Annotated in this window: 61 protein-coding genes (1 of these 61 only partly in view); 36 read left to right on the top strand and 25 right to left on the bottom strand. The window is 62.1% G+C overall.

The window, feature by feature from the left end; genetic code table 11:
- From accC to A3722_RS06860, 7 genes are all read right to left on the bottom strand, one after another.
- Nucleotides 1–561: the start of an acetyl-CoA carboxylase biotin carboxylase subunit gene (accC, locus tag A3722_RS06890; RefSeq protein ID WP_067628338.1), read on the bottom strand. The gene continues 792 nt to the left of window position 1, outside the view; 561 of the gene's 1,353 nt are visible here — the first part of the coding sequence; it begins with the start codon at nt 559–561; its stop codon lies off the left edge, out of view.
- A gap of 9 nt (nt 562–570) precedes the next feature.
- The gene (gene accB, locus A3722_RS06885) at nt 571–1,077 is read right to left on the bottom strand and encodes an acetyl-CoA carboxylase biotin carboxyl carrier protein (protein WP_067628336.1); all 507 of its coding nucleotides are present in this window, start codon (nt 1,075–1,077) and stop codon (nt 571–573) included.
- 197 nt (nt 1,078–1,274) lie between these two features.
- On the bottom strand, nt 1,275–2,027 hold the full coding sequence (locus A3722_RS06880; RefSeq protein ID WP_067628335.1) for an ABC transporter ATP-binding protein: 753 nt from the start codon (nt 2,025–2,027) through the stop codon (nt 1,275–1,277).
- A 33-nt stretch (nt 2,028–2,060) separates the two neighbouring features.
- The gene (locus A3722_RS06875; RefSeq protein WP_067628332.1) at nt 2,061–2,825 is read right to left on the bottom strand and encodes an ABC transporter ATP-binding protein; all 765 of its coding nucleotides are present in this window, start codon (nt 2,823–2,825) and stop codon (nt 2,061–2,063) included.
- 10 nt (nt 2,826–2,835) lie between these two features.
- Nucleotides 2,836–4,041 (bottom strand): branched-chain amino acid ABC transporter permease, encoded by a 1,206-nt coding sequence (locus A3722_RS06870; protein WP_067628330.1) that lies wholly within the window; start codon nt 4,039–4,041, stop codon nt 2,836–2,838.
- A 3-nt stretch (nt 4,042–4,044) separates the two neighbouring features.
- Nucleotides 4,045–5,073: a branched-chain amino acid ABC transporter permease gene (locus tag A3722_RS06865; RefSeq protein ID WP_067628328.1), complete on the bottom strand. Its 1,029-nt coding sequence runs from the start codon at nt 5,071–5,073 to the stop codon at nt 4,045–4,047.
- Nucleotides 5,074–5,176: 103 nt separating this feature from the next.
- A complete protein-coding gene (locus A3722_RS06860; protein ID WP_067628327.1) occupies nt 5,177–6,523 on the bottom strand; it encodes a substrate-binding protein in 1,347 nt (448 codons plus the stop codon).
- Between the two features lie 234 nt (nt 6,524–6,757).
- On the opposite strand from A3722_RS06860, the gene A3722_RS06855 reads away from it, so the two are divergent.
- The 4 genes from A3722_RS06855 to A3722_RS06840 all read left to right on the top strand — a co-directional run bounded on the left by A3722_RS06855 (nt 6,758) and on the right by A3722_RS06840 (nt 11,592).
- Nucleotides 6,758–8,050: a helix-turn-helix domain-containing protein gene (locus A3722_RS06855; protein WP_067628325.1), complete on the top strand. Its 1,293-nt coding sequence runs from the start codon at nt 6,758–6,760 to the stop codon at nt 8,048–8,050.
- Between the two features lie 114 nt (nt 8,051–8,164).
- A complete protein-coding gene (locus A3722_RS06850; protein ID WP_067628389.1) occupies nt 8,165–8,533 on the top strand; it encodes a response regulator transcription factor in 369 nt (122 codons plus the stop codon).
- A gap of 6 nt (nt 8,534–8,539) precedes the next feature.
- On the top strand, nt 8,540–8,842 hold the full coding sequence (locus tag A3722_RS06845) for a hypothetical protein (protein ID WP_067628323.1): 303 nt from the start codon (nt 8,540–8,542) through the stop codon (nt 8,840–8,842).
- Nucleotides 8,842–11,592, top strand: a complete 2,751-nt coding sequence (locus A3722_RS06840; RefSeq protein WP_067628321.1) for an ATP-binding protein — start codon at nt 8,842–8,844, stop codon at nt 11,590–11,592. Before A3722_RS06845 ends, A3722_RS06840 begins: the two co-directional genes overlap by 1 nt.
- Here the strand turns inward: A3722_RS06840 and A3722_RS06835 are convergent.
- Complete coding sequence (locus A3722_RS06835) at nt 11,589–12,011, bottom strand: TIGR01244 family sulfur transferase (RefSeq protein WP_067628319.1); 423 nt, start codon at nt 12,009–12,011, stop codon at nt 11,589–11,591. The two genes, A3722_RS06840 and A3722_RS06835, sit on opposite strands and share 4 nt — an antisense overlap.
- A gap of 67 nt (nt 12,012–12,078) precedes the next feature.
- A complete protein-coding gene (locus tag A3722_RS06830; RefSeq protein WP_150120219.1) occupies nt 12,079–12,318 on the bottom strand; it encodes a hypothetical protein in 240 nt (79 codons plus the stop codon).
- 108 nt (nt 12,319–12,426) lie between these two features.
- On the opposite strand from A3722_RS06830, the gene A3722_RS06825 reads away from it, so the two are divergent.
- The 3 genes from A3722_RS06825 to tig all read left to right on the top strand — a co-directional run bounded on the left by A3722_RS06825 (nt 12,427) and on the right by tig (nt 15,244).
- On the top strand, nt 12,427–12,711 hold the full coding sequence (locus tag A3722_RS06825; protein WP_067261835.1) for a DUF2312 domain-containing protein: 285 nt from the start codon (nt 12,427–12,429) through the stop codon (nt 12,709–12,711).
- Nucleotides 12,712–12,837: 126 nt separating this feature from the next.
- On the top strand, nt 12,838–13,758 hold the full coding sequence (locus A3722_RS06820) for a calcium/sodium antiporter (protein ID WP_067628317.1): 921 nt from the start codon (nt 12,838–12,840) through the stop codon (nt 13,756–13,758).
- A gap of 154 nt (nt 13,759–13,912) precedes the next feature.
- Entirely contained in the window at nt 13,913–15,244 is a 1,332-nt protein-coding gene (tig, locus tag A3722_RS06815; protein ID WP_067628315.1) for a trigger factor, read from the top strand.
- A gap of 470 nt (nt 15,245–15,714) precedes the next feature.
- Here the strand turns inward: tig and A3722_RS06810 are convergent, their stop codons facing one another.
- The 6 genes from A3722_RS06810 to rpsF all read right to left on the bottom strand — a co-directional run bounded on the left by A3722_RS06810 (nt 15,715) and on the right by rpsF (nt 20,058).
- Nucleotides 15,715–17,673: a bifunctional 2',3'-cyclic-nucleotide 2'-phosphodiesterase/3'-nucleotidase gene (locus tag A3722_RS06810; RefSeq protein WP_067628313.1), complete on the bottom strand. Its 1,959-nt coding sequence runs from the start codon at nt 17,671–17,673 to the stop codon at nt 15,715–15,717.
- A gap of 72 nt (nt 17,674–17,745) precedes the next feature.
- On the bottom strand, nt 17,746–18,231 hold the full coding sequence (locus A3722_RS06805; protein ID WP_150120451.1) for a transglycosylase SLT domain-containing protein: 486 nt from the start codon (nt 18,229–18,231) through the stop codon (nt 17,746–17,748).
- A 127-nt stretch (nt 18,232–18,358) separates the two neighbouring features.
- Nucleotides 18,359–18,649, bottom strand: a complete 291-nt coding sequence (locus A3722_RS06800; RefSeq protein WP_067626666.1) for a hypothetical protein — start codon at nt 18,647–18,649, stop codon at nt 18,359–18,361.
- A 161-nt stretch (nt 18,650–18,810) separates the two neighbouring features.
- Nucleotides 18,811–19,437: a 50S ribosomal protein L9 gene (gene rplI, locus A3722_RS06795; RefSeq protein WP_067626664.1), complete on the bottom strand. Its 627-nt coding sequence runs from the start codon at nt 19,435–19,437 to the stop codon at nt 18,811–18,813.
- Between the two features lie 11 nt (nt 19,438–19,448).
- Entirely contained in the window at nt 19,449–19,676 is a 228-nt protein-coding gene (gene rpsR / locus A3722_RS06790) for a 30S ribosomal protein S18 (protein WP_005852865.1), read from the bottom strand.
- Between the two features lie 28 nt (nt 19,677–19,704).
- Entirely contained in the window at nt 19,705–20,058 is a 354-nt protein-coding gene (gene rpsF, locus A3722_RS06785) for a 30S ribosomal protein S6 (protein ID WP_067626662.1), read from the bottom strand.
- A 213-nt stretch (nt 20,059–20,271) separates the two neighbouring features.
- On the opposite strand from rpsF, the gene fabD reads away from it, so the two are divergent.
- The 26 genes from fabD (at nt 20,272) to cysE (ending at nt 41,872) form a co-directional block, all read left to right on the top strand.
- Entirely contained in the window at nt 20,272–21,204 is a 933-nt protein-coding gene (gene fabD / locus A3722_RS06780; protein ID WP_067626660.1) for an ACP S-malonyltransferase, read from the top strand.
- A 17-nt stretch (nt 21,205–21,221) separates the two neighbouring features.
- Nucleotides 21,222–21,626, top strand: a complete 405-nt coding sequence (locus A3722_RS06775) for a hypothetical protein (protein WP_067626658.1) — start codon at nt 21,222–21,224, stop codon at nt 21,624–21,626.
- Entirely contained in the window at nt 21,623–22,192 is a 570-nt protein-coding gene (locus A3722_RS06770; protein WP_067626656.1) for a hypothetical protein, read from the top strand. Before A3722_RS06775 ends, A3722_RS06770 begins: the two co-directional genes overlap by 4 nt.
- 22 nt (nt 22,193–22,214) lie before the next feature.
- Nucleotides 22,215–22,952, top strand: a complete 738-nt coding sequence (gene fabG, locus A3722_RS06765) for a 3-oxoacyl-[acyl-carrier-protein] reductase (RefSeq protein ID WP_067626654.1) — start codon at nt 22,215–22,217, stop codon at nt 22,950–22,952.
- A gap of 202 nt (nt 22,953–23,154) precedes the next feature.
- Nucleotides 23,155–23,388, top strand: a complete 234-nt coding sequence (locus tag A3722_RS06760) for an acyl carrier protein (protein ID WP_067261852.1) — start codon at nt 23,155–23,157, stop codon at nt 23,386–23,388.
- Between the two features lie 159 nt (nt 23,389–23,547).
- On the top strand, nt 23,548–24,081 hold the full coding sequence (locus tag A3722_RS06755; RefSeq protein WP_067626652.1) for a GNAT family N-acetyltransferase: 534 nt from the start codon (nt 23,548–23,550) through the stop codon (nt 24,079–24,081).
- A 155-nt stretch (nt 24,082–24,236) separates the two neighbouring features.
- Nucleotides 24,237–25,496, top strand: coding sequence for a beta-ketoacyl-ACP synthase II (gene fabF, locus A3722_RS06750; protein WP_067626651.1), 1,260 nt, complete (start codon nt 24,237–24,239; stop codon nt 25,494–25,496).
- Entirely contained in the window at nt 25,497–26,681 is a 1,185-nt protein-coding gene (mltG, locus tag A3722_RS06745; RefSeq protein WP_067626649.1) for an endolytic transglycosylase MltG, read from the top strand.
- 222 nt (nt 26,682–26,903) lie between these two features.
- Nucleotides 26,904–27,248, top strand: a complete 345-nt coding sequence (locus A3722_RS06740; protein ID WP_067626647.1) for a hypothetical protein — start codon at nt 26,904–26,906, stop codon at nt 27,246–27,248.
- Entirely contained in the window at nt 27,157–28,527 is a 1,371-nt protein-coding gene (locus tag A3722_RS06735; protein WP_443068775.1) for a DNA-packaging protein, read from the top strand. Before A3722_RS06740 ends, A3722_RS06735 begins: the two co-directional genes overlap by 92 nt.
- Before the next feature lie 129 nt (nt 28,528–28,656).
- Nucleotides 28,657–29,832, top strand: coding sequence for a phage portal protein (locus A3722_RS06730; protein ID WP_067624329.1), 1,176 nt, complete (start codon nt 28,657–28,659; stop codon nt 29,830–29,832).
- Nucleotides 29,822–30,049, top strand: a complete 228-nt coding sequence (locus A3722_RS06725) for a GTA head formation protein, RCAP_rcc01685 family (protein WP_386283658.1) — start codon at nt 29,822–29,824, stop codon at nt 30,047–30,049. The genes A3722_RS06730 and A3722_RS06725 overlap by 11 nt, the downstream gene beginning before the upstream one ends.
- 40 nt (nt 30,050–30,089) lie before the next feature.
- The gene (locus A3722_RS06720) at nt 30,090–30,683 is read left to right on the top strand and encodes an HK97 family phage prohead protease (protein ID WP_067624369.1); all 594 of its coding nucleotides are present in this window, start codon (nt 30,090–30,092) and stop codon (nt 30,681–30,683) included.
- Nucleotides 30,684–30,719: 36 nt separating this feature from the next.
- Nucleotides 30,720–31,898 carry a phage major capsid protein gene (locus tag A3722_RS06715; protein ID WP_067624332.1) on the top strand — a complete coding sequence of 393 codons (1,179 nt, stop codon included), beginning with the start codon at nt 30,720–30,722 and terminating at the stop codon, nt 31,896–31,898.
- 166 nt (nt 31,899–32,064) lie between these two features.
- On the top strand, nt 32,065–32,664 hold the full coding sequence (locus A3722_RS06710; RefSeq protein WP_067624335.1) for a head-tail connector protein: 600 nt from the start codon (nt 32,065–32,067) through the stop codon (nt 32,662–32,664).
- Nucleotides 32,661–32,999 carry a phage head closure protein gene (locus A3722_RS06705; RefSeq protein WP_067624338.1) on the top strand — a complete coding sequence of 113 codons (339 nt, stop codon included), beginning with the start codon at nt 32,661–32,663 and terminating at the stop codon, nt 32,997–32,999. Before A3722_RS06710 ends, A3722_RS06705 begins: the two co-directional genes overlap by 4 nt.
- Entirely contained in the window at nt 32,996–33,406 is a 411-nt protein-coding gene (locus A3722_RS06700; protein ID WP_067624341.1) for a DUF3168 domain-containing protein, read from the top strand. Before A3722_RS06705 ends, A3722_RS06700 begins: the two co-directional genes overlap by 4 nt.
- A 35-nt stretch (nt 33,407–33,441) precedes the next feature.
- Complete coding sequence (locus A3722_RS06695) at nt 33,442–33,864, top strand: phage major tail protein, TP901-1 family (protein ID WP_067624345.1); 423 nt, start codon at nt 33,442–33,444, stop codon at nt 33,862–33,864.
- A 2-nt stretch (nt 33,865–33,866) separates the two neighbouring features.
- Nucleotides 33,867–34,181: a gene transfer agent family protein gene (locus tag A3722_RS06690; protein ID WP_067624348.1), complete on the top strand. Its 315-nt coding sequence runs from the start codon at nt 33,867–33,869 to the stop codon at nt 34,179–34,181.
- Nucleotides 34,178–34,390 carry a rcc01693 family protein gene (locus A3722_RS06685; protein ID WP_067624351.1) on the top strand — a complete coding sequence of 71 codons (213 nt, stop codon included), beginning with the start codon at nt 34,178–34,180 and terminating at the stop codon, nt 34,388–34,390. The genes A3722_RS06690 and A3722_RS06685 overlap by 4 nt, the downstream gene beginning before the upstream one ends.
- Nucleotides 34,383–35,042: a phage tail tape measure protein gene (locus A3722_RS06680; RefSeq protein ID WP_067624354.1), complete on the top strand. Its 660-nt coding sequence runs from the start codon at nt 34,383–34,385 to the stop codon at nt 35,040–35,042. The genes A3722_RS06685 and A3722_RS06680 overlap by 8 nt, the downstream gene beginning before the upstream one ends.
- Nucleotides 35,043–35,069: 27 nt before the next feature.
- Nucleotides 35,070–35,702: a DUF2460 domain-containing protein gene (locus A3722_RS06675; RefSeq protein WP_067624358.1), complete on the top strand. Its 633-nt coding sequence runs from the start codon at nt 35,070–35,072 to the stop codon at nt 35,700–35,702.
- Nucleotides 35,702–36,589, top strand: a complete 888-nt coding sequence (locus tag A3722_RS06670; protein WP_067624360.1) for a DUF2163 domain-containing protein — start codon at nt 35,702–35,704, stop codon at nt 36,587–36,589. The genes A3722_RS06675 and A3722_RS06670 overlap by 1 nt, the downstream gene beginning before the upstream one ends.
- Nucleotides 36,586–37,032, top strand: a complete 447-nt coding sequence (locus A3722_RS06665) for an NlpC/P60 family protein (protein ID WP_067624363.1) — start codon at nt 36,586–36,588, stop codon at nt 37,030–37,032. The genes A3722_RS06670 and A3722_RS06665 overlap by 4 nt, the downstream gene beginning before the upstream one ends.
- Nucleotides 37,032–40,961 carry a baseplate multidomain protein megatron gene (locus A3722_RS06660; protein WP_067916019.1) on the top strand — a complete coding sequence of 1,310 codons (3,930 nt, stop codon included), beginning with the start codon at nt 37,032–37,034 and terminating at the stop codon, nt 40,959–40,961. The genes A3722_RS06665 and A3722_RS06660 overlap by 1 nt, the downstream gene beginning before the upstream one ends.
- A 98-nt stretch (nt 40,962–41,059) precedes the next feature.
- Nucleotides 41,060–41,872: a serine O-acetyltransferase gene (gene cysE, locus A3722_RS06655; RefSeq protein ID WP_067625474.1), complete on the top strand. Its 813-nt coding sequence runs from the start codon at nt 41,060–41,062 to the stop codon at nt 41,870–41,872.
- Nucleotides 41,873–41,942: 70 nt separating this feature from the next.
- Here the strand turns inward: cysE and A3722_RS06650 are convergent, their stop codons facing one another.
- The 6 genes from A3722_RS06650 to A3722_RS06625 form a co-directional block, all read right to left on the bottom strand.
- Complete coding sequence (locus A3722_RS06650) at nt 41,943–43,298, bottom strand: pyruvate dehydrogenase complex dihydrolipoamide acetyltransferase (protein ID WP_067916017.1); 1,356 nt, start codon at nt 43,296–43,298, stop codon at nt 41,943–41,945.
- A gap of 10 nt (nt 43,299–43,308) precedes the next feature.
- Nucleotides 43,309–44,700, bottom strand: coding sequence for a pyruvate dehydrogenase complex E1 component subunit beta (locus A3722_RS06645; RefSeq protein ID WP_067623528.1), 1,392 nt, complete (start codon nt 44,698–44,700; stop codon nt 43,309–43,311).
- Nucleotide 44,701: 1 nt separating this feature from the next.
- On the bottom strand, nt 44,702–45,088 hold the full coding sequence (locus tag A3722_RS06640) for a VOC family protein (protein WP_067623531.1): 387 nt from the start codon (nt 45,086–45,088) through the stop codon (nt 44,702–44,704).
- Complete coding sequence (pdhA, locus tag A3722_RS06635; RefSeq protein ID WP_067623534.1) at nt 45,088–46,101, bottom strand: pyruvate dehydrogenase (acetyl-transferring) E1 component subunit alpha; 1,014 nt, start codon at nt 46,099–46,101, stop codon at nt 45,088–45,090. The genes A3722_RS06640 and pdhA overlap by 1 nt, the downstream gene beginning before the upstream one ends.
- 196 nt (nt 46,102–46,297) lie before the next feature.
- A complete protein-coding gene (locus tag A3722_RS06630; RefSeq protein ID WP_067623538.1) occupies nt 46,298–46,597 on the bottom strand; it encodes an FtsB family cell division protein in 300 nt (99 codons plus the stop codon).
- Between the two features lie 121 nt (nt 46,598–46,718).
- Nucleotides 46,719–47,897, bottom strand: a complete 1,179-nt coding sequence (locus A3722_RS06625) for a phosphoglycerate kinase (RefSeq protein ID WP_067623541.1) — start codon at nt 47,895–47,897, stop codon at nt 46,719–46,721.
- 127 nt (nt 47,898–48,024) lie between these two features.
- Here A3722_RS06625 and A3722_RS06620 point away from each other — a divergent pair, with 127 nt between their 5' ends.
- From A3722_RS06620 to A3722_RS06610, 3 genes are all read left to right on the top strand, one after another.
- A complete protein-coding gene (locus A3722_RS06620) occupies nt 48,025–48,531 on the top strand; it encodes a peptidylprolyl isomerase (RefSeq protein WP_067623544.1) in 507 nt (168 codons plus the stop codon).
- Entirely contained in the window at nt 48,524–49,078 is a 555-nt protein-coding gene (locus A3722_RS06615) for a peptidylprolyl isomerase (protein ID WP_067623546.1), read from the top strand. Before A3722_RS06620 ends, A3722_RS06615 begins: the two co-directional genes overlap by 8 nt.
- Nucleotides 49,079–49,176: 98 nt before the next feature.
- Complete coding sequence (locus tag A3722_RS06610) at nt 49,177–50,145, top strand: DUF3179 domain-containing protein (protein WP_067623549.1); 969 nt, start codon at nt 49,177–49,179, stop codon at nt 50,143–50,145.
- A gap of 81 nt (nt 50,146–50,226) precedes the next feature.
- On the opposite strand, the gene A3722_RS06605 is transcribed toward A3722_RS06610, so the two are convergent.
- From A3722_RS06605 to A3722_RS06590, 4 genes are all read right to left on the bottom strand, one after another.
- Nucleotides 50,227–50,727 carry a bactofilin family protein gene (locus A3722_RS06605; RefSeq protein WP_067623551.1) on the bottom strand — a complete coding sequence of 167 codons (501 nt, stop codon included), beginning with the start codon at nt 50,725–50,727 and terminating at the stop codon, nt 50,227–50,229.
- Entirely contained in the window at nt 50,717–52,045 is a 1,329-nt protein-coding gene (locus A3722_RS06600; RefSeq protein ID WP_067623553.1) for a M23 family metallopeptidase, read from the bottom strand. The genes A3722_RS06605 and A3722_RS06600 overlap by 11 nt, the downstream gene beginning before the upstream one ends.
- A 206-nt stretch (nt 52,046–52,251) precedes the next feature.
- Complete coding sequence (locus A3722_RS06595) at nt 52,252–53,070, bottom strand: ferritin-like domain-containing protein (protein ID WP_067623555.1); 819 nt, start codon at nt 53,068–53,070, stop codon at nt 52,252–52,254.
- Nucleotides 53,067–53,540, bottom strand: coding sequence for a peroxiredoxin (locus A3722_RS06590; RefSeq protein WP_067623558.1), 474 nt, complete (start codon nt 53,538–53,540; stop codon nt 53,067–53,069). Before A3722_RS06590 ends, A3722_RS06595 begins: the two co-directional genes overlap by 4 nt.
- Between the last annotated feature and the right edge of the window lie 142 nt (nt 53,541–53,682).

The raw sequence follows: 53,682 nt of genomic DNA, 5'->3' as shown, positions 1-53,682 counted from the left end.
CTCGGCCCGCGCGGTCTGGAAGGCTTTTTCCATGTCTTTGGCGGTTTGGGCGACTTTCATGCCCTTGCCGCCGCCGCCTGCAGTTGCCTTGATGATGACCGGATAGCCGATTTCATCGCCCAGACGCTTGGCCTCTTCCAGCGAGGCGACGCCCCCATCCGAGCCGGGCACGCAAGGCACGCCGAGCTTTTTCATCGTGTCCTTGGCGGTGATCTTGTCACCCATGACGCGGATGTGTTCGGCGGTGGGGCCGATGAAGGTCAGACCGTGGTCTTCGATCACCTGCACAAATCCTGCGTTTTCCGACAGGAAACCGTAGCCGGGGTGAATCGCTTCGGCCCCGGTGATTTCACAGGCCGCGATGATCGCGGGGATCGAGAGGTAGGATTGGGTCGAGGAGGGCGGGCCGATGCAGACGGATTCGTCGGCCATGCGCACATGCATCGCGTCGCTGTCGGCGGTGGAATGCACCGCGACAGTCTGGATGCCCATCTCGCGGGCCGCGCGGATGACGCGCAGCGCGATCTCTCCCCGGTTGGCGACTAGGATTTTGCTGAACATGTCCGGCCCTTATTCCAGGATCACCAGCGGGGCGCCGAATTCGACGGCATCGCCGTCGCCGACGAGGATGCGCTTGACGGTGCCGGCGCGGGGGGCGGGGATGTGGTTCATGGTTTTCATCGCCTCGACGATGAGCAGCGTGTCGCCTTCGGAAACCGAAGCGCCAACGGAGATGAACGCAGGCGCGCCCGGCTCACCCTGCAGGTAGACGGTGCCGACCATGGGCGATGTCACAGCACCCGGGTGATCAGCCGGATCGGCGTCAGCGGCAGGTGCGGCGGCTGCGGAGGCAGCAGCGGCGGGGGCCGGTGCAGCGGCAAGCGCCGGGGCGGCTTGGTATTGCTGCTGGGGTGCGGCCATGACCTGCTGCGGTGGCTTGCGGCTGACGCGCACGTTCAGGCTGTCATCCTCGGCATAGTCGCGTTTCACCTGAAGCTCTGTCAGGTCGTTTTCGTTCAGCAGCTCGGCGAGGGCCTTGATGAAGGCCACGTCACTGTCATGGGTGTTTTTTGTCATTGGATCCTCGAAGATTTCGACAGGCCAATAGCCCGTCGCTGCGCGATTGATTGGCTCGCTTATAGGGCATGGGCAAAGCCATGAAAAGCCAACTGTTGTCTAGGGGGTAGGATCGGTTTTTTGTCGCGCAATGGCCCCCGGGGCGCAAGAATGAGGCCGCGCCACATCTTCGCGCACCGGGTCAAGGTCACCTAGGGTCAGATCGCGAGGTATTCCGCCCGCAGTTCCGCGTTGTCCAACACCTCTGCCGCGGTGCCGTCAAAGACCACGCCGCCGGTATCAAGGATCACCGCACGGTCGGCCAGTTTCAGGGCGCGCACGGCGTTCTGCTCTACCAGAATGGTGGTGATGCCCTGCGCCTTGATCAGCCCCAGCGTCTTTTCGATTTCATCCACGATCACCGGGGCGAGACCTTCGTAAGGTTCATCCAGCAGCAGCACCTTGATGTCGCGGGCCAAGGCGCGGGCGATGGCGAGCATCTGTTGCTCCCCGCCCGAAAGGGTCACCCCCTCTTGGTTCCGCCGCTCACGCAGGCGCGGGAAGAGGTCATAGAGCCGGTCGAGTGACCAGCCGATGGGCGGGGCGATCTGGGCCAGCTTGAGGTTCTCTTCGACCGTGAGACCAGAAATGATGCGCCGATCTTCGGGCACCAGCGCCAGCCCCGCAGCCGAGGCTTGGTGGCTGGCCATATTGTGCAGCGGTTGATGATCGAGCCAAATCTCGCCGCGCTTGAGTTCCGGGTCGCTGACCCTTGAGATGGCCCGCAGGGTCGAGGTTTTGCCCGCCCCGTTGCGGCCCAGCAGGGCGAGAATTTCGCCTTCATGGACGTTAAAGCTGACCCCCTGCACGATATAGCTCTCGCCGTAATAGGCATGGATATCCCAGACCGAGAGGAAGGCCGGGGCGGTTTGGGCGTGGTTGGCGTTTTTGTCTAGCGTGTCGGTGCTCATCGGGGTGTCCTTGGGGTTCGGCAACAGGATAGATCAGGCGGCGTCTTGGCTCTCGCCCAGATAGGCTTCGCGGACCTTGGGGTGGCCCTTGATCCGGTCGGGCGTGTCTTCGACCAGTGGCGTGCCTTGGGCCAGCACGGTGATCCGCTCGGCCAGCGAAAAGACCACATGCATGTCGTGTTCAATGATTGCGATGGTAATGTCGCGCTCGTCCTTGATCTGTTTCAGCAGGTCGATCGTATTGTTGGTATCGGCCCGCGCCATCCCCGCGGTAGGTTCATCCAGCAGCAGCAGGCGTGGGTCTTGGGCAAGGCACATGGCGATCTCCAGCCGCCGCTTGTCCCCCCGCGAGAGGGACGCCGCATGCATATGCCGCTTGTCGATCATGTTCATGTCGCGCAGCATTTCCTCGGCCTTGTCGATCACATCTTGCTGGCCCACGATGCGCGACCAACCGTTGAGCTGGAATGCCCCGTCGCGTTTGGCAAGACAGGGGATCAGCATGTTCTCCATCACCGTGAGATCGCCAAAGATTTCAGGCGTTTGGAACACGCGGCTGATGCCCATCTGGTTGATCTCATAGGGTTTGCGCCCCAGCACCGACTGGCCGTCGAACATGACCGAGCCGGTATCTGGGATAAGCTTGCCCACCAGACAGTTCAGCAGGGTGGATTTGCCTGCCCCGTTGGGGCCGATGATCGCATGGACAGAGTTCTCTGCCACGCTCAGGTTCACATCGCTCAGCGCCTGCAGACCACCAAAGCGTTTGCCGACATTTTTGACTTCGAGAATGGACATGATGTCTCTCCTATTCTGCGGCTTCGCTGCGTTGTTGGGCGGCGTCGGCCTCAACCGAGCCTGCATTTTTGTCCTTGCGGCGGAAGACACGGCCCAGACGTTGCCCACCTTCAACCAACCCACCGGGCAGGAAGATCACGACCAGCATGAACAGCAAGCCCAGCGTGAGGTGCCAGCCCTTGCCGACGAAGGGGTGGATGATCGCAACCATCGCGTCTTCGATCTTGTCGGGCATGAAGGCAAACCAGCCGTGCAGCACGTTGTCGTTGATCTTGGCAAAGATGTTTTCAAAGTACTTGATGAACCCTGCGCCCAGCACCGGCCCGATCAAGGTGCCCGCGCCGCCGAGGATGGTCATCAGCACCACTTCACCCGAGGCCGTCCACTGCATCCGCTCAGCCCCGGCAAGCGGGTCCATCGCGGCGAGCAGACCACCGGCCAGACCGGCATACATGCCCGAGATCACAAAGGCCGCCAGCGTGTAGGGCCGGGTGTTAAGGCCTGTGTAGTTCATCCGCTGCTGGTTCGACTTCACCGCCCGCAGCATCATGCCAAAGGGCGAGCGGAAGATGCGGATCGCCAGATAGAAGGCGAGGATCAGGAAGATTGCGCAGAAGTAGTAGCCGACGGAGAAAGTAAACGTCCATCCGCCGAAGAGCAGCGTCGTCGAAGAGTTCATCGCCGCGCCGAAAAGGTTGGGGAATGACGGTGCATCGACAGACTGGAGATACTGCGGATCGGAGTTGTAGATTTGCAATCCCGTCTCGCCATTGGTGATCGGCGTCAGCACCGAATAGGCGAGGTTGAACGACATCTGCGCAAAGGCCAGCGTCAGGATCGAGAAGTAGATGCCCGACCGCCGCAGGCTGATAAAGCCGATGAGCGCCGAGAACAGCCCTGCCATAATCACCGCCAGCACCAGCGCGGGCACGACATTGTAGCTGAGCAGTTTGAACATCCAGACGGCGGAGTAGGAACCGACACCCAGAAAGGCCGCATGGCCGAAGGAGAGATAGCCGGTCAGCCCAAAAAGAATGTTAAACCCGATGGCAAAGATGCCAAAGATCACGAAACGTTGCATCAGGTCGGGGTAGCCTGCGTTGAATTGCGCGAGGCCTGAATCCGCCGGAAAGGGGTTGAGGATGAAGGGGGCAAAGAGCGTGAGAACGACCACGACCCCCAAGAGAAGCGTATCGCGTTTTTCCAGTCCGAACATGTCTTATTCCTCCATCACGCCGCGGCGACCCATCAGACCGCGCGGGCGGACCAGCAGGATCACGATGGCAACGACGTAGATGATGATCTGGTCGATACCGTAGATGATGCTTTTGATTTCATTCATGGAGGCGAGGCTTTCGAGAATGCCCAAGAGGAACCCCGCCAGCACCGCGCCGGGTAGGGAGCCCATGCCGCCGACCACCACGACGACAAAGCTCAGCACCAGAAAGTCCATGCCCATGTGGTAATTGGGTGAGTTGATCGGCGCATACATCACGCCCGCAAGCCCCGCCACGGCGGCGGCGATGCCGAACATGATGGTAAAGCGGCGGTCGATGTCGATGCCCAAAAGGCCCACGGTCTCACGGTCTGCCATACCGGCGCGGACGACCATGCCGAAGGTGGTGAATTGCAAGAAGGCAAAGACGGCAGCGATGATGACTGTGGAGAAGCCGAAATAAACCAGACGCCAGTAGGGGTAGGCCAGCGAGGTGTCCAAGCCCAGCAAGGGCGCGAAGTCGAAGCTGCCTTTGAAGACTTCAGGCGCGGGCGTGGGGATCGGGTTGGCACCGTAGAAATACTTGACCACTTCCTGCAGCACGATAGCGAGGCCGAAGGTCACAAGGATCTGATCCGCATGGGGGCGTTTGTAGAAATGCTTGATCAACCCGCGTTCCATGACAAAGCCGATCAACAGCATCACCGGGATCGCAAAGAGGATCGCCAGCGGCACCGACCAGTCGATGATGGCCTGCCCCATCTCGGGACCGAACCAGTTTTCGACATAGGGGGTTTTGACCTTCAGCGGATTGCCCAGAAAATCCTTCTGGGTCTCGTCGATGGTCTCAAAACTCAGCGTCAGCAACCGTTGCAGCGTGACCGAGCAGAAGGCCCCGATCATGAACAGCGCCCCATGAGCGAAGTTAACTACGCCAAGCGTGCCAAAGATCAATGTGAGCCCAAGCGCAATCAGCGCATAGGCCGAGCCCTTGTCGAGCCCGTTAAGTATTTGCAGAAGAACAGCGTCCATGGACCCCACCTGTTAGGGATGCGTTCACATGAGGGCGGGCCCCATGTGGTGAGAAAAGGGGGCGCGCGGCGCAAGGCCGATGCGCCCCCAAAGGTTCAGTGGATCAGGCGCCCGGGTTGCACTTGCCCAATTCGCCACCGGCGAACATGGGGTGATCCGGGGCGTATTCGACCTGTGCACGCGGGGTGACCTCGACGATCTCCAGCGTGTCATATTCGTTGGTCGGGTTTTCCTTGCCTTTCATGACCAGCACGTCTTTGAAACACTGGTGGTCGTCGCCACGATACAGCACCGGACCGTTGCCCAGACCGTCGAACTCGAAGTCTTCCAGCGCTTCGACGACACCGCAGGGGTTGAAGGTGCCTGCGCGTTCCACCGCATCCGCATAGAGCAGCGTCTGCACATAGCAGGTGTGCGCGGAGTTGGAGGGTGGACGGCCATATTTCTCACCAAAGGATTTCACGAAGGCTTTGGAGCCTTCATCCTGCAGCTGCCAGTTCCAGTTCATCGAACCGATAACACCTTGCACGTTGGCACCGGCACCGGCGGCCATGAGCTCGGAATAAAGCGGCACGACGATCTCGAATTTCTTGCCGTTCACTTCTTTGTCCAGCAGGCCGAACTGCACCGCGTTGGTGAGCGAGTTCACCATGTTTCCGCCGTAGTGGTTCAGCACCAGCACATCGGCACCGGAGTTCAGCACCGGCGCGATGTAGGAGCTGAAATCCGTGCTCGCCAGCGGCGTCAGCACGTTGTTGACGGTCTCCCAGCCCATCGCCTCAGTCGCGGCGGCGATGGATTCCTGCTGGGTCCAGCCCCATGTGTAGTCGGCTGTCAGATGGTACGCGCGGCGGTCTTCGCCGTAAGCGTTTTTCAGCACCGGTGCGAGGGCGGCGGCGGACATGTAACCGTTAAAGAAGTGGCGGAAACCATTGGCTTTTTTGTCTTTGCCGGTCGTGTCGTTTGAGTGGGTTAGACCGGCCATGAAGATCACGCCCGCTTCCTGACACAGGCCCTGAACCGCCACGGCCACGCCTGAGGACGAGCCGCCGTTGATCATCACAGCGCCGTCTTTTTCGATCATCGCCTTGGCGGATGCGCGGGCGGCGTCGGATTTGGTCTGGGTGTCACCAGTGACATATTCGACCTTCTTGCCCAGAATGCCGTTCCCTTTCAGCGCCTTGGAGCTGAAGGTGTTCATCATGCCGCCGTCGCCCCCGCCATTGAGGTGTTCGACCGCAAGCTCCTGCGCGCGCAGCTCATCCAGTCCTTCTTCGGCATAGGGGCCGGTCTGGGGCACGTTAAAGCCCAGCGTGACCGTGCTGCCCGTGGGGGCATTGGTAAAGCCCGCGTGCGCCTCGGCGCGCAGATAGGTCGGCAGCGCCAACCCTGCACCGGCAACCGCGCCGGTCTGAATCAGCCCGCGGCGTGTCAGTTTCGTAAACGACATGAAGTCCTCCCATTTTTGTAAGTCGCGGCACCGGAACCTCCCCCCGGTGCCACAACACGCAATAGTGCAAAGAAACTATGGCGCGGAAACTGAAAACCGATCAATAAGGCGCTTGATCGAAACGATTTTTTTGTAAATATATTCGCAACCGTTCAGGGAGGTTTGTAAAGAATATGATGTTGCGCCGCAGAAAGACCTTGAAACAACGTATGAATTATCGCGCGGCGCGATCCGATGCGTGAGGGGCTGACCGGCAGCCGCATCCGTGAGCGGCGCGTGATGGCGGGGCTGAAGCAGGCCGAACTGGCACAACAAAGCGGGATCTCGGCCAGCTATCTGAACCTCATTGAACACAACCGGCGCAGAATCGGCGGGAAGCTGTTGCTCAATATCGCCCACGCGCTTGGTGTCGAGCCGCAGGCGCTGACCGAAGGGGCCGAAGCCGCGCTGATCGCCACCCTGCGCGAAGCGGCAGAGGATGCAGCGCTTACGGGGCCCGAGAGTGACCGAGCGGATGAATTTGCCGGGCGGTTTCCGGGCTGGGCCAAGGTGCTTGCCAGCAGCCAACGCCGTATCGCGGCCCTAGAGCAGACGGTTGAGGCGCTGTCGGACCGTTTGGCCCATGACCCGCAGCTTGCCACGTCGATGCATGAATTGCTGAGTACCGCCGCCGCCATCCGCTCAACCGCCTCTATTTTGGCAGAGACGGACAGTCTGCAACCCGAATGGCGCGACAGGTTTCACACGAATATCCACCAAGACAGCCGCCGCCTGTCCGACAGTGCGCAGGCGCTGGTGACCTATTTTGACAATGCCGCCGAGACCCGAGAGGTGGCCCACTCCCCACAAGCGGAGGTGGAAGCTTTTCTCGCCGCGCATGGCTACCGCTTTGACCCGTTGGAGCAGGCCCGCGCCCCGCAAGAGGCAATCGCGGCGCTTGTGGAGCAGGCCGATGCGCTCAAGACCAAGGCCGCGCAGCATATCGCGACGGGGGTGTTGCAACAGATCGCGCGGGACGCGGCGGCGTTGCCCTTGGCGCGTCTGGAGCGGGCCGTCGAGGAGACGGGCCATGACCCAGCCGAATTGGCACGCAGATTGGACCAGCCGATGGGCCGTGTGCTGCGGCGCTTGGCGTCTTTGCCCGATTTGGGTGCGGGGCTGGTGGTCTGTGACCGCTCAGGCAGCGTGACCTTTGCCAAGTCGATCGAAGGGTTCACGGTGCCACGCTTTGGGGCCGGCTGCCCGCTTTGGCCACTGTTCGCAGTGCAAGGCCAGCCGGGGCTGGTGGTGAAATCTCGCGTCATGCAGATGGGCCGGGGTCAGGCGCAGTTTGAGGCGATCGCGACCTGCGAAGTTCAGGCCGCCGCCGCCTATAACACGCCGCCGCTCAGCCAATCGGTCATGCTGCTCTTGCCGGTGCCCTCGGGGGCGGCGCCTGCGCAGCCCGTGGGCGCAACCTGCCGCATTTGTCCGGTGGAAGGATGCCGCGCGCGGCGTGAGCCGTCGATCCTGCGCGACGGAATCTAACAGACGCTCAGGCAGTTTTTGACAGGGCTGCCAAACCGATGCATGCTCGCCCCGGTGCGCGAGACCCTGCAACAAACGGGGCGGTCGCACACCGAGGGGGGAGACTTTTTGCCGATGAGCAAACTCGTAGTTCTGGTGGAGGACGAGGTGAATATCGCCGAGGCCATCCGCTTTTTGTTGGGCCAAGAGGGCTGGCGGGTGGAGACGCTGGCCAATGGATCGGGTGCGGTAGAGGTGATCCGCAAGGCATCGCCCGATTTGGTGATGCTGGATGTCATGCTGCCGGGCAAAAGCGGGTTTGAAATACTCGATGAGCTGCGCGGGGACCCGGCGATGGGGGAATTGCCCGTGCTGATGTTGACCGCGCGCGGCCAAAGCCGGGACCGCGCCATGGCCGAGAAGGCCGGGGTCAGCCGCTTTATGACCAAGCCGTTTTCGAACTCAGAGATGCTGGACGCGGTGCGCGACCTGATCGCCAGTTAACCCGCCATGCCACGCGCTCCGATCTTTTTGGAAAAACGCGGCTACCGCCAGCGGCGCATGATGGATGCGGTGCGGTTGCTGCCGTTTCTGGGGCTGATGCTTTGGATGGTGCCGTTGCTGTGGCCCGTGCCAGAGATCCTGCCTGACGCCACCCTCGAACCGAGTGAGCCGACAATCGCGATGAGCGTGGCGCTGCGCTATCTCTTTGGGGTTTGGGCGTTGCTGATCTTGGCGACATGGGCGCTCTGGCGGCGCACGCGCGATGTGGCGTCGGACGGGGGTGCCGATACCAAAGACGGGCCGCGCTGATGGTGTCGCTCAACCAGTTGGTCGCGGTCTGTCTGATGTATGTCGCGGGGCTGTTCATCGTGGCCTTTGCCGCCGAACGCGCGGCCCTGCGCGGGCAGGGCGGCTGGCTGCTGCGCTCACCGTTGGTCTATACCCTGTCGCTGTCGATCTACTGCACCGCTTGGACCTTTTACGGCGCGGTGGGCTACGCCGCGCGCTCAGGGTTGGAGTATGTGACCATCTACCTCGGCCCTTCGCTGGTGATGATCGGCTGGTGGTGGGGCTTGCGACGGCTGGTGCGCATCGGGCGGAGCCACCGGGTGACCTCAATCGCTGACCTGATTTCGTCGCGCTACGGCAAATCCAACACGCTGGCGATCGTGGTGACGGTCATGGCCGTGATCGGCGTGACGCCCTATATTGCGCTGCAATTGCAATCAGTTATCTTGTCTCTGTCGATTTTCGCCGCCCCCGATGTGCCGCTGGCCGAGGCGGGGGGCGATGTCATCAACCGCGGGCAGGCCGCCCTGTGGGTGGCGGCGGGGCTGACGCTGTTTACGGTGCTTTTCGGCACACGGAACCTGAACGTGAACGAGCGGCACCACGGCGTTGTCATCGCCATCGCGGTGGAGGCTGTGGTCAAGCTGCTGGCGCTGGTGGCGGTCGGTATCTACGTGATCTGGGGTCTTGCCGGAGGCTTGGGTGAGACATTGGCGCGGATCGATGCCTCGGACATTGGCCAGTGGGAGGTGCAGGGCAGCCGTTGGGCCGCGCTGACGGTCCTTTCGGGGGCCGCGCTTTTGTGCCTGCCGCGCATGTTTCAGGTGATGGTCGTTGAGAATGACGACGAGCGGCAGCTGCAAATCGCTAGTTGGGCCTTCCCGCTTTATCTGATGTTGATGAGCCTTTTCGTCGTGCCAATCGCGGTCGTGGGGCTGGACCTGATGCCGGAGGGCGCAAACCCCGATCTTTTCGTGCTGAGCCTGCCGCTCAGCCAAGGGCAGAACGGGCTGGCGATGCTGTCTTTCTTGGGCGGTTTTTCCTCGGCCACGTCGATGGTGATCGTCGCCACGCTGGCGCTGTCGACGATGGTCAGCAACCACATCGTCATGCCGATCTGGCTGGCTATGCGGCGCGATGGGGCCACGCAATCGGGAGATGTGCGCAATATCGTGATCCTCGCGCGGCGGCTGTCGATCTTTTGCGTGGTCGGGCTAGGCTACCTCTACTACCGCGCCTCGGGCGGCAGCGGGGCGCTGGCGGCAATTGGCACGATCTCTTTCGGCGGGGTGGCGCAGTTTTTGCCAGCGATGCTGGGCGGCGTGCTCTGGCGCGGTGCCACGCGGGCAGGCGCGCTTTGTGGGCTGGGCACGGGCTTTGCGCTGTGGGTCTTTACAATGCTGCTGCCCAGTTTCGGCGCGGATGTGGCATTGTCGAGCGCGACCTTGGAGAGCGGGCTTTGGGGGCTGGCATGGCTGCGCCCCGAGGCGCTCTTTGGCATCGCCGGGATCGATCCGACCGTGCATGCGGTGGTCTGGAGCCTTGCGTTGAACACGCTGGTTTTTGTGGTCGTCTCGCTTTTCAGCTTTCCCGCGCCGCTGGAGCGGCTTCAGGGCGCGCAATTCGTTAATGTCTTTGACCATTCCGGCCCGGCGCGGGGGTGGACGGCCTCAGTCGCGGGCAGCGAAGACTTAATGATCATGGCGCAGCGGATCTTGGGCGCGACGGAGGCGCAGGCGTTCTTTGCGCGAGAGGCTGAACGGCAAGGGCATGGGCAACGTCTGCCGGAACCCACGCCGCGATTCGTACAGGCCTTGGAGCGGGAATTGGCGGCCTCCGTTGGCGCGGCGACGGCCCATGCGATGGTGGCGCAGATCGTCGGCGGGGCGTCTGTTTCGGTGCAGGACCTGCTCGCCGTGGCCGACGAATCCGCGCAGATGTTGGAGTATTCCAGTCAGCTTGAAACCAAATCGCGGGAGTTGACCGAAACGGCGGCGCAGCTGCGCGCGGCAAATGAGAAGCTCACGCAATTGTCGCTGCAAAAGGACAGTTTTCTGAGCCAGATCAGCCATGAGTTGCGCACGCCGATGACCTCGATCCGGTCGTTCTCGGAAATTCTACGCGATGCGCCGGGCCTCACGGACGCGGATAAGAATCGCTACGCCACGATTATCCACAGCGAGACGATCCGCCTGACGCGGCTCTTGGACGATCTGCTGGACCTGTCTGTGCTGGAGAACGGGCAGGTGACGCTGAACCAGCGGGAGGGCAACCTGCGCGACCTGCTCGATCTGGCGGTGACCACGGCGCTGGCCGGGGCCACGCGCCCGCTTGAGGTTCTGCGCGATGCTCAGGCTGAGGATATCACCCTGACGAGCGACCTGGACCGGCTGGTGCAGGTGTTCATCAACCTCGTCACCAATGCTCGCAAATACTGCGCTGCAGATCAGCCGCAACTGATGATCTCGGCACAGGTCACGGCGCAGGGCTTGGTGATCGATTTCGTCGACAACGGCCACGGCATCGACGCAGGATCAGAGGCGCTGATTTTCGAGAAATTTTCGCGCATCACCGGAGAGGGCGATGGCGCGGGGCTTGGCCTTGCCATCTGTCGCGAGATCATGTGCCGATTGGGCGGCGAGATCAGCTTTTTGGGGAATGTGCCCGGCACGGCGTTCCGGGTGCAATTGCCGCAGAGCGTCCTGACACCGCCTGCAAAGGACACCGGCCCAGTAGTCGGCCCCGTGGTCGGGGCCGATACGCGGTCTTAGCTGTAGTTCTGGCCCAGCATCGGGCGCATGTTCTCAAGGTCATAGCCCCCCTGACGCGCCGCTTCGATGATCGCGTCGCTGTCCATCTCCCCGGCCTGACCCAAGGCCCAAGCGATGGTCGAACGGGTGCCAGAGGCGCAATAGGCCAGCACGGTGTCATCCGTCTCGACCCCAAGGGCGCGGTTGTTGGCAATGACATCGGGGGTCATAGTCTGATGGGTCAGCGGCTGTTCGGCAAAGGCGATGCCCGCCGCCTCAGCCGCTTCGCGCATGGCGGCGGCTTGATGGCTGGGCGGCACTTCTGCATCGGGGCGGTTGCACAGAATGCGGGTGATGCCTTGGGCGCGCAGGCTTTCCATGTCACCGGGCTCAATCTGCGGGGCGACGAAATAGCGGGGGGTGATTTGGCGAATATCCATGCGTCGATTTAAGCAGATGCAGCCGCTCTGTCCAGCACCGCTAAGACATGCTGCCATAGCCTGCCGATCAGGCCAGCGAAATTCCGAGGATCACCATCATCAAGCCGATGACGGATAGAAACAGCGCGCCCATGTTCAACGGCACCACTTTGCGCAATACAACGCGCATCGCCTCATCGTCCAGCTGCGCGCGTTTGGCACGGCTCACTTTGACGATGCACCAGCCAAGACCGAGCAATCCCAGAAGGGACAGACCCGCGCCGCCCCAGACCATGAGATCGAAAATAGATGTGTTTGCGCTTTCCATGGCGGCAGAGCTACGCCAAACCGCCAAGGGGGGCAAGTCCCGCTTGCGGGCTGGGCATCCAGCCTGTAGTCACACCCGCCAGAGCCAGCCAATCCGTGAGGACTTTCCATGAGCGATACCAGCACCAACCCCGATGTCGTCGAATCCCAAGGCGATGCGACCTACCGGGTCACCGCCAATGAGCTGCGCCAGTTCGTCGAGCGGATCGAGCGTTTGGACGCCGAAAAGAAAGACCTCGCCGAGCAGCAAAAAGAGGTGATGGCCGAAGCGAAGTCGCGCGGTTACGACACCAAAGTGCTGCGCAAGGTGATCGCCCTGCGCAAGCGTGACAAGGACGACATCGCCGAAGAAGAAGCGGTGATGGAGATGTATAAAGAAGCCTTGGGCATGTGAGCGCCCGGCCGCAGCGGAACTGAATTTTCCGCGCGGCCTTGAATGCCTGTCACCCGTGCCCATTTGCATCGGGCGTCTGCGCGGTCTCCGCGACGCCCGATGGTCTGAGACCGGTGAGTTTTTCTCGTGAACATTCTGTTTGTCCTTGGCGGTTTGCTGGGGCTCGTGCTCGGTGGGGAGTATCTGGTGCGCGGTGCGGTGGCGCTGGCGCAGCGGGTTGGGCTATCGCCACTGGTGATCGGTCTGACGGTCGTGGGGTTTGGCACATCGGCGCCTGAATTGGTGACCTCGGTTCAGGCGGCTTTGCTGGGGGCACCGGACATCGCGCTTGGCAATGTCGTCGGGTCGAACATCGCGAATATTCTGCTGATTCTCGGCCTTGCCGCACTGATCGCGCCGATTGGCATCGCGCGGCGCAGCTTTGCGCGCGACGGGACAGTGATGCTGGCGGCAAGCTTGCTTTGTCTGGGCCTCGTGATGCTGGGCCGCATCGACCGGCTGGCGGGGATTTTGGCCCTCGTGGGGTTGGCGACCTACCTGATTTATACCTTTCGCAGTGATCGAGACAGCCAGCAGGCGGCGGAGCCTTTACCGGATCAGGCGCGGATCGGGCTGGCGTTATTGTGGTTGTTGGGTGGGCTGGTTCTGACCATCGTCTCGGCACGGTTTTTGGTCACGGGATCGGTCGCCTTGGCGCAGGCCGTGGGGCTCTCTGAGGCGGTGATCGGGTTGACCATCGTGGCGGTGGGAACCTCGATGCCGGAATTGGTCACATCGGTCATCGCCGCCCGGCGCGGACAGAGCGATGTGGCTTTGGGCAACGTGGTCGGCTCCAACATCTTTAACATCCTTGGTGTGCTGGGGGTCACGGCGGTGATCCAGCCGGTCAATGTGGCCGCTCAGAACGCCACGCTCGACATCTGGGTGATGCTGGGGGCCAGCGTGGCGCTGATCGCCTGCGCGGCCTTTGGCGGGCGCGTGACGCGCGGTCAGGGAGCGGTCTTTGGACTGGCCTATGCGGGCTATATTGCGGTGCTCTTGGTCTGAGGTCTGGGCGGGTTCCGCCGTAGGGGCGGGGGCGTTTTCTGCGGATGTGGTGCGATGGGCCGCGGACCCCCTTGCGCAGGCGGTTCAACCCCCATAGAAGGGCACAAATTTTCGCCCGCGCCCCGGCTGCGCGGCCTTACCCTATGGAGCACACATGCAGGTCAACGAGACGCTGAACGAAGGTCTGAAACGCGGTTACAACATCACCGTGACCGCCGCCGAACTCGAAGCCAAGGTCAACGAAAAGCTGGCCGAAGCGCAGCCCGAAGTCGAAATGAAGGGCTTCCGCAAGGGCAAGGTTCCGATGGCGCTGCTGAAAAAGCAGTTCGGCCAGCGGATCATGGGCGAAGCGATGCAGGAAAGCATCGATGGCGCCATAGCAGAGCATTTTGAGACATCCGGCGACCGCCCCGCGATGCAGCCCGAGGTCAAAATGACCAATGAGGACTGGAAAGAAGGCGACGACGTCGAGGTCTCCATGGCTTACGAAAAGCTGCCGGAAATCCCCGAAGTCGATCTGAGCAAGATCGAGCTGGAAAAGATGGTCGTTAAGGCCGATGACGCCGCCGTCGAAGAAGCGCTGGCAAGCCTTGCCGAAACCGCACAAGACTTCAAAGCCCGCAAAGAGGGCGCCAAGGCGGAAGATGGCGATCAGGTTGTGATCGACTTCAAAGGCTCCGTCGACGGTGAAGAATTCGAAGGTGGCGCTGCCGAAGATTACCCGCTGGTTCTGGGCTCCAACTCCTTCATCCCCGGCTTTGAAGAGCAGCTGGTCGGCGTTAAGGCGGGCGAAGAAAAGTCCGTCGTCGTGAACTTCCCCGAAGAGTATCAGGCCGAGCATCTGGCCGGTAAGGAAGCGACCTTCGCTTGCACCGTCAAAGAAGTGAAAGAGCCCGTCGCTGCTGAAGTGAACGACGAGATGGCCAAGAAATTCGGTGCCGAAGATCTCGACGCGCTGAAAGGTCAGATCGCCGAGCGTCTGGAAGCGGAATACGCCGGTGCCTCGCGCGCCGTGATGAAGCGTAACCTGCTGGACGCGCTGGACAAAGAAGTAAGCTTTGACCTGCCGCCCTCGCTGGTTGACGCCGAAGCCAAGCAGATCGCACATCAGCTGTGGCACGAGGAAAACCCTGACGTAGAAGGCCACGATCACCCCGAGATCGAGCCCTCAGACGAGCACAAGACACTGGCCGAGCGCCGCGTGCGTCTTGGCCTGCTGCTGGCCGAACTGGGCCAGAAGGCCGACGTTCAGGTGACCGACGCCGAGATGACCCAAGCAATCATGAACCAAGCGCGTCAGTATCCGGGTCAAGAGCGCCAGTTCTTTGAGTTCGTTCAGCAAAACCAGCAGATGCAGCAGCAGATGCGCGCGCCGATCTTTGAAGACAAGGTTGTCGATCACGTGGTCGAACAGGCCAAAGTGACCGAGAAAGAGATCTCGAAAGAAGAGCTTCAGAAAGCTGTTGAAGAGCTGGAAGACGAATAAGTCTTACCGGATCGGATTACGGGGCAGGGGCGACGGGCAACCGTCGCCCCTGTTTCGTTTGGGGGTTGTTGTTGTTGAAATGGGCCGTCCGGCGGGATGGCGGGCATCACCCTCAGTTGCAGAGGGCGGTTTCGCTATGTCCAAACTTGGCAGTGGTGAGAGTCGGTTTGCTGGCCTTCTTGCCGCCTCGAATGACTGAGCCAGAAGGTTTACCGAACCTTGGCAGGAGCATCAGCCACGGATCGAAGATGTTCCTTCCGGGTGGTGCACCGGGCCACGCTTTCTCTCCGCCCGGAGGGCGATTTTGCAACGTCGCAGATGGTTGCGGCGTTAGCGGTTTCGGCGTGGTACCGGGGAACCCAAGCGTAGCAACGCCCCCCGAGGAGGGTGATGCCCTCTGTGGCAACGTCGAAACTTAAGTGGCGGCGGAGAGAGGCGGCCTGCTCTAGTCCGCCCCCAACTCGTACAGCTTACAATGTGATCCGGAATTGGGCGAAGCCGTTTTCCGTATCGCCGACCTGCTCCATCGCCACGCCGGTCACCTCATCCACGTAATCCGCGGCCTTCGGTCCGGTTTCGAACACCACGCTGGTGCCCTCCATGGGGGCAAAGCGCCAGTTGCCATCGGCGCGGGGGCTGATGGTTCCTTTTTCGACGATATAGCGCACAATCACATCGCGGTTGGTGTCGGGCCCTTCAAAGACGATGGTATCGCCCTTCGCGCCGGGGAATGCGCCGCCACCGCTGGCGCGGTAGTTGTTGGTGGCGATGATAAATTCGGCATTGGGATCAAGCGGTTGCCCTTCGAACTCAAGGTTCACGATCCGGTTCGCCTCAGAGTTCGCCACGGTGCCCTTGGGGCCGAATTTAGACGGCTGGCTAAGGTCGATCTGATAGCTTACGCCGTCGATCACATCGAAGTTGTAGCTGGGGAACTCTGGGTTCAGCAGTGGCTGGTTGGCCTCGCCGGGGGTAATCTGGTTGAACATGCCCGCGGACCGCTCCAGCCAATCCTTCACCTGCGCGCCGGTGACGCGCACGGCGCGGGCGGTGTTGGGATAGAGATAGAGGTCAGCCACGTTCTTGATCGCCACATCGCCTTTGGGCACATCGGTGTAATACTCTGGCCCGCCCCGGCCACCAGCCTTGAAGGGGGCGGCGGCAGACAGGATCGGCAGCCCCTCATGCTCGGTCCCTTTCAGCATCTGTGCGATGTACCAGCGCTGCGCGTTTGAGACGACCTGCACCGACGGATCATCGGCCACCAGCGCGAAATAGCTGTGCAGATTGGCGTCGGTCTTGCCCACGGCGCGGCGGACATAAGCGAGCGTTTCGTCATGGTCTTGCTGAACCGAGGCCAGAACCTCTGCGTCGCTTTCCACCAGCGGCATGACCGAGCGGTCTTCGTTGCGCTGCGAAATGGCCCGCGCCTCGGCGCTGTGGCTGGCGATGCGCCAACCGCCCGCGTCGCGTTCCATCATCAGGTCGATAAGGCCCAGATGGCTGCCCCAGAAGCCGCCCATGGTGGCGGGCTTGCCGTGGATCGTGCCCGCGCTCACATCCACGCCAGGATAGTCCGCATAGCTGCCCGAGGGGAAGACGAGGTGGCTGTGCCCGGTCATGATGGCGTCGATCCCCTCAACGGCGGCGAGGGGGACGGAAGCGTTCTCCATCATGTCTTCTTCTTTGGCGGCCCCAATGCCCGAATGCGACAGCGCGATGATGATATCGGCGCCAGCCTCTTTCATCTGCGGCACCCAGGCGCGGGCAGTCTCTAGGATGTCGCGCGCCTGCACTTTGCCTTCGAGATGGCGGCGGTCCCATGCCATGATCTGCGGCGGGACAAAGCCGATGATGCCGATCTTGATTGGATGGGCTTCTCCCGCGCCATCGGTCAACATTCGGTCCAGCAGGACATAGGGTTTGACCAGCGTGTCATCGTCACTGGGCTTGGCCCCGACCTTTTTGACGACATTGGCGCTGACCACCGGGAAGTCGGCCCCGGCGAGGGATTTCATCAAGAAATCAAGCCCGTAGTTGAATTCATGATTGCCCAAGGTCGAGGCGTCATAGCCAAGCGTATTCATCGCTTGGATCACCGGATGCATGTCGCCTTCTTTCATGCCGCGCTCATAAGCGATGTAATCGCCCATCGGATTGCCCTGCAGGAAGTCGCCATTGTCTAGCATCAGCGTATTGGTCGCCTCGGCGCGGATCGACTTGACGATGCTGGCGGTGCGGGAAAGCCCGACGGTGTCGACCTCTTTGTCGGCGTAATAGTCATAGGGAAAGACATGCACATGCAGGTCTGTCGTCTCCATCAGGCGCAGGTGCGCCTGATTGGCGGCAGCACGGAGAGAGAAGGGGTGAAGGGCCAGCAGACCGGCAGAGCCGGCGAGAAAGTGACGGCGGTTGAGGCGGAGGGTCATGCGGCGTTCCTTCTTAACGTGATTAACACCTACCTGCGGCGAAGCGTGAGGCCGCGCAAGCCTAAAAATTAATCACCCATCCCTCAGGCCGGTTTCCACCAGCATGCCGCGTTTCTTGGCTTCGTAATAATAGCCCCGCGCGTACCATTTGATGGCCGTGCCGTGGTCTCCGTCAGACAAAAGCCATGCGCCGCGCAGGTATTTCAGGGCGTATTTCAGATTGGTGTCGGCGTCCAAAAGGTCGGACGGGCTGCCTTGGAACCCCATAGATCGGGCCGTGGCGGGCAGGATTTGCAGCAGGCCGTAATATGGGCCGTTGCGGGCGCGCGGGTTATGGGTGCTCTCGCGGATGGCCAGACGATGAACCAAAGGGCGCGGCAGGTCGTAGAAGTCGGCCCAGTGGTTGATCTTGCGCCGCAGGTCGGGCGTCTCATTCGGGTGGAGGGGCAGGGCCGGGCGCTGCGGGGGCACATGCGACACTACAGGAGCGGCATTGCAGGCGGTGAGTGCCGTGGCAGCGATGAAAGAGAGAAACATGCGGCGTGTTGTCTGAGGCATGATGCACCGAGGCTTGTTATATCGGCGCGAAGATCACCGTTGTGGGCCTCTCGGGCAAGCGTGTCGGCAAAACATACGCGGCCCCTTGCCCAGCGATTGGGGCGCAAAGCGCGGCTTTCCGCCACGCTTAGACGTCGGCGACGATTTCGCCTTTCATTTCACCGGTCATGCGGGTCTGATCTTCGCGCTTTACCGAGCGGCGGACCTCGTCGATCTTGAGCTCGGCAGCGTCGCGCGTGGCCTTGTCGGGCCATTCGGTGATTGCGGCACTGGTGCGCTCAGAGGTGCGGACCACGGTGACGCGGCTGGCGCCAAAGCTTTTGAGGGCAGGCAATCGCTTTTCTTCGATGGCGCGTAGGGCCACGTCGTAATCCGCCCCATCGGCGATCTCCCAAGTGGTGATGGTGATGTAACGCATGTGTCATCCTCCATGCTGAATGGAGGTAGCATAGCACAGAATGGTCTGTTTTTACAGGATTTCGCACGAGAGGTGCAGGCAGGCCCTGCGACAGGCCGGCGCATAAAAAAACGCCGCGCGGAAAGCCGCGCGGCGTTTCATGTCAGATCGGACAGGTCGGATCAGCTGTTGCTGTCGTCCTGCGCGTCGCCCTCAGGGGTGCGCACCACGTCCGAGTCGCCGTCTTCGTCAGCGGCAGAGCCGATGTCGTCGAAGAGTTCGGAGATCTCAAATTCAGCTGCGGCTTCCTCTTCGGCGGCCAGTTCCTGAATCGATTTGCCCGACGCCTGAAGCTCGGCTTCTTCGGGCGAACGTGCGACGTTCAGCTCGATTGTGGCATCGACTTCGGGGTGCAGGATGATGCGCACGTCATGCACGCCCAGTTCCTTGATCGGGTTGCCCAGAACGACCTGCTTGCGGTCGACGGTGAACCCTTCGGCGGTTGCGGCATCGGCGGCGTCACGGGTGGTGACGGAGCCATAAAGCGCACCGGCGTCGGAAGCGGAGCGAATCACGACGAACTGCTGACCGTTCAGCTTCTCGGCGAATTGCTCGGCTTCTTTTTTGGTTTCGAGGTTCTGTGCTTCGAGCTGGGCTTTTTGGCCCTCAAAGGCTTCGACGTTGGCCTTGGAGGCCGACAGCGCCTTGCCCTGCGGCAGCAGGTAGTTGCGAGCATAGCCGGGCTTTACGTCCACGACTTCGCCCATCTGGCCCAGTTTGGCCACACGTTCCAGAAGGATAACTTGCATGTGCTCTCTCCTTACTTGACGGCGTAGGGCAGCAGGGCGAGGAAACGAGCGCGTTTGATGGCACGGGCCAGCTCGCGTTGTTTCTTGGCCGATACGGCGGTGATACGGGAAGGAACGATCTTGCCACGCTCAGAGATGTAGCGTTGCAGCAGACGTGTGTCCTTGTAGTCGATCGCAGGTGCGTTGTCGCCCGAGAAGGGGCACACTTTACGACGACGGAAAAATGGTTTTGCAGCCATGATTTAAGTCCTTTTCTTCAAGCGTTGATCAACGGCGTTCGCGGCGTTCGGAACGCTCGTCACGCTTTTGCATCTGTACGGACGGCAGTTCTTTGTGCTCATCAACTTTGATGGTCAGAACGCGCATCACGTCATCATGCAGGCGCATCAGGCGCTCCATTTCCTGCACGGCGGTCGCGGGGGCGTCCGAACGCAGGAAGGCATAGTGGCCCTTGCGGTTTTTGTTGATCTTGTAGGCCATCGTTTTGACGCCCCAGTACTCGCTGTCGACGAGCTTGCCGTCGTTGTCCGCGAGAACGGTGCCAAAGTGTTCGATGAGGCCTTCTGCTTGCGTGTTGGACAGGTCCTGACGCGCAATCATAACATGCTCATAAAGCGGCATGTGCACTCCTATTTATATCAAGGCGCATTTCATAGGCGGGGCATTTATCCTTGCGGCCCCACCACGAGAGTCTGCGCGGTTCATATGCTTTGCAAGGAAGCGCCCGTATACACGGTTTGCGCCGCACGGCAAGCCCCAAGCGCCTGCGGCAAGGCTTGTTCGGCTGGGGCGCAGAGGATACATCAGGCAAAACGCATAAGAGAGGCCGCAACCATGAGCATTGCATTCGTTTTCCCGGGCCAGGGTGCCCAAACCATCGGCATGGGCCGCGATCTGGCTGAAGCCTATCCTGAAGCCCGCGCCGTTTTCCAAGAAGTCGATGACGCCCTTGGCGAAAAACTGTCTGACCTGATCTGGGAGGGGGACATCGAGACGCTGACCCTCACACAGAACGCCCAGCCTGCGTTGATGGCCACGTCGATGGCGGCGATGGCCGCGCTGAAGGCCGAAGGGATCGAGGTTGGCAAAGCGGCCTATGTGGCGGGCCATAGTCTTGGCGAATATTCCGCGCTTTGCGCCGCAGGGTCACTGTCGCTTGCCGACACCGCACGGCTGCTGCGCATTCGCGGCAAGGCGATGCAGGCGGCTGTCCCAGTGGGCGAGGGTGCCATGGCGGCGATCCTTGGCCTTGGCATCGAAGAGACCGAGAAACTGGCCGAAGCCGCCGCCGAAGGCGAGGTCTGTCAGGTCGCCAATGAAAACGACCCCAGCCAGAACGTATTGTCGGGCCACAAAGCCGCAGTGGAACGTGCCGTGGCCATGGCCAAGGATGCTGGCGCCAAACGCGCGTTGCTGCTGCCGGTCTCTGCGCCTTTCCATTGCCCGTTGATGGGGCCGGCGGCGGATGAGATGGCGCGCGCTTTGGGTGAGGTTACGTTTAATGATCCCGCCGTGCCGCTGGTCGCGAATGTCACCGCCGAGGCGGTCACCGATGCCGCGAAGATTCGCGAGTTGCTGGTCGAGCAGGTCACAGGCCGGGTGCGCTGGCGGTCTTCGGTTGAGTGGATGGCCGCGCAGGGTGTCACCGAAGCATGGGAGATCGGCGCGGGCAAGGCGCTTTCGGGCATGATCCGCCGGATCGACAAATCCCTCGCCACCCGCAGCATCGGCACGCCGGATGAGGTCACAGCCGTGAAAGAGACGTAACGCCCCGGAGGGCCGAGATGACGATGCAAGAAACCCTGACCCTGCTGCCGGAATGGCTGATCTGGTGGTTCAACTGGCTGGTCTTTGCTGTGGCGGTCTTGCCCTTGGCGCTGCTGATCTGGCCGCAGAGCCGCAAGGTTGGGGTGATTGCCGTGGCCGCCAGTATTCTTACCGGAGCGGCGGTTTACGGCATGTTCCGGCAAATGGGATACGTCAAACTTCTCGGTCTGCCGCATCTGCTGATCTGGGGGCCGCTGGCGGTCTATCTGTTCCGCAAACAGGCCAAGGATGCCATGCCCATCGCGGCGCGGTGGATCATCCGGGTGATCTTGGTCACCTTGCTGATCTCGCTGGCCTTCGATGTGGTGGATGTGCTGCGCTATATCTTGGGCGAGCGGACGCCGCTGGGGCGTGAGGCATGAGGCGGCTGATTGCCGTATTTGCGTTGCTGCTCTCAGTTGTGGCCTGTGGCACCCTTGAGAACGCCAGTGATGGCACGCGGATGCAGGTTCAGGGACCGTACCTGTTGATGTCCGGCACGATCACCAGCCGGACGCCTGCGGCTTTCGCGCGGCATCTGGCCGAGAATCCGCGGATTGATACGGTGGTGCTGGGGCGGATCGACGGCACTATTGATGCGGCAGCGACGCACCGTATGGGGCGACAGATTCGCAGATTGGGGCTGGCGACCGAGCTGCGGTCGGGCAGTGCGGTTGATTCTGGCGGTGTCGAGCTGTTCATCGCGGGGGCCGAGCGGCGCATGGCACCGGGGGCGGCGCTCCGGGTGCATTCATGGCGCAATGGCTACCGCGAGGGCAGCAGCTATCCACGGCAATCGCCCAAACACCAGATGACACGGCGCTATATGGCCGAGATGCTGGGCAATGACGCCTTTTACTGGTTTACCTTGCAGGCAGCGCCATCTGACGGGATACACAAGATGACAGCGGATGAAATCCGCCGCTACGGGCTGCTGACGCGGCCCTGACTGATAGAATAAAGGAAGAGACATGTTCGATCTTACAGGAAAGAATGCCCTGATCACTGGCGCTTCGGGCGGCATTGGCGCGGATATCGCCCGCAAATTGCACGCCCAAGGCGCGACTGTCGGGCTGTCGGGCACGCGGACCGAACCGCTGGAGGCGCTGAAGGCCGAATTGGGCGAGCGGGCGCATGTGCTGCCCTGTAACCTGAGCGACATGGAAGCCGTCGATGCTCTGCCGAAACAGGCGGCTGAGGCGATGGGCTCGGTCGATATTCTGGTGAATAACGCCGGGATCACGCGCGATAACCTGTTCATGCGCATGTCGGATGATGAATGGAATTCCGTGCTGAATGTGAACCTCACCGCGACGTTTAAGCTGTGCAAAGGCGTGATGCGCGGGATGATGAAGGCGCGTTGGGGCCGGATCGTGAATATCTCAAGCGTGGTGGGGGCCACGGGCAACCCCGGTCAGGCGAACTACGCGGCCTCCAAAGCGGGAGTTGTGGGCATGTCCAAATCGCTGGCCTATGAGGTGGCGAGCCGTGGGATCACCGTGAATGCTGTGGCACCGGGCTTTATCACCACGGCGATGACAGACAAGCTGACGGACGAGCAAAAGTCTGGAATCATGGGGCAAATTCCGGCAGGCCGCATGGGTGATCCGGATGAAATTGCCGCCGCCGTGGTTTATCTTTCCAGTGCCGAGGCTGCTTATGTGACAGGGACCACCTTGCATGTGAACGGCGGTATGGCCATGTTGTGACCCTGCGCTGCAATAGCGTTTGCCAAGCCTTCGGCATGTGCTAAAGGGGGCGCAGAATCGAAACGAAGGGAGCTTGATTGCCCCCTCCGCCTTGTGCGAACAAGGAAAATAGCCGCCCCTTTTGGGGCATCCTCCAAACGCTGATCATCGGCGGGCGGAAACCAAAAGGGGCCTGAATGGCCCGAAGACATGAGGACTTATTATGAGCGACGTCGCAGACCGCGTGAAAAAGATCGTTGTAGAACACCTGAGCGTGGAAGAGGACAAAGTGACTGAGAATGCGTCGTTCATCGACGATCTCGGCGCAGACAGCCTTGACACCGTGGAACTGGTGATGGCGTTCGAAGAAGAGTTCGGCATCGAGATCCCCGATGACGCCGCTGAGAACATCCAGACCGTTGGCGATGCGGTTAAGTTCATCAAAGAAGCCTCCTAAGGCTTTGCCGGGCGACCGGTGGAATTGAGATTTTAGAACGGCGTTGTTCCTAGCGGAATGACGCCGTTTTTATTTGTCGCAGCGGGGTGGGCTTGTTCCTTAGGTGCCGAAGCCGCATGTCTTCGCCAAGAAGTTTCAAGCGTGAAGGCAATTCACCCCATGTCCCGAACGATCCCGACCATCAACACAGCCAGACTGACATTGCGTGCCATGCGGGCCGAGGATTTTGAGCGTTACGCTGAGATCTGGGCGATGCCGGATGTGGCGGACCGGATACTTGATCGGCCTCGGGCGAAGGCGCAATCTTGGGACGCCTTCCTGCGCAATGCAGGCCATTGGCAGATCACGGGATTTGGGCAGTGGGCGGTGCAACTTCATCGGCAAAGAGAGATGCTAGGGCAGACGGGCTTCGTCTTTGGTTCACGGAATTTCGGTGAAGATTTCGACACTTACCCCGAAGCGCGCCTGGTCTTGGCGCCTCAGGCGCAGGACCAGCGTCTGGGGTTTGAGGCCGCACGCGCGGCGCATGAATGGTTTGATCGGGTGATCACCGGCCGCACGGTTTGCATGATTTCGGGGGGCAATGAGGCGGCGTTGCGGATCGCGGGCGCGCTTGGGTATCAGCCGCTGCGGGAGGCAAAGACAGCGGGTGGCCCGGTGCATCTGCTAACCCGGCGTGGGCCGCCAGTCTAACGGCGCCATCAGACCCTTACCGCCTGTGATCGCCGCCCGATTCCGCAGATAGGCGTTTTTGTGCTATGCCTGCGGCCCACCGCCGATATGCTTGTGCCTACAGGCTTTTGCAGGGTAAGAGGTTCGCCGAGAGATTATCGGCAAGGGGCACTAAGATGCGCAGAGTTGTAGTAACGGGTTTGGGTTTGGTTACCCCCCTCGCGGACGGCGTGGAAGAAAGCTGGAAACGGATCCTTAATGGGCAATCCGGAGCCGGACCGATCACCGGCTTTGATCCCAGCAAATTGGTGACCCAATACGCCTGCGAAGTGCCTTTGGGCGATGGCAGCGATGGCACCTTTGACGCAAACAAATACATGGAGCCGAAAGAGCAGCGGAAGGTAGATACCTTCATTCTGTTCGGCATGGCCGCCGCCCAGCAGGCGGTTGAGGATTCGGGGTGGTTGCCGACCGAGAAGGAAGATCAAGAGCGTACTGGCGTGTTGATCGGCTCGGGCATCGGCGGGTTGAACTCCATTGCCAATACCGCCGTGATGATGGCCGAAAAGGGTCCGCGTCGCGTGAGCCCGTTCTTCGTGCCCGGCGCGTTGATCAACCTGATCTCGGGTCAGGTCTCGATCCGCTACGGTTTCAAGGGGCCGAACCATTCGGTCGTGACCGCCTGCTCCACCGGGGCGCATGCCATCGGTGACGCGGCGCGTCTGATCAAATACGGCGATGCGGATGTGATGATTGCAGGCGGCGCAGAGGCGGCGATTTGCGAGATCGGCATGGCGGGTTTCAACGCTTGTAAGGCGCTGTCGACCAAACGTGGCGACGATCCGCAGAAAGCCAGCCGCCCCTATGATGTGGACCGCGACGGTTTCGTCATGGGTGAGGGCGCGGGCATCGTGGTCTTGGAAGAATATGAGCACGCCAAGGCGCGCGGTGCCAAGATCTATGCCGAAGTGCTGGGCTATGGCCTGTCGGGCGACGCGCATCACATCACGGCACCGTCGGAAGACGGCGAAGGTGGCGAACGCTCTATGCGGGCGGCGCTGAAGAATGCTGGGCTTGAGCCGAAGGATGTCGATTACATCAACGCGCATGGCACCTCGACCATGGCTGACACGATTGAATTGGGCGCGGTCGAGCGTCTGATGGGCGATGCGGCGGACAAGGTCACCATGTCTTCGACCAAATCCGCGACCGGGCACCTCTTGGGGGCTGCTGGCGCGATCGAGGCGATCTTCTGCATGCTCGCGATCCGCGATCAGGTGGCGCCGCCGACGATCAACCTTGATAACCCAGCGGTTGAGACACCAATTGATCTGGCACCCAACAAAAAGGTCGAGCGCAAGATCGACGTGGCCCTGAGCAATTCGTTCGGCTTTGGCGGCACAAACGCATCGGTACTGTTCGGGAAAGTCCGCTAAATGTGGCGCCATATCGCTTCTAACGCCGTGACGTTTCTGTTGGTCGGCCTGTTTCTGCTTGGGGGGATCATCCTCTGGGGCAAGACGACCTATGTCTCCGAAGGGCCATTGGAGCAGGCGATCTGTGTGCAGGTCGAGCGCGGCTCGAACATGCGGCAGGTCAGCCAGAGCCTTGAGGAACAGGGCGCGGTCTCTTCGCCCGCGCTCTTTCGCATGGGCGCGGATTACGAGGAGAAGTCGAGCAGCCTGAAAGCGGGCAGTTTTCTTGTGCAACCCGGCACGTCGATGCAGGGGATCGTGGATATCGTGACCCAAGGCGGGGCCAGCACCTGCGGCACCGAGGTTGTGTACCGCGTGGGCGTGAACCGCGTAAGCGTGCAGGTCCGCGAGTTGGACCCGGTCACAAGCCGGTTTGTCGAGCGCGCGGAGTTCACGCCGGGTGAGGAAGAGACCCCTGAGGCTTACTCCGAAATCTCTAGCAAGAACGACACGCGGTTTCGTGTGGCATTGGCCGAGGGCGTGACAAGCTGGCAGGTTGTCGAAGCGCTGAAACAGGTCGAGCAATTGACCGGTGAGGTTGAAGACCTCCCCGCTGAAGGCAGCCTTGCGCCAGACAGCTATGAGGTGCGCCCCGGTGATGACCGCGCCGAGGTGATCGCGCGGATGACGGCAGCGCAGCAGGTGCTGTTGGCGCAGGCCTTTGAGGCACGTGACCCTGATCTGCCCATTGAGACGCCGGAGGAACTGTTGATCCTTGCCTCGATCATCGAAAAGGAAACCGGTGTGGCGGCGGAGCGTGAGCAGGTGGCGAGCGTTTTCGTGAACCGTCTGAACCAAGGCATGCGTTTGCAAACGGATCCGACGGTGATCTATGGTGTGACTGAGGGCAAGGGCGTGCTGGGCCGCGGGCTGCGTCGTTCGGAACTGCGGGCAGAAACGCCGTGGAACACCTATGTGATCGACGGTCTGCCGCCGACCCCGATTGCAAATCCGGGCCGCGCGAGCCTGATGGCTGCGGCGCAACCGGCGGAGACGGATTTCGTCTTCTTCGTTGCCGATGGCACCGGGGGGCACGCTTTTGCTGAGACCTTGGATGAGCATAACCGCAACGTGGCGCGTTGGCGTCAGATCGAGGCGGAGCGCGGCGCAGAAGCGGCCGGGAATGCCTCGACAGGTGGTAACTGAAACGACTAGAAACCCCGCTGGAGACAGCGGGGTTTTTGCTTGCCGACGGGGCTCTCCGCGCGATGGCGTAAGGTATTGTTAACACAGTTTTTCTTGACTTTGCGCACGGTCTAACGTAGGACTTGTGACACGCTAGAGGACATGGGCGAACGGCCCCGGGGTGACCCGGTGGTCGTTTTTTTGTGTCTGCTCGGTTGGGGATAACCAACAAGAGGTAAAGCGATGACGATCATTACCCCGGAGCAAGAGACGGAAGACAGCGCGGAAATTCTGCGCGGTCTTCAAGAAGCAATCGGCGCGCTGCGTCGGGAAATCGAAGGTCTGACGGAACAGACCCGGTCCGGGGGGGAACTCAAGGAAACTGCGGTGTCCAGCAATACGTCCAAAGTGGCGGGACTGCTGGCGCATTGCCTGAAAGCGGAGAACACGCTGAATGACTGTCGAAACCGACAAGCTGGAATCGCGCGCGGGGGCTATGCCCTCGACATGGACAAGGCGCGGGCTGACATCGGGTGCAAGCTGGATCGCCTGCGCCGATGCTCAGACCCAGGCGCAGTTTCTGAATGACCTAGATGAGGGAGAGCTTCTGGCTCTCCCTTTTTTGTTCGAGTTCTGGGCCTTGGACCATCAGCTGCCGCCTGAGGGGGATTGGCGGACATGGGTGATCATGGGCGGGCGCGGTGCGGGCAAGACCCGCGCCGGGGCGGAATGGGTGCGTAGCAAGGTTGAGGGGAGCCGTCCGTTGGATGCGGGGGCGTGTAGCCGCGTGGCGCTGGTGGGGGAGACAATTGAGCAGGTGCGCGAGGTGATGATTTTTGGCGACAGCGGGATACTGGCCTGTAGCCCACCGGATCGGAGGCCCGATTGGGAGGCGACGCGCAAGCGGTTGGTTTGGCCCAATGGGTCGATTGCCACGGTGCATACGGCGCATGATCCCGAAGGGCTGCGGGGGCCGCAGTTTGATGCGGCATGGGTGGATGAACTGGCGAAATGGAAGCGCGGGCAGGAGGCTTGGGACCAGTTGCAGTTTGCGCTGCGCTTGGGCGAGCGGCCTCAGGTCTGTGTGACGACGACGCCGCGCAATGTGGATGTGTTGAAGGCGTTGTTGAAATCGCCCTCGACGGTGACGACTCATGCGCCGACGGAGGCGAATGCGGCCAATCTGGCGAGCTCGTTCCTCGAAGAAGTGCGGGCGCGCTATCGCGGGACGCGGTTGGGGCGGCAGGAGTTGGATGGGGTTTTGCTGGCGGATGCAGAGGGGGCGCTGTGGACGTCGGCTTTGCTGGAGGCGGGGCGGGTGCGAGAGGTGCCGGATCTGGACCGGATCGTGGTGGGTTTGGACCCGGCAACGACAAGTGGGGCGGGCTCGGATGAATGTGGGATCGTTGCGGTGGGCGCGCAGACCAAGGGGTCGCCGCAAGATTGGCGGGCGGTGGTCTTGGCCGATTGCACGGTGCAGGGGGCCACGCCCAATGGCTGGGCGCAGGCGGCGATTGCGGCGATGACGCGCTACGGGGCGGACCGTTTGGTGGCCGAGGTGAACCAAGGGGGGCAGTTGGTTTCCGAGGTGCTGCGGCAAGTTGATCCGCTGGTGTCGCTTAAGACGGTGCATGCGGCGCGGGGCAAGGTCGCGCGGGCAGAGCCGGTGGCGGCGCTTTATGAGCAGGGGCGGGTGAGCCATTTGCCGGGGTTGGATGCATTGGAGGATCAGATGTGTCTGATGACGGCGCGGGGGTATGAGGGCAAAGGCAGTCCGGACCGGGTCGATGCGCTGGTCTGGGCGCTGCATGAGCTGATGATCGAGCCTGCATCGCAGTGGCGCAGCCCGGGGGTGCGGAGCCTGTAAGGCGGGCGTTGCGCAGGGGAGCGTGCGGTCGGTTACCCGGCCGTTAAGACTTAATTGAGAAAGTCTGACAACGCCGAGCAGCATGGGGCACAGGCCGCTGCCAAGGCCGAGCAGAATGAGGAGCGACAGATGGTATTCGATTTTCTACGGCGCGGCGCGGCTGAGACGGTTGAGCAGAAGGCTTCGGCGACCGGGCCGGTCGTGGCCTATCAGACCTCGGGTCGCGTTGCCTGGAGCCCGCGGGACAGTGTGAGCCTGACGCGCTCGGGCTTTTGCGGCAATCCGGTGGGGTTTCGGTCGGTCAAGTTGATTGCCGAGGCGGCGGCGGCCTTGCCGCTGGTCGTGCAGGACGCGGCGCGGCGCTATGATGAACATCCGCTGATGGAATTGATGCGCCGCCCGAATGCGGGGCAAGGCCGGGCAGAGTTGCTTGAGGCGCTGTATGGTCAGATGCTGCTGAGCGGCGATGGCTATGTCGAGGCGGTCGGCAGCGAGGGTGGTTTGCCGGTCGAGCTGCATGTGCTGCGGTCGGACCGGATGAGCGTGGTGCCGGGGGCGGATGGTTGGCCGGTGGCTTACGAATATGCGGTGGGCGGGCGCAAGCATCGCTTTGACGCCAGCGGGACGGTGACGCCGGTTTGTCATATTCGGAATTTTCACCCGCAGGACGATCACTATGGCTTTAGCCCGATGCAGGCGGCGGCGATGGCGATGGATGTGCATAACGCCGCGAGCCGTTGGTCGAAGGCGCTGCTGGATAACGCGGCGCGGCCCTCGGGGGCGATTGTCTATCGCGGGGCCGAGGGGCAGGGCAAGCTGAGTGAGGATCAGTATGATCGGCTGGTGAGCGAAATGGAGAGCCATCATCAGGGCGCGCGCAATGCGGGGCGACCGATGTTGCTGGAAGGTGGGCTTGACTGGAAACCGATGGGGTTTTCGCCCTCGGACATGGAATTTCAGAAGACCAAGGAGAGTGCGGCGCGGGAGATTGCGCTGGCCTTTGGGGTGCCGCCGATGCTGATTGGGGTGCAGGGGGATGCGACCTATGCCAACTATCAAGAGGCGCATCGGGCGTTCTATCGGCTGACGGTGCTGCCCTTGGCGACACGGGTAACGGCGGCGTTGGCGGATTGGCTGAGCGGGTATTTGGGCGAGGCGGTGAGTTTGAAGCCGGACTTGGACCAAGTGCCGGCCTTGGCGGCCGAGAGGGATGCGCAATGGGCGCGGGTCTCGGCAGCGGCGTTCTTGAGCGATGCGGAAAAGCGCGCCCTGTTGGGGCTGCCTGCGGTGGCGAATGATGCCTGAGTTGCGCGAGATCGAGCGGTTCGAATGCGCGCCGGGCTTGCGGCTTCAGGCGCATGAGACGCTGAGCGCGGTGCACCGCGAGAACATGCAAAAGCGGCTCGACCGGATTGAGCAGATGATGGAGCGGCTGGAACGGCGCTTGTGGTTGACGGTTTACGGCGTGGTCGCGGTGATTTTGGCACAGGCGGTCCAATCCTTTCTGGTGGTGGCGCCGTAGCGGGCTGAAAAAAGAGGAAATAACAATGGGTTATCAGATGATGAACTTCGGCGCTTTGTCGGAGAACGGGGAAGGTCTGTGTGCTGGGGCCGCTTTGGAACATAAGTTCGCCCGTTTCGGCATGGTGGCTGAGGTGGAAGGCGGGCTGGAGATCAGCGGCTACGCCAGCCTTTTCGGCGCGGTGGATCAGGGGGGCGACGTGGTGGAAGCCGGTGCCTATGCGGCGAGCCTTGCCCAAGTCACGAAGGCCGGGCGCAGCGTCAAAATGCTGTGGCAGCATGATCCTGCCCAGCCCATCGGGGTCTGGGATGAGGTGCATGAGGATGGCCGGGGCCTGTGGGTCAAGGGGCGCATCCTGAGCAGTGTTGCCAAGGGGCGGGAAGCGGCCGCCCTGATTGAGGCAGGAGCCATCGACGGGCTCAGCATCGGCTACCGCACCGTGAAGGCGGGCAAGAATACCAAGGGGCAACGGCTGCTGACGGAGTTGGAGCTTTGGGAGGTTTCCTTGGTGACCTTTCCGATGCTGCCCTCGGCGCGGGTGGGGTCCAAGGGGGATTTCAAGGCTGTGGGTGATGTTCTGCGGGACATGGCGGCGGCCTTTGACGCGGCGCGGCGCGATATGGCGCGCGGCTGAGCCTGAGTTTGACTGAGCAAGATCAGAGGAAAAGCAATGACCAAGAGCGAGATGAGCACAAAGGCGGGCGCAGACCTGTCCCCGGCGGAGGAAGTGCGGCAGGCCGTGAGCGGTTTTGTCAGTGACTTCAACGGCTTTCGGGCCGAGATCAATACGAAACTTCAACAATCAGAAGAGCGAATTGCCATGATGGACCGCAAGATGACCCTGCCTGCCCGCAGCCCTTTGGGCGGCGCGATTGAGCAAGATGCACCGCATAAGAAAGCCTTTGACGCCTATCTGCGCAATGGCGATGACGATGGGCTGCGGGGGCTGGAACTGGACGGCAAATCGATGTCGACGGCGGTGAACTCGGATGGCGGCTATCTGGTGGATCCGCAGACATCGGAGCGGGTGCAGTCTGTGCTGAATTCGGGCGCATCGATCCGCGCGATTGCGGCGGTGGTGCAGGTCGAGGCCACGTCTTATGACGTGCTGGTCGATCATGCCGATGTGGGGGCGGGCTGGGCCACCGAAAGTGGTGCGCAGGCCGAGACGGACACGCCGCAGATCGACCGGATCACCGTGCCGCTGCATGAGTTGAGCGCCCTGCCCAAGACAAGCCAACGGCTGCTGGACGACAGCGCCTTTGATATCGAAGGCTGGCTGGCGGGCCGCATCGCCGACAAATTCGCGCGGGCCGAGGCGGCGGCCTTTGTCAGCGGTGATGGGATCGACAAACCGACCGGTTTTTTGAGCCATCCGGCGGTCGATAACGACGTCTGGACTTGGGGCAATCTGGGCTATGTCCCCAGCGGCACCAACGCCAATCCCGAGGCGGATGCGATCATTGAATTGGTCTACGCCCTTGGCGCGGCTTACCGCAAGAACGCGGTTTTCGTGATGAACTCCAAGACCACGGCCAAGGTGCGCAAATTGAAAGACACTGACGGGCGCTTTCTGTGGTCGGATGGACTGGCCGCGGGAGAGCCTGCGCGGTTGATGGGCTATCCGGTGCTGGTGGCCGAGGACATGCCCGATCCGGCGACCGATGCGATGGCCATCGCCTTTGGCGACTTCTCGGCAGGCTACACCGTGGCTGAGCGCCCCGATCTGCGGATCCTGCGCGATCCCTTCAGCGCCAAGCCGCATGTGCTGTTCTATGCGACCAAACGTGTCGGCGGTGACGTGAGCGATTTCGCGGCGATCAAGCTGATGAAATTCGGCCTGGCGTAAGCCGGTGCCGAAGCCGGGGCCGGGGCAACTTGGCCCCGGTCCGGACGTGCGCCTGCAAGGTTGTGTTGTCTAGCTGCTCCCCTCCGACCGAGCAATGCAACCGGTGCGCGTCCGGGAATAAGCGCATGGCCCCATGGGGCGAGGGAGCGAATTTTGGAGACGTTCGATGATGTTGATCGAAGAGACAAATGTGCCGGATGCGGTCTTGCCGGTTGAGGCCTTCAGAATGCATCTGCGCCTTGGCAGCGGTTTTGGGCAGGACGGCCTTCAGGATCCGGTGTTGCGCAGTTTCCTGCGTGCGGCAATCGCGGCAGTGGAGGCGCGGACGGGGAAGGTGTTGATCACCCGGCGTTTTGCCCTGTCGCTGACCTTTTGGCGCGATGCGGCGGCGCAGGTTTTGCCGGTGGCGCCCGTGCAGGAGGTCGCGCGGGTGGCATTGGTCGCGCGTGATGGGGCAGAGACGCAGGTCGACCCCGACCGCTATTGGCTAGAGCGCGATGCGCAAGCGCCGCGGTTGCGTGCCAGCACAGCCGCCTTGCCCCGCATCCCGAGTGCCGGGGCCGCGCTGATCAGTTTCGACGCAGGCATGGCCGCCGATTGGGCCGGACTGCCGGATGATCTGGCCCAAGGGGTGATGCTGCTGGCGGCACATTACTACGAATACCGCGACGATACGGCGCTTGGCGAAGGGTGCATGCCCTTTGGTGTCAGCAGCCTGATCGAGCGCTACCGCCGCGTACGTGTCGGCTTTGGTGGTGCGGCATGAGCCGCCCGCATTTGAACCGCCCGCTGGCCTTGGAAGCCCCAGAACGGGTGAGCGATGGCGCGGGGGGGCATACCGAAGTTTGGCAGCCTTTGGGCACCCTTTGGGCAGAGGTTCGCGCGCGGACGGGGCGGGAAACCACCGCAGGTGGGGTGGCCGTCAGCCGGATGGGGTTCAAGATTACGGTCCGCGCGGCACCGCAGGGCGCGCCCGACAGGCCGACGCCGGATCAGCGGTTTCGGGAAGGCACGCGGGTTTTCGTGATCCGGGCGGTGGCCGAGAGCGATGCGGGCGGGCGGTATCTGACCTGCTTTGCCGATGAGGAGGTGGCGGTATGACCTACGCGCTTTCAGGGGCTTTGCAGGCGGCGGTCTATGACCTGTTGCAGAGTGATCCGGGGCTCACGGCCATGATCGGCGATGCGGTCTATGACGCGGTGCCGGGGGGGAGCTTGCCCGAGACCTACGTTCTGCTGGGGCAGGAGATGGCGAAGGATGCGTCTGACCCCGAGGGCGCGGGCGCGGACCACCGCCTCACTCTGTCGGTGATCACCAGCGCGCCGGGGTTCAGCACGGCAAAGGGCTGTGCGGCTGTGGTCTGCGATTTGCTGCATGGGGCGCAGCCGACGCTTAGCCGCGGGCATGTGGTGGATATGGCCTTTCTCAAAGCGACGGCACGGCGGATTGACGGGGCCGCGGGGCGGCAGATCGACCTGCAATTCCGCGCCCGGGTCGCGGATGCGTAAGACTTCAGATTCTAGATTGGTGCGAGGAGATAGAGATGGCAGTGCAAGCGGGCAAAGACCTTTTGGTCAAAGTGGATATGACCAGCGATGGTCAGTTCGAGACGATCGCCGGGCTGAGGGCCAAGCGGGTGAGTTTCAACGCCGAAACGGTGGATGTGACCTCGCTCGATTCAAGCGGGGGCTGGCGGGAGTTGCTGGCGGGCGCGGGGGTGCGCTCGGCTGCGATCAGCGGCTCGGGGGTGTTTCGCGATGCGGGCACGGATGAACGGGCGCGGCAGTTGTTCTTTAATGGGCTGACGCCGGATTTTCAGGTCATCATCCCGGATTTCGGTGTGGTGCAGGGGCCGTTTCAGGTCTCCGCCCTGGAATACGCGGGGTCCCTGAATGGGGAGGCCACGTTTGAGTTGAGCCTGCAATCTGCGGGAGAGCTGGTCTTTACCCCCGACGTGGTGGTGTGACCATGGCAAACCCATGGCGCGGCGAGGTGAGCCTGGTGATCGATGGCAAGCGGCATCAGGCGCGGCTGACCCTTGGCGCCTTGGCCGAGTTGGAGGCGACGTTGGAGGCCGACAGCCTTATAGCCTTGGTGGAGCGGTTTGAAAGCAATCGCTTTTCCAGCTGCGATGTACTGGCCCTGCTGCTTGCCGGGCTGCGCGGGGGCGGAGCGGTGATGGATGCCGCAACGCTTGAACATGCGCAGATCGAGGGCGGACCGATGGCGGCGGCACGGGCGGCGGCGGAATTGCTGGCGCGGGCCTTTACGGTGCAGGCGTGAGCACGGCGCAGGGCTTTGATTGGCCCGCCTTGCTGCGGGTGGGCCTGTCACGATTGCGCCTGCCGCCGGATCAATTTTGGGCGCTGACGCCGGCGGAGTTGCAGTTGATGCTGGGCCCACCGTCCGCGGCAGCGCCGCTGCTGAGCGAGGGCCTCGCCGCGCTGATGGCCGCCTATCCAGACGAGATGAAAGGGGCCGATGATGGCTGACTTTGATGATTTCGAGAACCTTGAGAGCCGCGCTGACGGGCTGAATGAGACGCTGGCTCAAACCAGCGGTTTGGTTGCCGGGTTCGACGGTGAGTTGCGGCGCATGCGCAGCGCGCTTTCCGCGACGGGCAAAGATGTGGCGACCCTCGAAAAAGGGCTGAGCCGTGGGCTGCGCCGGGCGTTCGACGGGGTGGTTTTTGACGGCGCCAAACTGTCGGACGCGCTGAGCGACTTGGCGCAATCGATGATCCGTACGACCTACAACGCCGCGATGCGCCCGGTGACGGATCACTTCGGCGGGCTGATCAGCGAGGGGGTGGGCAGTGTTGTGGAAGGTATTTTGCCCTTCGCGAATGGCGCGCCCTTTTCCCAAGGCAAGGTCATGCCGTTTGCGCAGGGCGGGGTGGTGACTTCGGCCACCGCGTTTCCCATGCGCGGCGGCACGGGGCTGATGGGAGAGGCCGGGCCAGAGGCGATCATGCCGTTGGCGCGGGGGCCGGATGGCAAGCTGGGGGTGCGCGGCAATGGCGGGGGGGCGACCACCATCGTGATGAACATCACCACGCCCGATGTGCAGGGGTTTCAGCGCAGCCAAAGCCAGATTGCCGCTCAACTAAGCCGCGCTCTTAGCACGGGCAACCGCAACCGATAAGCCGCGCGGCGGTTAAAGGAGCAGATCATGCAATTTCACGATGTCAGATTTCCGCCCTCGCTGAGCTTTGGATCAGTCGGGGGGCCGCAGCGGCAAACGGATGTGGTCACGCTGGCCAACGGTCATGAGGAACGCAACACGCCTTGGGCCCATTCTCGGCGGGTCTATGATGCGGGGCTGGGGATGCGTTCTATCGATGACCTTCAGTTGCTGATTGCTTTTTTCGAAGCGCGACTGGGGCAGATGTACGGGTTTCGCTGGAAGGACTGGGCCGACTATAAAACGGGCAAGACGGCGCTTTCGGTGGCCTTTGACGACCAGAGCATCGGTTATGGAACCGGGGTTCGGGCGGCGTTTCAGCTGACCAAGACTTACCGCTCCGGCGCGCATTCCTACCGGCGTCCGATCACCAAACCCGTGGCCGGGACGGTGCGTGTGGGGGTGGAACAAGACGAGCTGCGCGAGGGTGTCGAATACGAGGTCGACGCAAGCACGGGGATTGTAACATTTGCCCATCCGCCGGACCCTGAGATGGAGATCTTCGCGGGCTTCGAATTCGACGTGCCCGTGCGCTTTGACACGGACCGCATTCTGATCTCAGTCGAGAGTTTTCAGGCCGGGCAGGTGCCCGACGTGCCGGTGATCGAGGTGCGGATCTGATGGCGGGGCTCAATACAGGGTTTGCGGACCATTTCGCGCGCGGTGTGACAACGCTTTGCCATTGTTGGCAGGTGACGCGGGCGGATGGGGCGGTGTTTGCCTTTACCGATCACGATATGCCGCTGGCATTCGCGGGGGTCGCGTTTCGCGCTGATACGGGGCTGAGTGCGCGGGCGCTGGCCCAAACCAGCGGGCTGTCGGTCGACAACACCGAGGCGCTTGGCGCGCTAAGCGATGATGCGATCCGCGAGGATGAGATCGAGCAGGGACGTTTCGATGGGGCCGAGGTTCAGGCGTGGTTGGTGAACTGGGCGGAGCCTGCGCAGCGGGTGCTGCAGTTTCGTGGATCGATCGGCGAGTTGCACCGCACGGGCGGCAGCTTTCGTGCTGAACTGCGCGGGCTGACGGAGCCGCTGAACCGCCCCTTCGGACGGGTCTTTCAAAAGCCCTGTTCGGCGGTTCTGGAGGATGGCGATTGCCGCTTTGATCTCACCACGCCGGGCTATGCCGAGGAACGCGCGGTTGAGACTGTGGCAGAGGCGCAGTGTTTCCGCTGGGCCGCATTCCCGGGATATGACGAGGGCTGGTTCGCCCGTGGGCGGCTTGACGTGTTGGATGGCCCGGCGGCGGGGCTCTGGGGCATGGTAAAACGTGACTACCATGAGGACGGGCAGCGGGTGATCGAGCTTTGGGAGCCGATCCGCGGGGCGGTCGCGGAGGGCACTCGCGTACGGCTTACGGCAGGCTGCGACAAGCGGATGGAGACCTGTCGGCTGAAATTCAACAACCTGCTGAACTATCGAGGTTTTCCGGATCTGCCGGGTGAGGATTGGATGATGGCCGTCCCGCGCTCAGACGGTGCGAACGCGGGCGGGTCGCGCAGGTGAGCGCCGGGGGTGAACCGTTGCTGCATGCGGCACGCGGGTGGATCGGCACGCCTTATGTGCATCAGGCTGCGGCGAAGGGAGCGGGCTGCGACTGTCTCGGCCTCATCCGGGGGCTTTGGCGTGAACGGATGGGGGCTGAACCCGAGGCGGTGCCGCCCTATTCGATGGACTGGTCCGAGCCGCAGGGAGAGGAACAGCTCTGGGCGGCGGCGCTGCGGCATATGGCGGTGAAGAACAGCGGTGCGCCCGCGCCCGGTGATGTGCTGCTATTCCGAATGCGCCACGGCGCTGTGGCAAAACACCTTGGGTTGCAGGCGCGCATCGGCGCCAGTCCCAGTTTTATTCACGCCTATGCACGGCACGGGGTCGTCGAAAGCCCGCTTAGCCTGCCATGGCAGCGGCGCATCGTGGCGCGATTTGTATTTCCTGAGGAGGTCTCCTGATGGCGACGATTGTTCTTTCGGCAGCGGGTGCCGCGGTTGGCGGCTCCATCGGGGGCACGCTGGCGGGGCTGTCTTCTGTCGCAGTGGGCCGGGTGGTGGGGGCGAGCCTTGGGCGATTGGTCGATCAACGCTTGCTGGGCCAAGGTGGGCAGGCGGTCGAGACCGGCAAGGTCGATCGCTTTCGGCTGACGGGCTCGGGCGAGGGGGCGGCGATCTCGCAGCTTTATGGCCGGATGCGACTGGCTGGGCATGTCATCTGGGCGTCGCAGTTCCAAGAGGTCACCCATGTCAGCGGGGGCGGCAAGGGCGGTCCCCCGACGCCAAAGACGACCGAGTACAGCTATACCGTCAGCCTTGCCATCGCGCTTTGCGAAGGGGAGATCGCCAGCGTCGGGCGCATCTGGGCGGATGGGGAAGAGATTGCCCCGGACGATCTGAACATGCGCGTCTACAGGGGCGAGGCGGATCAGCAGCCCGACCCGACCATCGCCGCGATTGAGGGCGCGGACCGGGTGCCAGCCTATCGCGGCACGGCTTATGTGGTGATGGAAGACCTCGCCTTGGCGCAGTTCGGCAACCGCGTGCCGCAGTTCTCTTTCGAGGTTATGCGCCCCGAACAGCCGCAGGCCCCGGGGTGGGAACATGCGCCTGCCTTTGGTGTGCAGGGGGTCGCCTTGATCCCCGGCACGGGGGAATATGCGCTGGCGACCACGCCGGTTCATTATACCGACGGCCCCGGCAGCCGTTGGAGCGCGAATGTGAATTCACCGGCGGCCAAGACTGATTTCTCGGTGTCGCTGGAGACCTTGACAGAGGAACTGCCCCGGCTAGAAGCGGCCTCTCTCGTCGTGTCATGGTTCGGCAGCGATCTGCGCTGTGGCGATTGCCGCCTGCGCCCCAAGGTGGAAGATCCGGACATTGACGGGGAGAACATGCCGTGGCGGGTGTCTGGGGTGACGCGCGGCACGGCCGAGGTCATCACCCAGCACGGCGCGCGCCCGATCTATGGCGGCACGCCAGCCGATGCCGCGGTGGTTGAGGCCATTCACGCGCTGAAGGCGGCGGGCAAGGCGGTGATGTTCTACCCGTTCATCTTGATGGATCAGACCGAAGGCAACGGCTTGCCGGACCCCTATAGCGATGCCGAGGATCAACCCCGCTTGCCGTGGCGCGGGCGGATCACCCTCTCGGTCGCACCGGGGCGGCCGGGCAGCCCGGATGGGTCAGCGGCGGCAGCGGCTGAAGTTGCCGCGTTTTTCGGCACAGCCACGGCGGCGGATTTCACGGTGACTGAGGGCGCGGTGAGCTACCATGGCCCAGCGGAATGGACCCTCTCGCGGTTCATCCTGCACTACGCCGCACTCTGCGCCGCGGCGGGCGGGGTCGAGGCCTTTTGCATCTCTTCTGAAATGCGAGGCCTGACGCGGGTACGCGCGGCGGGAAATAGCTTCCCTGCGGTGACCGCGCTGCGGGCCTTGGCCGGAGAGGTGCGTGCCTTGCTTGGGTCGGATGCCAAGATCAGCTATGCCGCTGATTGGTCAGAGTATTTTGGCTATCAGCCGCAGGATGGCAGCGGTGATGTTTACTTTCACCTCGATCCGCTGTGGGCCGATCCGCAGATCGATTTCATCGGGATCGACAACTATATGCCGCTGGCCGATTGGCGCGATGAGGAGGGGCATGTCGATGGGGAAGATTGGCCCGCGATCTACGATGTCGGCTATCTGAAATCCAACATCGAAGGTGGTGAGGGGTATGACTGGTACTACCATTCGCCCGAAGCCCGTGCGGCACAGATCCGAACGCCGATCACCGATGGCGCCCATGATGAACCTTGGGTCTATCGTTACAAAGACCTGCGCCGTTGGTGGCAGAACCATCACCATCCGCGCATCGGTGGAGAGCGGCAGGCAGCACCCACGGAATGGCAGCCCATGTCCAAGCCGATCTGGTTCACGGAATACGGCTGTGCCGCCATCGACAAAGGCGCGAACCAACCCAACAAGTTCCTCGATCTGAAAAGCTCGGAAAGCGCCTTGCCGCATCATTCCACCGGCGAACGGGACGATTTGATGCAGATGCAATATCTGCGCGCGCTGTCGGAATATTGGCGTGATCCGGCGCGCAACCCGATCTCGGACGAATATGGCGCTCCGATGCTGGATATGTCGCGCGCCTTCGTTTGGGCTTGGGACACGCGGCCCTTTCCCTTCTTTCCCAACAATGTCGATCTATGGAGCGATGGGGAGAATTACAGCCGGGGTCATTGGCTGAACGGACGGGCCTCGGCGCGTTCGCTGGCCTCGGTGGTCGGGGAGATTTGCCGCCGCGCGGGTGTGATGCATTTCGATACCTCTCAGCTTTTCGGCTATGTCCGCGGCTACACCGTGGACGTGGTCGGAGAGGCGCGCGCCGCCTTGCAACCTTTGATGCTGCGCTATGGGTTCGACGCGATCGAACGCGATGGGGTTTTGCGGTTTCGGATGCGTGATGGGACGGATGCGGTACCACTTGACCCCGACGGGCTTGCGATACACCCCGACCTCGGCGGGCTGACCGAGCAGTTGCGCGAGGCTGAGGCCGAGGTATCGGGCCGTGTTCGGCTGCGGTTCATTCAGGCCGATGCGGATTTCGACGCGATCGCGGAAGAGGCGGTTCTGCCGGATGAGGCGACCCATGCGGTCACCGGGACCGAACTGAACATGGCCCTGACCCGGGGCGAGGGGCGGCAGGTGGCCGAGCGCTGGTTGACCGAGGCGCGTGTCGCCCGCGAAACGCTGCGGCTGGCGTTGCCGCCATCGCAGATGGCTATCGGGGCGGGGGACGTGATCGAACTGCCGGGCGATGGCGCGGAGGGGCCGGGGCGCTACCGCATTGACCGCGTCGAACAGGCCGGCTCCCAGCTGATCGATGCCGTACGGATTGAACCCGAAGTCTATGACCCCGCGCCGCTCGAAGAAGAACTGGCGTCTCTGCGGCCTTTCGCGCCGCCGCTGCCGGTCTTGCCCCAGTTCATGGACTTGCCGCTTTTGCGCGGGGATGAGGTGCCCCATGCGCCGCATCTGGCGGTGACGGCAACCCCTTGGCCGGGGTCAGTCGCCGTTTATCGCTCTACGGTTGATGCTGATTATGCGCTCAACGGCGTCGTTTCCAGTCGGTCCATCATGGGGGTCACCCAAACGGCCCTGCGCGCGGCGCGGCCGGGGGTGATCGACGCAGGACCGGTGCTGGAAGTCAAACTCAGCAGCGGCAGCCTTGAATCGGTCAGCAAAGAGGCGCTTTTGAATGGGGCGAACCTTGCCGCCATCGGCGATGGAAGCGCGGACCGATGGGAGTTATTTCAATTTCAGGAGGCGCAGCTTGTCGCCCCTGCGACCTATTGGCTGACGGGACGTCTGCGCGGGCAGGCGGGAAGTGATGGGCTGATGCCGGAGGTTTGGCCCGTGGGGTCGCGCTTTGTGCTGATGAATGGGACACCGCAACAGGTCGAGTTCAGCCCGCATCTGCGCCGCGTGGCCCAGCACTACCGCATAGGTCCTGCCCGGCGCCCCGTGGATGATCCGTCCTATCTGCATCAGGTTCATGCGTTTGACGGGAATGGCCTGCGGCCCTACAGCCCGTGCCATCTGTGGGCAGAGGCGCTGCCCGGTGGTGATATTACCTTTAGCTGGATCCGACGGACGCGTATCGACGGGGACGCTTGGGACGGGCCAGAGGTGCCGCTTGGCGAAGAAAGTGAGCGGTATCTTCTGCGGGTTTTTGCAGGCGGTCAGCACCTGCGGGACGTACTGCTCGATACGCCCGGGTGGACCTACAGCACTGCGGCACGGGCGGCTGATGGGCTGACCGGGGCGTTTGAGGTAACGGTGGCGCAGGTCTCTGCCAGCTACGGCGCGGGGCTTGCCGCCACGTTAGTGGTGCCCGGATAGGCCTGCGCGTTATCACGATTTTGAGCATGTGCGGATTTACAAATGGTCCTACGCTATTGCATGAGCTACCCTAGCGGCAGAGTGAAGGAGCCCGTGCCATGGCGCAGACACACAGAAATATCTCGAAAGTGGACCCGGTCTGGGATCAGATTCAGCAAGAAGCTGAGGATGCGGTGCGTGATGAGCCGCTGATCGGCGGCTTTGTTCACGCCTGTATCCTGCATCATAAATCCATCGAGAACGCGCTTTCCTATCGCATCGCTGCGAAGCTTTCGTCCAACGAGATGTCGATGATGGTCGTGCGCGAAATGGTCGAGGAGGCCTATGCCGAAGACCCGGACCTCGTCGCCGCGGCGCGCGCCGATCTGGTGGCGATCTATGACCGTGACCCGGCCTGCCATCGGTTGCTGCAGCCGATCCTTTACTTCAAAGGCTATCAAGCGGTGCAGGCCTATCGGGTTGGCCACTACCTCTATATGAAGGGCAAACGCGATTTGGCATATTTCATCCAAATGCGGGTGAGCGAGATTTTCGGCGTGGATATCCACCCGGCGGCCAAAATGGGCAAGGGCATCATGATCGACCACGCGCATTCCATCGTCATCGGTGAGACGGCGGTGGTGGGCGACAACGTCTCGATGCTGCATTCTGTGACGCTAGGCGGGACCGGCAAGGAAGAAGAGGACCGTCACCCTAAGATCGGGAACGGCGTGTTGATTGGCGCAGGCGCAAAGGTGTTGGGCAATATCACCATTGGCCATTGCAGCCGGATCGCCGCCGGCTCGGTGGTGCTGGAGCCTGTGCCTGCCTGCAAAACTGTTGCCGGAATTCCGGCGCGGATCGTGGGAGAGGCGGGCTGCGATCAGCCGTCGATGTCGATGAACCACCTTTTTGGGCCAGACGCCGAATAGGCGCAGAAGCCAGCGTTGCAAAAAAAAGCCGGGGCATGCCCCGGCTTTTTCGTTTCGTAGAGTGCGGGCCTTAGGCCAGCATGATCATCGGATTTTCGAGGTTCTCGACGATCGCATTCAACAGCTGCGCACCGAGCGCCCCGTCGATCACGCGGTGATCGACCGAGAGGGTGACCGACATGACTGTGGCCGCAGTTACCTCGCCATCCTTCCCGATGATCGGTTTTTTCACGCCAGCACCGACAGCAAGGATCGCTCCATGCGGCGGGTTTATCACCGCATCAAAGTTGTCGATCCCGAACATACCGAGGTTGGAAATCGCAAAGCTGCCGCCCTGATACTCATGCGGCGCCAGCTTACGGTCGCGGGCGCGGGTGGCAAGGTCTTTCATCTGCGCCGAGAGGGTCGAGAGCGATTTGGTATCGGCGTCCTGCAACACGGGGGTGAAGAGACCGCCTTCAATGGCCACGGCCACGGCCACATCCGAGGGTTTCAGCTTGAGGATGCGATCACCGGCCCAGACAGCATTAGCATCCGGCACCGATTGCAGGGCCAGCGCGCAGGCTTTGATGATGAAGTCGTTGACCGAGAGCTTTACACCGCGCGATTCCAACTGCTTGTTCAGATCGCTGCGGAAGGAAAGCAGCGCGTCGATCTGGATGTCGCGGCGCAGGTAGAAATGCGGCACGGTTTGCTTGGCCTCGGTAAGGCGCGCGGCGATGGTCTTGCGCATGCCGTTGAGGGTGACTTCCTCGTACTCCCGGCCCTCGTACATCTTGGCGACCGCATCGGCAGATGGGCCGGTGGTCGCGGCTTGGGCGACCGGGGCGGCATCTTTGGCAGTCGCTGCGCTCTCGGATTTCGCCGCTGTCGGCTGGGCGTTTTCGACATCTGCTTTGACGATCCGGCCACGCGGGCCGCTGCCGTCGATCTGCGACAGGTCCAACCCCTTGTCGGCGGCGATCCGGCGGGCGAGGGGGGAGGCAAAGATACGCTCACCCTTCTGGCTTTTCGGGGCGGCGGGGGCTTTGCTGTCGCTTTTGCCCGTCGCCTCATTCGCATCCGTCGCACCGCGGCCATAGCCCGCTTCGGGGGTCTCGGCTTCGGCGGCTTTGGGCGCCGCTTCGGCCTGCGGTTTTTCTTCTTTGGTGGATGCGGATGTATCGATATCGTCGGCGCTTTCACCTTCTTCGAGCAGTACAGCGATTGGCGTGTTCACCTTCACGCCTTCGCTGCCTTCGCTGATCAGGATCTTGCCGATGGTGCCTTCGTCGACGGCTTCGAATTCCATCGTGGCCTTGTCGGTCTCGATCTCGGCCAGAATGTCACCAGAGGAGACTTCGTCGCCTTCCTTGACCAGCCATTTGGCAAGCGTGCCTTCCTCCATCGTGGGGGATAGGGCGGGCATGAGAATTTCTGTGGGCATGATCCGCTCCTTACCGGTAAGTGACTGATTTGACGGCTTCAATCACCTCGTCGGTGGTGACCAGCGCGTGTTTTTCGAGGTTGGCGGCATAGGGCATGGGCACGTCCTTGCCGGTGCAGGTGATGACCGGCGCGTCGAGGTAATCAAACGCCTCTTGCATGATCACGCCGCTGATGTAGCCACCGACGGAGCCCTGCGGCCAGCCTTCTTCGACGGTGACGCAGCGGTTGGTCTTCATCACCGATTTCAGGATCGTGTCCGTGTCCATCGGGCGCAGTGTGCGCAGGTCGATGACCTCGGCGTCAATGCCTTCTTCGGCCAGCTTCTCAGCAGCCTCCAACGCATAGGTCATGCCGATGCCAAAGCTGACGATGGTCACGTCGGACCCTTCGCGCCAGATGCGAGCCTTGCCGAAGGGCACGGTGTAATCCTCAATATCCGGCACGTCGAAGCTGCGGCCATAGAGGATTTCGTTTTCAAGGAAGATCACCGGGTTCGGGTCACGGATGGCGGTTTTCATCAAGCCTTTATAATCGCTCGCCGAATAGGGCATCGCGACCTTCAGGCCGGGGATCTGCATGAACCACGCGGCATAGTCCTGTGAGTGCTGCGCGCCGACGCGGGCGGCGGCACCGTTGGGGCCACGGAAGACCATGGGCGCGCCCATCTGGCCGCCGGACATGTAGAGCGTCTTGGCCGCAGAGTTGATGATCTGATCCATCGCCTGCATGGCGAAGTTGAAGGTCATGAACTCGACAATCGGGCGCAGACCGCCGAAGGCCGCACCAACACCGATCCCGGCAAAGCCATGTTCGGTGATCGGCGTGTCGATCACCCGTTTGGGGCCGAATTCGTCCAGCATCCCTTGGGTGATTTTATATGCGCCTTGGTACTCCGCGACTTCCTCACCCATGAGGAAGACATCTTCGTCGCGGCGCATCTCTTCGGCCATGGCGTCGCGCAGCGCTTCGCGCACGGTCTGCTGCTTCATCGCCGTGCCTTCGGGCCAGTCGGGGCTGGTGTCGGGCTCGGGCTGTTTCTTGCCCTCGGCGGGGGGCTCGCGGTTGTCGTCCGAGGATTTGGCCTGCGCAGGCTCGGCGTCCTCGCCCTTGTCCTCGGCGGGGGCCGATGTCGCGCTGTCGATATCGTCCGCGCTTTCGCCATCTTCCAGCAGAACGGCGATAGCGGTGTTCACCTTGACGCCTTCAGTGCCTTCCTCGATCAGGATTTTTCCGATGGTGCCTTCGTCAACGGCTTCGAATTCCATCGTGGCCTTGTCGGTTTCGATCTCGGCCAGAATGTCACCAGAAGAGACCTCATCGCCTTCCTTGACCAGCCATTTGGCCAGCGTGCCTTCTTCCATGGTAGGGCTGAGGGCGGGCATAAGAATTTCGGTTGCCATATCAGTTTTTCTCCGCAGGAGTAATCATTCCGACGACGTTGCCTTGGCCGTCCTCGACATAGGCGCAGCGGCCGATGCCCGGAAAATCTGTGGGGGGAAGGGCCTCGGCCCCGCCGTTATTAAGCGCCCAGAGATAGCGGGCGTCACAGTCTTCGACCTCAAAAGTCATGGTGCCGCCACGGATCGGGCCGCCAGCAGTTGGGGTCGCGTCACCGCGTGTCAACATGCCACCCGTCAGGCCTTTGCCCGTGCCGATGTCCCGGCCTTCGATCAGGTGATAGGAAGCGTCTTCGCCCCCCTCCATGGGAGAAAATTCCCAACCGAACAATCCGGCATAGAAAGTTTTGGCGGCCGCGACGTCGCTTGCGTGGATCTCGAAATGCGGCATCAGGCTTCGGCCTCCTGCGGAACTTCGGTTGCGTAGATATCGGTCCAAAGCTCTTCGAGCGCAGGCTCGGGGCTTTCCTTGGCGAAATCGGCGCTCTCGTTCACGATCTTCTTGATCTCTTTATCGATGGCCTTGAGGTCGTCTTCGGTGGCGTGATTACCTTCGAGCAGCAGGGTGCGGACCGATTCAATCGGGTCACGCTCATCGCGCATTTTTTGGACCTCTTCGCGGGTGCGATATTTTGCGGGGTCGGACATGGAGTGGCCACGGTAACGGTAGGTCTTGATCTCAAGGATATACGGTCCGTTCTCACGGGCGTGGGCCACGGCCTTTTGACCGGCCTCTTTCACCGCCAGCACGTCCATCCCATCGACGGCCTCACCGGGGATGCCAAAGGCTTTGCCGCGCTCCCAGATTTCGGCCGAGGAAGTCGAGCGCTGCTGCGATGTGCCCATGGCGTATTGGTTGTTCTCGATCACAAAGATCACCGGCAGCTTCCAAAGCGCGGCCATGTTGAAAGTCTCATAGACCTGACCTTGGTTCGCCGCACCATCGCCGAAATAGGTGAAAGTGACGCGCCCGTTGCCCTTGTACTGATCGGCAAAGGCCAGCCCCGCGCCGAGCGGCACCTGCGCTGCGACAATGCCGTGGCCGCCGTAAAAATGCTTTTCTTTCGAGAACATATGCATGCTCCCGCCCTTGCCCTTGGAGTAGCCACCCTCGCGGCCCGTCAACTCGGCCATGACGCCGTTCGGGTCCATGCCACAGGCCAGCATATGGCCGTGATCGCGGTAGGAAGTGACGCGCTTGTCGCCTTCTTCGGCGGCGGCCTCTAGGCCCACAACGACAGCTTCTTGCCCGATATAAAGGTGGCAGAACCCCCCGATCAGCCCCATGCCGTAAAGCTGCCCGGCTTTCTCTTCAAAGCGTCGGATCAGCAGCATGTCGCGGTAATAGCTGGTCAGCTCCTCCGCAGAGACATTGGGTTTCTTGCTCGATTTCTTCGCGGCCATGGACGTCTCCTCCGTCGGCTCTGGTCAGATGCCAAAAGTAGTTTAGCGTTAAACTATTCCCTAACGCATTCCGGAACGGATTGCGAGGGACTTTGTGACGTGGCGCGCGCACCACGGCTGACAAGTCAAAGGAGGCCAGAGATTTTAAGTGATTGCAAGACCGCAGGCGCGGGGCGGGGCGATCGGACGCGAAAGGTCAGCGAATGACGATCTCATCTGTGCGGACCATGCCCAGCACTCTGCGCGCGCGTTCGTCTAAAAGATCAAGGTCGAGGTAATCGTCCGACAGCCTGCGGGTCAGGTTTTCCATCCGCGCAACCTCGGCGCGGACCTCGGCCAGACGGTCGCTCAGCTTTTGGTTCTCGGCCACGATCTCGGTCCGGCGGAACAGGCCGAAATCCCCCTGCACGGCGGCAAAGGTGAAATACAGGCTCAGCGCGAAAGCGATTGCGAAAAACAGCAATGTGCCGAAAGCCGGACGGGTGTTGCGTGTCATGGTTCTGCCTCTGCGTCTCTTGGCGGACGTGACATTAGTATGACACAGGCGATTCGACATGGGAATCCCACAATTGCGGGAAACCCGTTGTTTTTACCGCGAAATCACGATTTTGCGCGGCTTAGCCGCCCAAGGCGGCAACGCCGGGCAGGGTTTTGCCTTCCATCCACTCAAGGAAAGCGCCCCCGGCGGTTGAGATATAGGTGAAATCATCCGCCACGCCCGCTTGGTTCAGGGCGGCAACCGTGTCACCGCCCCCGGCGACCGAGGTCAGCGTGCCTTCGCGCGTTTTGGCGGCGGCGGCCCGGGCTGCGGCGACGGTGGCAGTATCGAAGGGCGGGATTTCAAAGGCCCCCATCGGGCCGTTCCAGATCAATGTGCGCAGCCCGGCAAAAGCGGTTTCAACCAGCGCGACCGTATTAGGGCCCGCATCCAGCACCATTTGATCATCCGACAGTTTCGCATCAGGGCCAAGCTGGGCCACCTCATGCGCAGCCCCTTTGGCGAACTCACGCGCGACCAGACCGTCGACGGGCAAGATCACGCGGCAGCCCGCCTTGTCGGCCTGCGCCATGATGTCTTTGGCCGTGTCGTAATAATCCGGCTCTTCCAATGACTTGCCCAGATCAGCACCGAGCGCTGCGAGGAAGGTGTTCGCCATGCCGCCGCCGATCACCAGAACATCCAGCCGGTTCACGAGGTTTTCTAAAAGCGCGATTTTGGTCGAGACCTTGGCCCCCCCAACGACAGCGCCAACAGGACGCTCAGGCTTAGCGAGGGCTGCCTCAAGCGCCGAGAGTTCCGCCTGCATCAAACGGCCCGCGCAGGCAGGCAACAGCCGCGCCAGCGCCTCGGTCGAGGCATGGGCGCGGTGGGCGGCAGAGAAGGCATCGTTACAATAGATATCGCCAAGCGCGGCCAGTTGGCGGGCGAAGCCTTCGTCATTGGCTTCTTCGCCCGGATAAAAGCGGATGTTTTCCATAAGTTGCAGATCGCCCTGCGCCTCGGCAGCGGCGTCCAGCGAGGGCACGAAAGCCACATCGCGGCCCAATGCCTTTTCCAGCGCGGGTAGGACTTGTTTCAGGCTCATCTCGTCCACGGCCTTGCCCTTGGGCCGTCCGAAATGCGCCAGCAGCGTCACCTTGCCGCCGCGCGACAGGATGTCGGTCACCGTGGGCACGATCCGCTCGATCCGTGTGGCATCGGTAACGCGGCCATTTTCGACCGGTACGTTAATGTCGACGCGCAAAAGCACCCGTTTGCCGTCCAGTTCCATATCGTCCAGTGACTTCCAGCCCATCGGTCTTCTCCCAATCCAATCCGTTGCGCTGTGTTTTGCTGTTATCTTGGCTCAGGTCAATGCGCGGCTTGGCAATCGCGGCCAAGCTCCTTAGGTATCTGGCAAAGACAAACCAAAGGATTGCCCAATGGCCGAGATCAAAGACCCCGAAAACACCATCCTGATGGAACTCAAAGGCGGCACCGTCACGATTGAGTTGATGCCTGACCTTGCGCCCAAGCACGTCGAGCGCATGAAAGAACTGGCCCGCGCCGGAAAATACGACAACGTGGCTTTCCACCGCGTGATCGAAGGTTTCATGGCCCAGACAGGCGATGTGGCCAACGGCAACATGGAAGACAACTTCAACCTGCGTGCGGCTGGCACCGGCGGCTCCGACCTGCCGAACCTGCCTGCGGAATTCTCCAAAGTTCCTCACGCCCGTGGCACCATCGGTGCGGCGCGTTCGGCCAACCCCGACAGCGCCAACAGCCAGTTTTTCATCAACTTTAAAGACAATGACTTCCTCAACGGTCAGTACACCGTTTACGGGCAAGTCATCTCGGGCATGGAACATGTTGATGCGCTCACACGGGGCGAGCCGCCTGCGAACCCGGACCGCATGATCTCCGTCAAGGTGGCCGCAGATGCGTAAGCTCGTAGGCACCAGCGCCGTTTTGGCGCTTCTCGGTTCGGCGGCCATGGCCACCGGGCTTGAGATCGAAGTTGCGGGCGAGGCCAATGGCACCGTCAAGATCGACCTGCTGGAAGATGTGGCACCCGCCCATGTCGCGCAGATCACCGAACTGGCCGAAGAAGGCGCCTATGACGGGGTGGTCTTCCACCGCGTGATCGACGGCTTCATGGCGCAGACCGGCGACGTGCAGTTTGGCCGCGCCGATGGCGACACCGCGCGCGCTGGCATGGGCGGCTCCGACAAGCCCGACCTAGAGGCGGAGTTCTCGGACATCGCCTATGAGAAGGGCGTCGTGGGCATGGCCCGCAGCCAGAGCCCGAACAGCGCCAACAGCCAGTTCTTCATTATGTTCGACGAAGCCCCCTTCCTTGACGGTCAGTACACCGTCGTGGGCAAGGTCACCGAAGGGCAGGACGTGGTCGATGCCATCAAACGCGGCACCGGCCCCAACGGTGCCGTTGTCGGGACGCCGGACGTTATGCAAAAGGTCACTGTGACCGAGTAACTGTCGGCCCCAAGTCGCATCGGGGACCGAGTAACATCTGTTCCCGATCGCGTGGGGTGGGCTTGCTTGCTCACCCCCACATGCGGCACGCTCGGGCCATGATAAAATTAAGCGCCATCGTTCTGAGCCTTGGCCTTGCGGCCAACAGTCTTCTCGCCGATCCCGCCCGCTGGCAGGGAGAATGGCCGGAGACCGATTTTTCCAAAACAAGTATCACAGATTGGTCCGAGATCATCTCGGGCGGGCCGCCCAAGGATGGCATCCCGGCACTTGACGCACCGGATTTCAAAGCAGCGCGCGCCGAAACCCGCATCGCCCCGCGCGAGCCGGTGATCACGGTTGCGATAGAGGGTGCCAAACCGCGCGCCTATCCGATTCGCTATCTGACATGGCATGAGATTGTTAACGATAGGGTTAATGGCCAGCCTATCGCCGTGACCTTTTGCCCGCTGTGCAACTCTGCACTTGTCTTTGACCGCCGCGTCGCGGGCAAGCTGCTGCGCTTTGGCGTATCAGGCAAGCTGCGCCATTCCGACATGGTGATGTATGACCGCGAGACCCAAAGCTGGTGGCAACAGGCCGAAGGCCGCGCCATCGTGGGGGCGCTGACGGGCACCGAGCTAAAACACCTCCCAAGCTGGCTGGAAAGCTGGGCCGATTTCACCGCGCGATACCCCGATGGGCTGGTGATGGAGGAACCTTCCTACAACCGCGACTATGGCCGCAACCCTTACCGGAACTATGATTCTTCGGCCAAACCCTTCCTCTACGACGGCGCGCAGCCGCCGCACGGAATTGCACCGCTAGAGCGCGTGGTGCGTGTGGGAGACCGGGCGTGGCGGCTCAATCGGTTGGCCGAGGAAGGCGAGTTGCGTGAGGCCGGTGTGACGATCTCGTGGCGGGCAGGGCAGGCCTCGGCGTTGGACGCGGGGCAGATCGGCCAGGGGCGTGACGTGGGCAGCATCCGCGTGCGTGACAGCGCCGGCAGCGACGTGCCGCATGATGTGATGTTTGCCTTCGCCTTTGATGCCTTCTGGCCAGATGGTACTTGGATGCTGAAGCGTTAAGCCCGCGCCGCAAGCCTAAAATGAAAACGGGCGCCGCAGTTTCCCGCGACGCCCGTGAATACTCTGAACCGACCGCAGGTCTTAGGACGCCGGGTTCGGCTTTTGCGCCGGAGCGGATTTTGCGCCCGGGTTCAGCGGATCGTCCTGACGCTGCACCGAACCTTCGAAATGCGCGCCGGATTCGATCGCGATGGTCTTGTGGATGATGTCACCCTCAACCCGTGCGGTCGATGTCAGACGTACCTTGAGGCCACGCACGCGGCCCACGATACGGCCATTGATCACCACGTCATCGGCAACTACTTCGCCTTTGATCGTCGCCGTTTCACCGATGGTCAACAGATGCGCGCGGATGTCGCCCTCAACAGTGCCTTCAACCTGAACATCGCCCGTCGTCTTCATGTTGCCGGTCACATGCAGGTCCGAAGACAGAACGGATGCGGGCGGCTTCGCCTTGGGGGCACTGGCCTTGAATTCGCTCTGCTTGGAGGGCGCAGGGGCCGCCGAAGCGCTGGAAGGTGCCGGTTTGGACGCATCTGCATCCTGGGGCGCGGGATCGTTGATTTTGCTTTTAGAAAACATCGTTTGCAGCCTTGATATAGATCATGGGGTTAACAGCCTTGCCACCTACGCGGACTTCATAGTGGAGATGGACACCGGTGACCCGTCCTGATGCTCCCATATCACCAATATGCTGCCCGCGCGAGACTCTTTGACCAACTTTCACGCGCAGCTTGGACATGTGGGCATAACGGGTCTCGATGCCGAACTCGTGCTGGATCTTGACCAAACGGCCATAGCCCGAGGACCAGCCGGCGTGAATCACCACACCATCGGCGGTCGCATAAAGCGGCGTGCCCATGCCAGCGGCAAAGTCGACGCCCTTGTGCATCCGGCGGCCACCTGTCTTGGGGTCGCGGCGATAGCCGAACTGGCTGGTGAAGCGGAAAGCGTTTTTGACCGGGTTCGCAAAAGGCGCTTTTTCGGCGGCGATGCGGTAAAGGTTCAACCGGTCCATCTGGTTCAGCAGACGGTTTGCGCGCAGCGTATCGGGGCTAAGCTCTTCGCCGCGGGTGGTGAAGGACAGCGGCGTCATCGGGCCACCTTGGCCGGAATAGCCGCGGCGCACGGTGGCGAGGATACGGTCGGTCGGCATGCCCGCGCTGCGGAACATCTTATCGAGCGGGGCGACGGAAACGCTCATCGCTTCTTCAAGCTGGCGGAAGATCGCGTCGTTCTGATCGCGCATCAACGCGATCTCTTGCGCCATTTCATCGGCCTGCAGCAGCGCATCCTGCGCATCGACCACAACTTTGTCGCGCTCTGCCGCGGTGCGTGCCAGAGCTTGGGCAAGGAAATCGACCGGCGCTTGATCGGCATCGGCGCGCAGGCTGCCCGCCTCACCGTTCTCAAGGCTGCCTTCCAATTCGGCCAGCTTCAGCCGGGCCTTTTGGCGGTCTTTCATCGTGTCGCGCAGGGTAGATTGGATCACGTCAATCCCGGTCTCCAACTCACGGCGGCGGGTCTCTGACGCCAGCAGTTCGGATTGCATGACGGAAATTTGTGTGAGCGCGGCGTTAAAGCGGTCTTGTGCGGCCAATGCCTCTTCGGCCCGCAGATCACGCTGCGCGGACAGCTCGTTCAGACGCGCCTGATAGGTGCGCTGATCGCGTTTGGCCTGCTCGCGAAAGTTGCCCGAGCCGATGCTGTCCATCAAAATGATCGCCGTGGCGATAATGGCCCATGACACGAGGAAGGCCGACCCTGCCAGCCCGATAATCTGGGTGCCGGGGCGCAGACGGATGAAACGTGTGTCGCTGTCGGATTTCAAAAAGACGCGGCGTTCGGGAAAATAATGCTCAAGCAGAGCATGCGTCTTGATGGCAATCCGTGTGCGCACGTTGTCGTCCTTTGTCCCGTCCCGTCGGCGCGGAGGGCTCGCCCAGCCCGCGCCCAACGTCAATAGCCAGTGCCCGCGAATGGGGCAACCCTATTGACCCGCGGCAACCCGCGCCTGCGCGGCAATCCCCCATTCGCCCCGGGAAAAAGCGCTTTGCTATTGGCAAAAATCCGCCGATATTAAGCACTTGCTGTCTTATGGCCGGATCAGCTTGGGCCCCCGTCCGCCGTGAGAGGCCAATAGAAATCGGGCGGGATTCCCGCCTCGGCGCGTTTTTCCTCGTTGAAAGGCGGCTTGAGATCGCCGTGAAAATACTGGCGCACGAGAGCATGAAACCGGTCTTTCGGGTCTTCGTCATGGCGCCCACAAAGGAAGTGAAACCATTTGCTGCCATAGGCCACATGGGCGACTTCTTCGGAATAGATCGTCTCAAGTGCTGCCACGGCGCTGTCGGCCTTGGCCTTGCGGAATATCTCGATCATGCCGGGCGTCACATCAAGGCCACGCGCCTCTAGCACCATGGGCACTACGGCGAGGCGGCCCATCAGATCGTCCACCGTATCCTCTGCCGCGCGCCACATGCCCGCATGGGCAGGCATCGCGCCATAGTGGCTGCCCATCTCCTCAAGACAATCGCACATCAGGTTGAAGTGCTTGGATTCGTCGTCCGCCGCTTTCACCCAGTCATCGAAGAACCCAAGCGGAAGCGGAACATGCGAAAACCGCGCAATCACGTCCCAATGCAGGTCGACAGCGTTCAACTCGATATGCGCCACGGCATGCAAAAGCGCCGCGCGGCCTTCGGGCGTGCCCGGGCGGCGGCGGGGCACTTCGCGCGGGCTGAGCAATTCGGGCTGGGCAGGTCGGGCAGGGTGCAGCGGCGGATCAGCGCGGCCCACCTCAGGGCGCGCGCCTTCGGCTCGGGCCGAGAGCCATTCAGCTGCGAATTTCCGCGACAGTGCGGTCTTTTCGCGCCCATCCGCCGTGCGCAGTACCGCCTCGGCCATTTCCGCCAGCGGCATCATGCGCCACGCACCGCGTCCAGCACCGCATCGACATGGCCGGGCACTTTCACCTTGCGCCAGACCTGCGCGATCTGGCCTGCGGCGTCGATCAGATAGGTCGCGCGTTCGATGCCCATGGATTTCTTGCCGTACATGTTCTTCTCAACCCAGACCTCGTAGGCTTCGGTCACCGCGCCATCGGTGTCGGACAACAGCGGCACCGTCAGCGCGTGTTTGGCGGCGAATTTGTCGTGCTTGTCCATGCTGTCGCGTGAGATGCCAAAGACTTGCACACCAGCCTCGGCGAACTCCGACAGCCGCTCGGAAAAGCCGATCGATTCCTTGGTGCAGCCGGGCGTGTCATCGCGCGGGTAAAAGAACAGCACCACGGGGCCGCCTTGCTGCGCAGACAGCGTAATCTCGCCACCGCCAGTCACGGGAAGGGTGAAATCCGGGGCCGGTTGGCCGGGCTGGGGTCCGATCTGCGACATGGGGCGGTTCCTTTGGCTTGTGAAGGGTCGTTTAGGGCTGTCATACTGCATCTGATTTGACAACGTCAAAGCCGCCCCCGAAAGCCGCCCCAGCCGAACCGGAGCCCGATGCGCGACCCATCCCCTTCCAGCCCCCCTTCGC

It is taken from the genome of Sulfitobacter sp. HI0027, from assembly GCF_001634775.1.
In the GTDB taxonomy this organism is placed as follows: Bacteria; Pseudomonadota; Alphaproteobacteria; order Rhodobacterales; family Rhodobacteraceae; genus Sulfitobacter.
This window is presented reverse-complemented; position numbering and strand designations above follow the sequence as displayed.

What these genes read in the sequence shown, in the direction of transcription:
- A3722_RS06625 (WP_067623541.1), bottom strand. Translation starts at nt 47,897, where the DNA reads ATGGGCTGGAAGTCACTGGACGATATGGAACTGGACGGCAAACGGGTG.
- accB (WP_067628336.1), bottom strand. Translation starts at nt 1,077, where the DNA reads ATGACAAAAAACACCCATGACAGTGACGTGGCCTTCATCAAGGCCCTC.
- rpsF (WP_067626662.1), bottom strand. Translation starts at nt 20,058, where the DNA reads ATGCCGCTTTATGAGCATGTTATGATTGCGCGTCAGGACCTGTCCAAC.
- A3722_RS06720 (WP_067624369.1), top strand. Translation starts at nt 30,090, where the DNA reads ATGAACTTCGGCGCTTTGTCGGAGAACGGGGAAGGTCTGTGTGCTGGG.
- A3722_RS06840 (WP_067628321.1), top strand. Translation starts at nt 8,842, where the DNA reads ATGGTGTCGCTCAACCAGTTGGTCGCGGTCTGTCTGATGTATGTCGCG.
- A3722_RS06865 (WP_067628328.1), bottom strand. Translation starts at nt 5,073, where the DNA reads ATGGACGCTGTTCTTCTGCAAATACTTAACGGGCTCGACAAGGGCTCG.
- fabF (WP_067626651.1), top strand. Translation starts at nt 24,237, where the DNA reads ATGCGCAGAGTTGTAGTAACGGGTTTGGGTTTGGTTACCCCCCTCGCG.
- A3722_RS06710 (WP_067624335.1), top strand. Translation starts at nt 32,065, where the DNA reads ATGATGTTGATCGAAGAGACAAATGTGCCGGATGCGGTCTTGCCGGTT.
- A3722_RS06690 (WP_067624348.1), top strand. Translation starts at nt 33,867, where the DNA reads ATGGCAAACCCATGGCGCGGCGAGGTGAGCCTGGTGATCGATGGCAAG.
- cysE (WP_067625474.1), top strand. Translation starts at nt 41,060, where the DNA reads ATGGCGCAGACACACAGAAATATCTCGAAAGTGGACCCGGTCTGGGAT.
- A3722_RS06660 (WP_067916019.1), top strand. Translation starts at nt 37,032, where the DNA reads ATGGCGACGATTGTTCTTTCGGCAGCGGGTGCCGCGGTTGGCGGCTCC.
- fabG (WP_067626654.1), top strand. Translation starts at nt 22,215, where the DNA reads ATGTTCGATCTTACAGGAAAGAATGCCCTGATCACTGGCGCTTCGGGC.
- A3722_RS06850 (WP_067628389.1), top strand. Translation starts at nt 8,165, where the DNA reads ATGAGCAAACTCGTAGTTCTGGTGGAGGACGAGGTGAATATCGCCGAG.
- A3722_RS06680 (WP_067624354.1), top strand. Translation starts at nt 34,383, where the DNA reads ATGGCTGACTTTGATGATTTCGAGAACCTTGAGAGCCGCGCTGACGGG.
- A3722_RS06640 (WP_067623531.1), bottom strand. Translation starts at nt 45,088, where the DNA reads ATGCCGCATTTCGAGATCCACGCAAGCGACGTCGCGGCCGCCAAAACT.
- A3722_RS06860 (WP_067628327.1), bottom strand. Translation starts at nt 6,523, where the DNA reads ATGTCGTTTACGAAACTGACACGCCGCGGGCTGATTCAGACCGGCGCG.
- A3722_RS06615 (WP_067623546.1), top strand. Translation starts at nt 48,524, where the DNA reads ATGCGTAAGCTCGTAGGCACCAGCGCCGTTTTGGCGCTTCTCGGTTCG.
- A3722_RS06670 (WP_067624360.1), top strand. Translation starts at nt 35,702, where the DNA reads ATGGCGGGGCTCAATACAGGGTTTGCGGACCATTTCGCGCGCGGTGTG.
- A3722_RS06735 (WP_443068775.1), top strand. Translation starts at nt 27,157, where the DNA reads ATGCCCTCGACATGGACAAGGCGCGGGCTGACATCGGGTGCAAGCTGG.
- A3722_RS06845 (WP_067628323.1), top strand. Translation starts at nt 8,540, where the DNA reads ATGCCACGCGCTCCGATCTTTTTGGAAAAACGCGGCTACCGCCAGCGG.
- A3722_RS06810 (WP_067628313.1), bottom strand. Translation starts at nt 17,673, where the DNA reads ATGACCCTCCGCCTCAACCGCCGTCACTTTCTCGCCGGCTCTGCCGGT.
- A3722_RS06755 (WP_067626652.1), top strand. Translation starts at nt 23,548, where the DNA reads ATGTCCCGAACGATCCCGACCATCAACACAGCCAGACTGACATTGCGT.
- A3722_RS06630 (WP_067623538.1), bottom strand. Translation starts at nt 46,597, where the DNA reads ATGACACGCAACACCCGTCCGGCTTTCGGCACATTGCTGTTTTTCGCA.
- A3722_RS06875 (WP_067628332.1), bottom strand. Translation starts at nt 2,825, where the DNA reads ATGTCCATTCTCGAAGTCAAAAATGTCGGCAAACGCTTTGGTGGTCTG.
- pdhA (WP_067623534.1), bottom strand. Translation starts at nt 46,101, where the DNA reads ATGGCCGCGAAGAAATCGAGCAAGAAACCCAATGTCTCTGCGGAGGAG.
- A3722_RS06700 (WP_067624341.1), top strand. Translation starts at nt 32,996, where the DNA reads ATGACCTACGCGCTTTCAGGGGCTTTGCAGGCGGCGGTCTATGACCTG.
- fabD (WP_067626660.1), top strand. Translation starts at nt 20,272, where the DNA reads ATGAGCATTGCATTCGTTTTCCCGGGCCAGGGTGCCCAAACCATCGGC.
- A3722_RS06740 (WP_067626647.1), top strand. Translation starts at nt 26,904, where the DNA reads ATGACGATCATTACCCCGGAGCAAGAGACGGAAGACAGCGCGGAAATT.
- A3722_RS06675 (WP_067624358.1), top strand. Translation starts at nt 35,070, where the DNA reads ATGCAATTTCACGATGTCAGATTTCCGCCCTCGCTGAGCTTTGGATCA.
- A3722_RS06730 (WP_067624329.1), top strand. Translation starts at nt 28,657, where the DNA reads ATGGTATTCGATTTTCTACGGCGCGGCGCGGCTGAGACGGTTGAGCAG.
- A3722_RS06835 (WP_067628319.1), bottom strand. Translation starts at nt 12,011, where the DNA reads ATGGATATTCGCCAAATCACCCCCCGCTATTTCGTCGCCCCGCAGATT.
- A3722_RS06770 (WP_067626656.1), top strand. Translation starts at nt 21,623, where the DNA reads ATGAGGCGGCTGATTGCCGTATTTGCGTTGCTGCTCTCAGTTGTGGCC.
- A3722_RS06695 (WP_067624345.1), top strand. Translation starts at nt 33,442, where the DNA reads ATGGCAGTGCAAGCGGGCAAAGACCTTTTGGTCAAAGTGGATATGACC.
- A3722_RS06760 (WP_067261852.1), top strand. Translation starts at nt 23,155, where the DNA reads ATGAGCGACGTCGCAGACCGCGTGAAAAAGATCGTTGTAGAACACCTG.
- A3722_RS06880 (WP_067628335.1), bottom strand. Translation starts at nt 2,027, where the DNA reads ATGAGCACCGACACGCTAGACAAAAACGCCAACCACGCCCAAACCGCC.
- mltG (WP_067626649.1), top strand. Translation starts at nt 25,497, where the DNA reads ATGTGGCGCCATATCGCTTCTAACGCCGTGACGTTTCTGTTGGTCGGC.
- rpsR (WP_005852865.1), bottom strand. Translation starts at nt 19,676, where the DNA reads ATGGCTGCAAAACCATTTTTCCGTCGTCGTAAAGTGTGCCCCTTCTCG.
- A3722_RS06605 (WP_067623551.1), bottom strand. Translation starts at nt 50,727, where the DNA reads ATGTTTTCTAAAAGCAAAATCAACGATCCCGCGCCCCAGGATGCAGAT.
- tig (WP_067628315.1), top strand. Translation starts at nt 13,913, where the DNA reads ATGCAGGTCAACGAGACGCTGAACGAAGGTCTGAAACGCGGTTACAAC.
- A3722_RS06645 (WP_067623528.1), bottom strand. Translation starts at nt 44,700, where the DNA reads ATGGCAACCGAAATTCTTATGCCCGCCCTCAGCCCTACCATGGAAGAA.
- A3722_RS06825 (WP_067261835.1), top strand. Translation starts at nt 12,427, where the DNA reads ATGAGCGATACCAGCACCAACCCCGATGTCGTCGAATCCCAAGGCGAT.
- A3722_RS06705 (WP_067624338.1), top strand. Translation starts at nt 32,661, where the DNA reads ATGAGCCGCCCGCATTTGAACCGCCCGCTGGCCTTGGAAGCCCCAGAA.
- rplI (WP_067626664.1), bottom strand. Translation starts at nt 19,437, where the DNA reads ATGCAAGTTATCCTTCTGGAACGTGTGGCCAAACTGGGCCAGATGGGC.
- A3722_RS06725 (WP_386283658.1), top strand. Translation starts at nt 29,822, where the DNA reads ATGATGCCTGAGTTGCGCGAGATCGAGCGGTTCGAATGCGCGCCGGGC.
- A3722_RS06775 (WP_067626658.1), top strand. Translation starts at nt 21,222, where the DNA reads ATGACGATGCAAGAAACCCTGACCCTGCTGCCGGAATGGCTGATCTGG.
- A3722_RS06855 (WP_067628325.1), top strand. Translation starts at nt 6,758, where the DNA reads ATGCGTGAGGGGCTGACCGGCAGCCGCATCCGTGAGCGGCGCGTGATG.
- A3722_RS06830 (WP_150120219.1), bottom strand. Translation starts at nt 12,318, where the DNA reads ATGGAAAGCGCAAACACATCTATTTTCGATCTCATGGTCTGGGGCGGC.
- A3722_RS06715 (WP_067624332.1), top strand. Translation starts at nt 30,720, where the DNA reads ATGACCAAGAGCGAGATGAGCACAAAGGCGGGCGCAGACCTGTCCCCG.
- A3722_RS06650 (WP_067916017.1), bottom strand. Translation starts at nt 43,298, where the DNA reads ATGCCCACAGAAATTCTCATGCCCGCCCTATCCCCCACGATGGAGGAA.
- A3722_RS06870 (WP_067628330.1), bottom strand. Translation starts at nt 4,041, where the DNA reads ATGTTCGGACTGGAAAAACGCGATACGCTTCTCTTGGGGGTCGTGGTC.
- A3722_RS06590 (WP_067623558.1), bottom strand. Translation starts at nt 53,540, where the DNA reads ATGTCGCAGATCGGACCCCAGCCCGGCCAACCGGCCCCGGATTTCACC.
- A3722_RS06800 (WP_067626666.1), bottom strand. Translation starts at nt 18,649, where the DNA reads ATGCGTTACATCACCATCACCACTTGGGAGATCGCCGATGGGGCGGAT.
- A3722_RS06595 (WP_067623555.1), bottom strand. Translation starts at nt 53,070, where the DNA reads ATGATGCCGCTGGCGGAAATGGCCGAGGCGGTACTGCGCACGGCGGAT.
- A3722_RS06610 (WP_067623549.1), top strand. Translation starts at nt 49,177, where the DNA reads ATGATAAAATTAAGCGCCATCGTTCTGAGCCTTGGCCTTGCGGCCAAC.
- A3722_RS06620 (WP_067623544.1), top strand. Translation starts at nt 48,025, where the DNA reads ATGGCCGAGATCAAAGACCCCGAAAACACCATCCTGATGGAACTCAAA.
- A3722_RS06805 (WP_150120451.1), bottom strand. Translation starts at nt 18,231, where the DNA reads ATGCCTCAGACAACACGCCGCATGTTTCTCTCTTTCATCGCTGCCACG.